The 57,671-nt window shown below is 67.3% G+C and carries 40 protein-coding genes; 26 read left to right on the top strand and 14 right to left on the bottom strand.

The features are described 5' to 3' along the window. Positions 1 to 224 precede the first annotated feature (224 nt). From NY78_RS18030 to NY78_RS18000, 7 genes are all read right to left on the bottom strand, one after another. Complete coding sequence (locus NY78_RS18030; protein ID WP_043639085.1) at positions 225 to 2,030, bottom strand: hypothetical protein; 1,806 nt, start codon at positions 2,028 to 2,030, stop codon at positions 225 to 227. Positions 2,031 to 2,133: 103 nt separating this feature from the next. Further along, entirely contained in the window at positions 2,134 to 3,912 is a 1,779-nt protein-coding gene (locus NY78_RS23250) for a BatD family protein (protein ID WP_053062263.1), read from the bottom strand. 278 nt (positions 3,913 to 4,190) lie between these two features. Continuing rightward, positions 4,191 to 5,951: a tetratricopeptide repeat protein gene (locus NY78_RS18020; RefSeq protein ID WP_043639082.1), complete on the bottom strand. Its 1,761-nt coding sequence runs from the start codon at positions 5,949 to 5,951 to the stop codon at positions 4,191 to 4,193. Continuing rightward, positions 5,948 to 6,934 (bottom strand): VWA domain-containing protein, encoded by a 987-nt coding sequence (locus tag NY78_RS18015; protein WP_043639080.1) that lies wholly within the window; start codon positions 6,932 to 6,934, stop codon positions 5,948 to 5,950. The genes NY78_RS18020 and NY78_RS18015 overlap by 4 nt, the downstream gene beginning before the upstream one ends. Next, positions 6,934 to 7,437: a hypothetical protein gene (locus tag NY78_RS23245; RefSeq protein ID WP_053062262.1), complete on the bottom strand. Its 504-nt coding sequence runs from the start codon at positions 7,435 to 7,437 to the stop codon at positions 6,934 to 6,936. The genes NY78_RS18015 and NY78_RS23245 overlap by 1 nt, the downstream gene beginning before the upstream one ends. After that, entirely contained in the window at positions 7,434 to 8,339 is a 906-nt protein-coding gene (locus NY78_RS18005; protein WP_043639078.1) for a DUF58 domain-containing protein, read from the bottom strand. Before NY78_RS18005 ends, NY78_RS23245 begins: the two co-directional genes overlap by 4 nt. A gap of 100 nt (positions 8,340 to 8,439) precedes the next feature. Next, positions 8,440 to 9,525 (bottom strand): FUSC family protein, encoded by a 1,086-nt coding sequence (locus tag NY78_RS18000; RefSeq protein WP_043639076.1) that lies wholly within the window; start codon positions 9,523 to 9,525, stop codon positions 8,440 to 8,442. Positions 9,526 to 9,804: 279 nt separating this feature from the next. Here NY78_RS18000 and NY78_RS17995 point away from each other — a divergent pair, with 279 nt between their 5' ends. Next, entirely contained in the window at positions 9,805 to 11,427 is a 1,623-nt protein-coding gene (locus NY78_RS17995) for a sensor histidine kinase (protein ID WP_043639074.1), read from the top strand. Positions 11,428 to 11,745: 318 nt separating this feature from the next. On the opposite strand, the gene NY78_RS17990 is transcribed toward NY78_RS17995, so the two are convergent. Continuing rightward, positions 11,746 to 12,459 (bottom strand): tetratricopeptide repeat protein, encoded by a 714-nt coding sequence (locus tag NY78_RS17990; protein ID WP_043639071.1) that lies wholly within the window; start codon positions 12,457 to 12,459, stop codon positions 11,746 to 11,748. 124 nt (positions 12,460 to 12,583) lie between these two features. Between NY78_RS17990 and NY78_RS17985 the strand changes: the two genes are divergently transcribed. Together NY78_RS17985 and NY78_RS17980 are read left to right on the top strand one after the other, a co-directional pair. After that, on the top strand, positions 12,584 to 13,162 hold the full coding sequence (locus NY78_RS17985) for a LysM peptidoglycan-binding domain-containing protein (protein WP_043639069.1): 579 nt from the start codon (positions 12,584 to 12,586) through the stop codon (positions 13,160 to 13,162). Positions 13,163 to 13,232: 70 nt separating this feature from the next. Further along, complete coding sequence (locus NY78_RS17980) at positions 13,233 to 14,207, top strand: AAA family ATPase (RefSeq protein ID WP_043639067.1); 975 nt, start codon at positions 13,233 to 13,235, stop codon at positions 14,205 to 14,207. 100 nt (positions 14,208 to 14,307) lie between these two features. Here the strand turns inward: NY78_RS17980 and NY78_RS17975 are convergent, their stop codons facing one another. Next, positions 14,308 to 16,383 carry an SEL1-like repeat protein gene (locus NY78_RS17975; RefSeq protein WP_043639132.1) on the bottom strand — a complete coding sequence of 692 codons (2,076 nt, stop codon included), beginning with the start codon at positions 16,381 to 16,383 and terminating at the stop codon, positions 14,308 to 14,310. Between the two features lie 180 nt (positions 16,384 to 16,563). Continuing rightward, positions 16,564 to 17,061, bottom strand: a complete 498-nt coding sequence (locus NY78_RS17970; protein ID WP_043639065.1) for an A24 family peptidase — start codon at positions 17,059 to 17,061, stop codon at positions 16,564 to 16,566. Between the two features lie 157 nt (positions 17,062 to 17,218). Between NY78_RS17970 and NY78_RS17965 the strand changes: the two genes are divergently transcribed. From NY78_RS17965 to NY78_RS17935, 7 genes are all read left to right on the top strand, one after another. Continuing rightward, on the top strand, positions 17,219 to 19,708 hold the full coding sequence (locus NY78_RS17965) for a response regulator (protein ID WP_043639063.1): 2,490 nt from the start codon (positions 17,219 to 17,221) through the stop codon (positions 19,706 to 19,708). A gap of 216 nt (positions 19,709 to 19,924) precedes the next feature. Then, entirely contained in the window at positions 19,925 to 22,555 is a 2,631-nt protein-coding gene (locus NY78_RS17960; RefSeq protein WP_043639060.1) for a PEP/pyruvate-binding domain-containing protein, read from the top strand. Between the two features lie 10 nt (positions 22,556 to 22,565). Further along, on the top strand, positions 22,566 to 23,351 hold the full coding sequence (gene hyi, locus NY78_RS17955; protein WP_043639057.1) for a hydroxypyruvate isomerase: 786 nt from the start codon (positions 22,566 to 22,568) through the stop codon (positions 23,349 to 23,351). A gap of 121 nt (positions 23,352 to 23,472) precedes the next feature. Continuing rightward, complete coding sequence (gene garR, locus NY78_RS17950; RefSeq protein ID WP_043639054.1) at positions 23,473 to 24,360, top strand: 2-hydroxy-3-oxopropionate reductase; 888 nt, start codon at positions 23,473 to 23,475, stop codon at positions 24,358 to 24,360. A 101-nt stretch (positions 24,361 to 24,461) separates the two neighbouring features. Then, positions 24,462 to 24,944 carry an SH3 domain-containing protein gene (locus tag NY78_RS17945; RefSeq protein ID WP_043639051.1) on the top strand — a complete coding sequence of 161 codons (483 nt, stop codon included), beginning with the start codon at positions 24,462 to 24,464 and terminating at the stop codon, positions 24,942 to 24,944. After that, complete coding sequence (locus NY78_RS17940) at positions 24,941 to 25,858, top strand: M48 family metallopeptidase (RefSeq protein WP_043639049.1); 918 nt, start codon at positions 24,941 to 24,943, stop codon at positions 25,856 to 25,858. Before NY78_RS17945 ends, NY78_RS17940 begins: the two co-directional genes overlap by 4 nt. Positions 25,859 to 25,931: 73 nt before the next feature. Then, complete coding sequence (locus NY78_RS17935) at positions 25,932 to 28,121, top strand: CHASE2 domain-containing protein (RefSeq protein ID WP_082140091.1); 2,190 nt, start codon at positions 25,932 to 25,934, stop codon at positions 28,119 to 28,121. Positions 28,122 to 28,569: 448 nt separating this feature from the next. Here the strand turns inward: NY78_RS17935 and NY78_RS17930 are convergent, their stop codons facing one another. After that, entirely contained in the window at positions 28,570 to 29,907 is a 1,338-nt protein-coding gene (locus tag NY78_RS17930) for a dihydrolipoyl dehydrogenase family protein (protein WP_043639046.1), read from the bottom strand. 122 nt (positions 29,908 to 30,029) lie between these two features. On the opposite strand from NY78_RS17930, the gene NY78_RS17925 reads away from it, so the two are divergent. From NY78_RS17925 to NY78_RS17900, 6 genes are all read left to right on the top strand, one after another. Next, positions 30,030 to 31,472, top strand: a complete 1,443-nt coding sequence (locus NY78_RS17925) for a dihydrolipoyl dehydrogenase family protein (RefSeq protein WP_043639043.1) — start codon at positions 30,030 to 30,032, stop codon at positions 31,470 to 31,472. Positions 31,473 to 31,694: 222 nt separating this feature from the next. Then, the gene (locus NY78_RS17920; RefSeq protein WP_043639041.1) at positions 31,695 to 32,972 is read left to right on the top strand and encodes a glycosyltransferase; all 1,278 of its coding nucleotides are present in this window, start codon (positions 31,695 to 31,697) and stop codon (positions 32,970 to 32,972) included. Continuing rightward, positions 32,969 to 34,084, top strand: coding sequence for a glycosyltransferase family 4 protein (locus NY78_RS17915; RefSeq protein ID WP_043639038.1), 1,116 nt, complete (start codon positions 32,969 to 32,971; stop codon positions 34,082 to 34,084). The genes NY78_RS17920 and NY78_RS17915 overlap by 4 nt, the downstream gene beginning before the upstream one ends. A 134-nt stretch (positions 34,085 to 34,218) precedes the next feature. Beyond that, complete coding sequence (locus tag NY78_RS17910; protein WP_043639036.1) at positions 34,219 to 38,259, top strand: PAS domain-containing protein; 4,041 nt, start codon at positions 34,219 to 34,221, stop codon at positions 38,257 to 38,259. Between the two features lie 23 nt (positions 38,260 to 38,282). Then, positions 38,283 to 38,885 carry a histidine phosphatase family protein gene (locus NY78_RS17905; RefSeq protein ID WP_043639033.1) on the top strand — a complete coding sequence of 201 codons (603 nt, stop codon included), beginning with the start codon at positions 38,283 to 38,285 and terminating at the stop codon, positions 38,883 to 38,885. Next, positions 38,882 to 40,042 carry a glycosyltransferase family protein gene (locus NY78_RS17900; protein WP_043639030.1) on the top strand — a complete coding sequence of 387 codons (1,161 nt, stop codon included), beginning with the start codon at positions 38,882 to 38,884 and terminating at the stop codon, positions 40,040 to 40,042. The genes NY78_RS17905 and NY78_RS17900 overlap by 4 nt, the downstream gene beginning before the upstream one ends. A gap of 358 nt (positions 40,043 to 40,400) precedes the next feature. On the opposite strand, the gene NY78_RS17895 is transcribed toward NY78_RS17900, so the two are convergent. Together NY78_RS17895 and NY78_RS17890 are read right to left on the bottom strand one after the other, a co-directional pair. After that, positions 40,401 to 41,045, bottom strand: coding sequence for an FkbM family methyltransferase (locus NY78_RS17895; protein WP_043639027.1), 645 nt, complete (start codon positions 41,043 to 41,045; stop codon positions 40,401 to 40,403). After that, positions 41,042 to 42,559, bottom strand: coding sequence for an ATP-binding response regulator (locus NY78_RS17890; RefSeq protein WP_043639024.1), 1,518 nt, complete (start codon positions 42,557 to 42,559; stop codon positions 41,042 to 41,044). The genes NY78_RS17895 and NY78_RS17890 overlap by 4 nt, the downstream gene beginning before the upstream one ends. A 266-nt stretch (positions 42,560 to 42,825) precedes the next feature. On the opposite strand from NY78_RS17890, the gene NY78_RS17885 reads away from it, so the two are divergent. From NY78_RS17885 to NY78_RS17850, 8 genes are all read left to right on the top strand, one after another. Then, positions 42,826 to 44,040, top strand: a complete 1,215-nt coding sequence (locus NY78_RS17885) for an ammonium transporter (protein WP_043639021.1) — start codon at positions 42,826 to 42,828, stop codon at positions 44,038 to 44,040. A 22-nt stretch (positions 44,041 to 44,062) separates the two neighbouring features. After that, a complete protein-coding gene (locus tag NY78_RS17880; RefSeq protein WP_043639018.1) occupies positions 44,063 to 44,401 on the top strand; it encodes a P-II family nitrogen regulator in 339 nt (112 codons plus the stop codon). 87 nt (positions 44,402 to 44,488) lie between these two features. Next, the gene (locus NY78_RS17875) at positions 44,489 to 47,149 is read left to right on the top strand and encodes an HD domain-containing protein (RefSeq protein ID WP_043639017.1); all 2,661 of its coding nucleotides are present in this window, start codon (positions 44,489 to 44,491) and stop codon (positions 47,147 to 47,149) included. A 137-nt stretch (positions 47,150 to 47,286) separates the two neighbouring features. Then, on the top strand, positions 47,287 to 47,937 hold the full coding sequence (locus NY78_RS17870) for a peroxiredoxin (RefSeq protein WP_043639014.1): 651 nt from the start codon (positions 47,287 to 47,289) through the stop codon (positions 47,935 to 47,937). Beyond that, the gene (locus NY78_RS17865) at positions 47,934 to 48,188 is read left to right on the top strand and encodes a hypothetical protein (RefSeq protein ID WP_043639011.1); all 255 of its coding nucleotides are present in this window, start codon (positions 47,934 to 47,936) and stop codon (positions 48,186 to 48,188) included. The genes NY78_RS17870 and NY78_RS17865 overlap by 4 nt, the downstream gene beginning before the upstream one ends. A gap of 183 nt (positions 48,189 to 48,371) precedes the next feature. Then, positions 48,372 to 48,974 carry a YkgJ family cysteine cluster protein gene (locus NY78_RS17860; RefSeq protein ID WP_156180981.1) on the top strand — a complete coding sequence of 201 codons (603 nt, stop codon included), beginning with the start codon at positions 48,372 to 48,374 and terminating at the stop codon, positions 48,972 to 48,974. Then, the gene (locus tag NY78_RS17855) at positions 48,971 to 51,343 is read left to right on the top strand and encodes a penicillin-binding protein 1A (RefSeq protein ID WP_043639008.1); all 2,373 of its coding nucleotides are present in this window, start codon (positions 48,971 to 48,973) and stop codon (positions 51,341 to 51,343) included. The genes NY78_RS17860 and NY78_RS17855 overlap by 4 nt, the downstream gene beginning before the upstream one ends. Positions 51,344 to 51,782: 439 nt before the next feature. Then, the gene (locus tag NY78_RS17850) at positions 51,783 to 52,274 is read left to right on the top strand and encodes a hypothetical protein (protein WP_043639005.1); all 492 of its coding nucleotides are present in this window, start codon (positions 51,783 to 51,785) and stop codon (positions 52,272 to 52,274) included. 383 nt (positions 52,275 to 52,657) lie between these two features. Here the strand turns inward: NY78_RS17850 and NY78_RS17845 are convergent, their stop codons facing one another. Next, positions 52,658 to 55,804, bottom strand: a complete 3,147-nt coding sequence (locus NY78_RS17845) for a hypothetical protein (RefSeq protein WP_043639122.1) — start codon at positions 55,802 to 55,804, stop codon at positions 52,658 to 52,660. Between the two features lie 184 nt (positions 55,805 to 55,988). Between NY78_RS17845 and NY78_RS17840 the strand changes: the two genes are divergently transcribed. Both NY78_RS17840 and NY78_RS17835 read left to right on the top strand, forming a co-directional pair. Next, complete coding sequence (locus NY78_RS17840) at positions 55,989 to 56,363, top strand: hypothetical protein (protein WP_047960272.1); 375 nt, start codon at positions 55,989 to 55,991, stop codon at positions 56,361 to 56,363. Then, a complete protein-coding gene (locus tag NY78_RS17835; protein ID WP_331428931.1) occupies positions 56,341 to 57,483 on the top strand; it encodes an NADH:flavin oxidoreductase in 1,143 nt (380 codons plus the stop codon). Before NY78_RS17840 ends, NY78_RS17835 begins: the two co-directional genes overlap by 23 nt. Positions 57,484 to 57,671: the final 188 nt, after the last annotated feature.

Raw genomic sequence — 57,671 nt, 5'->3', positions numbered from 1 at the left:
CGAAAGTGGAGCAAGAAGAGACGGGAAGAGGGCAGCGGCCGTAACCGTGGGTGTTTGCGCGTGGCGGGAGCCAGGGAGGTTCCCGCCACGAAATTTCTTTTTCCCGCTCCCTGCCCCTGTCGCGGCAACGCGGTCACCCTTTCCCCAGTTGGGGGGTCCGGGGGCCTCAGGCCCCCGCCGCCGGAGGCATCTTCCTCTCCCTCCCCCTCTTCCTCTCACCTCCCCTAACGCGCCAGACCGTTTCGGAAAATCCAGTCGTTGATGAGATAGAGGCCGTCTTTGCCGATGGGGGCCAAGCGCACGAAACGTTCGTTTCGAATCTCACCCGCCTCGGTGAACTGAAAGCCCACGTATTTTTTGTGCAGCGGTGGAAAATCCCGGATGCGTTTGGCTTCCAGCCGGATGCCCAGGCGCAGCGGCGGCGTGTTGGGCCGGCCGGCCAACTGGATATGGGCCAGGAGCGAATGTTCCCGGCTGGTCTCGGTGAAGTAGTCGTAGGCCGGGGCATTCTCGTGGATTTCCAGCATGAGCCCGCCGGCCGAGAGGTCTTTGATGCGGCAGTGGGCGGCGCTGTCGGGGATGATGCAAAACGGGGCCGGCCATTTTTCGATGGACCCGAGTGCATTCCAATCGGCATCCGGAGCCGGGGCCGAGAGCTCGAAGAGTTCCACCACGGCCGGGTCGATGGGCAGGCGCTTGTGGTTGCGCCGGGTCAGCTCGAAGGCGGCCGGGATGCTCAGTTCGACCAGACAATGGGAGGGGTCGGGGCAGGCAACGGACAGGATGACGGTGCGAAAATCACAGTAGGTACTTTTCTTGTTGGCCCCGACCACCGCAAAATAGCCATGGACCTCCTGCCCGGGCACGGCATCGTTTAAGCGATTGCCGCGCGGCGACTGGACCACCATGGAGTCGTCCTTGACGGTCCGGATGTGGCAGGGGTTGATGGCCGTGTCGTTGGGATCGGTAAACAGGTTGAAATAGAGGATGCTTTTCTGGTCCAGGGCCGAGAGCAGCACCGTGCGTTCGGCCACCTGCAAGCCCCGGGTCGGGGTGTTTTTTTTCTGTTGCAGAGTCTTGACCCGGGCCAGGGTGCGGCGCAGCCAGACCATGGCCGCCACCCGGCTGGCCAGGGACTGGGGCGGCTCGCTGCCCAGGCGAAAACGCGCATCGGGATACTGACGGGTGGTGCAGCTGTCGAAATTATTTAACAGGCAGCGCAACAGTTCCAGGGGGCTGGGTTCGGCAGCGTTTTTTCCGGCTGGCTGGGCGGCCTTTCGGGCTTCCTGGTAGTCGTTCAGGGCGAACACCTTGGGAATTTCACCGATGACCAGGGCGGCAAAGCGGTCGAGGCCGGTTGGCCGGGCGGCATTTTGGAACAGGGTCTTAAACGCTTCCAGAATAAACGTGGTCTTGTATTTGGCTTCCAGCAGTCGGGCGGTGAACTCGAAGACCGGTTTGGCCATGAGATCGATCAGGGTGATGGTGCCGATGGAGCGCAGGTACCAATGGTAGGCGTCGTCCTCTTTCCCGGGCCGCATGATGACGTTGTCGCCAAGCTTTATGACGTAGTCGAGGGTATTCAGTTCCAGGCAATAGCTGTTTTCCCGCAGTTCCGTAATCCAGCGGACGGCGAAATGGCGTTTTTCGTCTTCCTGGGACCATTTCCAACAGTGATAGAGCAGTTCATTGCTCAGAAAATCCAGGAACCGCCGGCGGTTGAAGCTGTTTTCCAGGAGGGTGCAGACCGTCGGCTCCAGCTGTTGCCGGTCATTGTCGCACACGACAAGCCCCCGGTTGACGAGCCAGCTAGGCAGGGCCGTGTCTTTGCCAAAGACGTGGCGCTGCACCGTGGTGTCCGCGATTTCGCCTTCGTCCAAGGCCAGAAGGCCTTCGGTGATGGCCCGCATGAGGGCTGAGGCGGCGCTTATGAGCTGGGGTTGGCTGTCTGGAGTGGCGGACAGAGGGGAAACGCGGCCGAAGTGCAGGTCGAGACTGGTTTGAATGACGGGTGCCAGGAAATCGTTCATGCGATGAGACCTTGCAGTGTAGATTTTTGGCGAAGGAGTATGTCCGAACTGATAGCAGACTGCCGCCTTTTAGCAAGGAGGGGTCGGCCGACCTGGCTGGATTCTACGGAAGCCGTGTGACGGCAGTGTCGCGGACGACCCAGCCCAGGGCATCGTTGCCGGCATCCACCCGCACAAAGCCGTTTCGCCGAGGTCCGAGTCTGACCAGCGCTCCGGGGGGGAGGGTAAAAAGGGTCTCCGCTCCCGCTTCCGGTGCAGACAGCGCCGCCACCTCGGTTGTGGCCACTCCCCGTGGGGCGAGGGCCGGGGCCAGGGCCAGCCAGCCGGCCTCCAGGGCCAGCCAGCCGGCCAGGATGCCGGCCATGAGCCAGGCTCCCCGGGGCAGCAGAGGCCGCCAGCGCCATGCGGCCAGGAGCAGCAGGACCAGGAGGCCCGCCGCCATGCCGCCGGCCGCCAGCATGGTGCGTCTGGGCAGTCGGTTGCCAAGGAGCAGGCCCGGCGACAGCGGCGGCAACCCGGCGGCAGTTTGGGCCTTGACGATCGTGCCGTCGCCGGGCTGGGCCAGACCGGCCCGGTACAGCCACAGCGCCGCCCTTCCGGGTTCTCCGGCCAGTCGCCAGGACGTGGCCGCATCCAGGCAGACAGCCAGGGCGGCTCCGTCGCATCCAGCCTTGAGGCTGGCCTCGAACCCCGTGGCCGCCTCGGCAAAGCGGCCCGAGGCATAATCGGCCTGGGCCGCAGCCAGGGTCGCCGCGCTTGCGGCCGGGGCCAGCAGGGGCGGAGCCAGGGCGGCATCCGGGGCTGGCGCGGCCGTGACGGCCAGGACTGTCTCCGGGGCGGCCAGGACGCGCCAAGTCCCGCGATCGGGATCGAAAACAGCCAGGCGGGGGCCGGGCAGGGTGTAGCGTCCGGGACTTTGGGCGCGAAGGGCGAAATGCACGGTGCGCCGGCCGGTAAACCCGTCCGGGCCGTTGCCGCCGTCGTCCTTGGTGGCGAGCCGGCGCGCCGAAAGGCCTGGCGGCAGTTGCGGAGTCGGCAGCGCCGCTTCGGTCAGATTGCCGCGTCCGGCCAGGATGCTCTCCAGGCCGACTTCCTGGCCGACAGCCACGGAGGCGGCGTCCAGCCGGGCGTCGAGTTCCATCTGTCCGACCAGCTCCGAGGCCGGCAGCCCGGCCGGGACCGGGGGCAGGGGGCGCACGGTGATTTCCAGGGGCGCTCCGTCGATGACCATGGGGCCGGACGCGCCGGGAATGCCCGAAAGTCTGGCCTGGGCCGGGGGCAGGACCAGCCGCCCGGCACGAAGCGGGGTCAGGGCGTAGTCCACGTGGCTTACGGCGTAGCGTTTCCCGCCGGCCGTCACCTCGGCATCGGTCTGGCCGGGCAAGGCAACGGCGGCAAACCCGTCGAAAGCCGGTGGGGTCACGGCAATGCCCGAGGCGGCCACCGACCGGAACAGGGACACCGTATAGACAACCGTCTGGCCGCGGTACGGGTTTGCCCGGGACAGGGCCGCGTCGAGCAGCACGGTTTTCCCGGCCAGGGCCGGGGGGGGGGCGGGCTCCGGGCGCACGACGACGGTGGCCGGGGACGTGGTCAGGCGCGCGCCGCCGGTTTCCACGGCAAGCGCCGGAATCCGGCAATCGCCGCTGCGCCTGGGGGTCAGTTCGAAGCGGTAGGCGGTCACGGGGGCCGGCCGTCCGTCCGGGCCGGTCCGCGACCCGACGATCCGGCCGCGCGGGGTCACGGTGCAATCGACAATGGGCGCAGTGTCAATGACGGCCAGCGCATCGCCCGGCACCAGCACCCGCAGCGTCACCGGCCGGCCGACAATAGTCTCCCGGGGATCGACCTCCACCGTCACGGCCGTCTCAGCCAGGGCCATCCCCCCGATTCCCAGCCAACACCCCGCAACCAAGACACAAAATACCAGCCACATCCCGTTTCCCAGGAGGGTTTCCAAAGGGCACTGCCCTTTGGCCGCCGGAACAGCGGCGGTTCCCGACCCGCGCAGGCACGGGCCGTCCCGATCCGCAGCCGACCGAATCGCCGGCCCGCCCCAAGACCCCCCTGAAAAACTTCTCCCTTCGCAGGGGTCCGGGGGGATCATCCCCCCGGCCGCCGGAGGCATCTTCCCGCCTTCTCTTCGCATCTCTCTCCCCCTCACCAGTCCTTCTCCACCGTCGGTCTGCCGTAGACCGGCGCCACCGGCAGTCCGGGCAGATCCGGGATGCGGTCGAGGATGGGATCATCGGCTGCCCCTGGCGAATTGGCCCGGCGGGGGCCGCCTTTTTCGCCGTCCGGGCCGGCGACCGGCACGTGGGCTTCCTGGGTCTTGGCCGGATCGGCCATGTCGGGCGGGGGACCGGGCTGGGGCGGCTGGTCCGGGGCCGTCTGTTGGCCGCTGCCGTCGTCGGTTCCCTGGGGCGAAGGAGCCTGTCCGGACTGGGCCTGGGCAGGGTCGTTTTGGCCGTCCGGGGACTGGCCGGGCCGGCGCTCGTCGGGTTTATCGCCGGTCTTGGGCGGCGTGGGCGGTGTCGGATTGGCCCGCAGCCAGTCGAGGTTGGCCCGGGCGTCGGCGTCGTTGGGATCAAGCGCCAGGGCAGCCTCGTAGGCGGCGAGGGCCCCGGGCACGTCGCCCAGGCGATAGGCGGCGTTGCCCTGGTTGTAGCGGGCCTTGGCGGCAAGCGGCGGCGCGGCCAGGCCGGCGGCCCGGTCGAAAGCGGCGTGGGCGTCCGTAAAGCGGCCCTGGCGGTACGAGGTTGCGCCGATGTCGTAGAGGATGGTCGGATCGTCGGGGTCTCTGGCCCGGGCGGCCAGGAAGGCGGCCCGGGCGGCCGGATAGTCGCCGCGGGCATAGGCGGTGAGCCCCTGTCCGGTTTTTTCGGCGGCCGAGGAAGCGGCCAGGGCCGGGCCGGCGGCGAGGACAATGAGGGCCAGGACCGGGAGCAGCCGGCCGGCCACCGGGGCCAGAAGCATGTCGCAAAGGAGCAGGGCGATGCCGGCGGCCAGAAACAGTCCGCTCTCGTCTCCGGACCTGGCGTCCAGGGCGATCGGGCCGGTCGCGGCAGCCGCCGCTTCCTGCCGGCCCCGGGCGATCAGGGCGTCGGCCAGGGCCTTGGCCGGGGACGGAATCTCCGGGGACAGGCGAAAGGCTGCGCCGCCGCTTTGCCGGGCCAGTTCGGCCAGACCGGCCACGTCCACCCCGGCCGCAACCGGCGCACCGGCCTTGGTGCGAAGGGGCGTGCCGTCGGCCCCGGGCACGGGGGCGGGCAGGGCCGAACCCACGGCCACGGTAAAGACCGGCACGTCGTTGACCGGTCGGTCGGACTCGGGGCTGGCGGTTCCCTCGCCGTCGCTGACCAGGAGGATCATGCCCGGCCGTGTCCCGCCCAGGGCCAGTCGGGCGGCTTCCAGGGCCGTGGCCAGATCGGTGCCGCCAAGGGGGGCGGCGTCCGGGGAGAGGGCGTCGAGAAAAAGGGCCAGGGCCGAGCGGTCGGGGGTGACGGGGCAGGCCAGCCAGCTTCGGCCGGCAAAGCCGACCAGCCCGGCTTCCACGGCCGGCAGCCGGGTCAGGACATCGAGAACCAGGGCCTTGGCCGCGCCAAGCCGGTTCGGGGCGAGGTCGCGGGCCAGCATGCTGCGCGAGCAGTCCAGGGCGATGATCAGGCGCAGCCTGGGGGAAGGGTTCATTGTCGCCGGGCCTTCCGGGAAACCGAACCGGGGGCCGGCGGCGGCCAGGGCGATGGCGGTAAGCCCCAGGAGAAAGCACAGGCTCTTGAGCCCCCTCCTGCCCGGCGACGCGGCCAGGGTCGGATAGGCCGCGGCAATGGATCGGCGGCGGGCGCGGGCCAGCAAGGCACAGACGAGGCAGACGGCCACGGCGGCCAGGAGCCACAGCCATTGGGGACGGGCGAAGGTCATGGCAGCCTCAGGGCGCGGGTTGCGCCCAACGCGGCCCACAGGGTGAGCAGGCAGACCGACGCTGCGGCCAGGAGCGGAGCCAGGGGGACGGCGTCTCGCGGCACGGCCAGGATGTCGCTTGGCTCCAGGGCGGCGATGGCGGCCGAGGCCCGGGCCAGACCGGCCGCGTCCTCGGCCCGGAAAAATTCTCCGCCGCCGCCCTTCGCCATGGCGGCCAGGGTTTGGGTATCGACCGGGGCCTTTTCATAGACGATTTGCCGGCCAAGCAGGGGGTGGCTGACCAGAAAGGCGGCCGGTTCGTCCCCGCCGACCCCCACGGCAAAGACCCGCACCCCTCTGGCCGCCGCCGTCCGGGCCGCCGTCTGGGGGTCCAGCTCGCCGGTATTGGAGCGGCCGTCGCCGAAAAGGACGGCCACCCGGGACAGCCCCGGGCTTTCGGCCAGCCGCTTGACGGCCAGCCCCAAGGCGTCGCCCATGGCGGTCTTGCGTCCGGCCGCGCCCACTTCCAGGCTGGAGAGGGCCTTATGCAGCACATCCCGGTCTGTGGTCGGCGGGATGACGGTGTAGGCCCGGGAGCCGAAGGCGACAAGGCCGATGCGGTCGCCCGGCCGGGCGGCGGCAAAGCGTCCGGCCGCTTCGGCCACAGCCTCCAGGCGGGTCACGGTGCGGTCTGTAAGGCGCATGTCCATGGCGGCCATGGATTCGGACAGATCAATGGCCAGCATGATGTCCACGCCCCGGCCAAGGAGCACTGGTTCGCCTGGGGCAAGGCCCGGGCCGGCCAGAGCGCAAATGGCCAGGGCCGCGCCAAGGGGCCGCAGCAGGCCCGGCAGACGCACGGCCAGGGAGGGGCGGCCGGCTGCCCGGACGGCGGCCGGATCGGGCAGGCCAAGCGCCCCCCGGTTGGCCAGGCGGCGACGAAGGAGCGAGGCCAGGGGAAGAGCCAGCAGCAGGAGCAGGGCCAGGGGATGGGCCAGGGCCATCACGGCCTCCTGCCGGGCAAAAGCGTCCGGGCCGTTTGCCAGTCCCGCTCCCGGTCCGGACGGATCGCGGCCTCGGCCGGGTCGGCGGCAAAGCAGATCGCCTCGGCCCGGGCCAATAAAGCGGCCAGATTGGCCGTGCGGGCCGGGTCCAAGGCAGCCTGGCCCAGGCGGGCGGTGATTTCGGTTGCGGTCATGGTCGTGGCCGGAAAGCCGTCGTCGGCTTCGAGCATGGCCCGGACCAGCCTGGTCAGGCGGAAATAGTATTCCCGGTCGTCCAGGCCCTGGCCCTGCGGCCCAAGGGCGGCCAGGGCGGCGGCGAAGCGGCGTCGCGGCCCGGACCTGCCTTGCCGCGCCCGCCAAAAGCGCCACAGGGCCAGCCCGGCCAGGACCAGACAGCCGAGGCCGGCGGCCAGTGCCAGCCAGTCGTGTGGCCCGGCCAGGGGCAGCGGCCCCTTGATGTCGCGGATGTCTGTCATGTTGGGCATGTCGGGCACAGCGGTCATAGCGGGCGGCCGATCCGGCGACGGGCGGGCGCGCCGCCGGCCCGGCGGCGGAAAAAGGCGGCCAGGGCCGGGGCGGGCGGGGTGTTGCCGGGGAGTGTCAGGACCTCGGCCCCGACAGCGGCCAGGGCGGCCAGGGTCTGGCGGCGGCTTTGCTCCCGGGCGGCGGCGTAGCGGGACCGGGCGGCGGAATTGCCGCAGTCGAGGAGGGCGGCCCCGCCGGTTTCCAGGTCGGTCACGGTCACAAGCCCGGCCGGGGGCAGGGATGTCTGGTCGTTGGCGGCCAGGCAGGCGGCGGCCACGTCGTGGCGGGCGGCTAGACGTCCCAGGGGCACGGTGAACTCGCCGGCCAGGAAATCGGACAGGACAAAGACCACGGCCCGGTGGGCCAGGGCGGTGGCGGCCAGGGCCAGGGCCGGGGCGGGATCGGTCGTGCGTCCGGCCGGTATGGTTTCGGCCAGGGTCCGGGCCACGGCGTAGGGCATGGCCGGGCCGGCGGTCGGCGGCACAAAGGCCTCGACCCGGTCGGTGAAAAGCACCAGCCCCACCCGGTCGCGGCTGGCGGCGGCGCTGACGGCCAGGGTGACGGCGGCGACGGCGGCGGTTTCGTACAGGGATGGCCCGGCGGCGGCAAAGGCCATGGAGGGACTGGCGTCCACGGCCAGCATGAGCGTGCGGCTGCGTTCCTCGCGGTAGCGTTTGACAAAGGGCCGGCCCAGGCGGGCGGTGGCCTTCCAGTCCATGGCCGCGACATCGTCGCCCGGGGTGTATTCCCGGGATTCTTCATATTCCATGCCGGCGCCCCGGTAGGCGCTCCGGTAGACGCCGGCCAACGGGGCGTCGGCCGCGCCGTTTTGGAAAAGACGCACCCGGCGCGCCCTGGCGAGAAGTTGTGCTGCCTGCATGGTCGGTTGGCCGCCTGTGTTGGCCGGAGTCTTTCCGGGCGGGGGCGAAGTCCTTGTCTCCGGGGTATCAAGGCCGGGCCGACCGGGCAAGGGGCCTGGCTTAGACCATCTCCATGGAGCGGATGCGGGCGACGGTTTCCCGGGCGTCGGCGGCGCAGGCCAACATGCCGTGGACGAAGCTGAAAAAGTGCATGACTTCGCTTAAATCGTAGGCGGCCGGGGCGCGGTCGCGGCGCATGGCACTGAGCTTTTCCCGGGCGGCGGCCACGGCGGCGTCCAGGGCGGCGACCTCGGGCAGGGGACCGCTGCCGCGCAGATGGGCGGCCAGACCGGTCAGCACCTCGGCCCCGGTAAGTTCCAGGGCGGCCAATTCTTCGGGCAGGTGGCGGTGCAGGCCTTTGCCGCGCCATTCCACGGCCACATGGTCCATGCCAAGCACATGTTCAAACAACCGTTCGCCCCGAAACAGGAGCATGGCCCGCATGGCGCTCTCGCCCTTGTCCCGGCTTTCGGCGTCGGCCTCCAGGCGCAGTTCCCGGCAGCGGGCCAAAGTGCGTAAGATACGGTCTTTTAGGGCGAAAACATGCCGCTCGGGATAGTCTTCCCGCAGCCGTCCTTCCACCACCACGGCAAAAAGCGAGGCCACGTCCTCAAAGAGCCGGGCCAGACCATGGGCCAGGGCGCGACTGGCCCGGGACGGCAGCACCACGGCCGAGACGACCAGGGCGGTGACAATGCCGACGGCGATTTCCAGGAAGCGGTCGAACCCGAGGACCAGGGCCGGGATGTCGGGATGGCCGCCTAAAATGACAATGACGGCCGTGATGCCGGCCACCCGGGAGCTTTCCCGCAAGCGGGGAATGGCCGAGCACACGGTCAGGGTGGCAAAAACGGCCAGGCCGGCGGCAACGACCGATTGTCCGCCGAAATGGGCGGCGGCCGCCCCGAAACAGGCCCCCACGGCCGTGCCGGCCAGTCGGGTCCAGGCCGCGCGTATCGAACCGCCGAGGTTGGCCTGCATGACGATGACGGCCGTGACCACGGCCCAGTAGCCCTGGGGCAGATGCAGGGCCGTGACCAGTAGCTGGGTGGCCACGGCGGCCACAGCCGTGCGCAGGGCGTGGCGCAGGCCGAATTTTCGGGCTGCGGCCCCGAGCCGGGACCAGAGGGTGGATAAAGCGGGCATGGGCTGCGTACTCCTTGCAACGAAGAGGCGCTGTGTACTCGCGCTGCGCCCGGATGGGAAGCCCCCGGGAGGTGGCGGGGCCGGGGCCGGACCGTGCGGGCGAGTTGTGCTTGCTTATCTGCTATGCTACCAATGCCGCGGTTGCAAAAGACACTTCGTCTGCCGCAACCTGTTGTACACGGAGTTGATGGCAATGCTTGTGTCGCCACGCTTCGGATTGCCGCCAACGGCCGGCCCAACCCCAGCCTCCCGGGTCGTTCCCGGGGGCGGGGAGCGATTGTGACCGGCGGCCGGCTGCTCATTGCCGGCGGCCCGGACAGGGACCCCGTCGGTTTGGCTGCCGAGCTTATCCGATCCGGCCGATCCTGCGCCCCCCTGGCCTTCCACCGCGTCCTTTCCGCCGAGCTGCTCGTCCTGCCCGATTGCGTCATCATTGCACTTTTCGATCTGCCCGGTCCCGATCCGTTGCCCGGACTGCTGGCTGCTTTGGACGGACTCCCTGTCCATGCCATATTTCTGGCTGACGCCGGTTTTCTCGCCCCCGACGACGGGATACGGGTTTTGCGCGGGCTTGCCGCAGACGGGCTGGCCACAGTCCTCGACATGCTGGACGAACGCGACGCGCTGGCCCGGCAGGGGGCAGGGCATTTGGCCTGGAAGCAGGCTTTTTTTAATGGATTCCCCGGCATCATGGCGGTGTGCGATGTCCGCCGGCGGGTGCTCTTTGGCAATGCCGCCCTGAGCCGCCGGGCCGGGGCCGATCCGGCCGGACTGGCGTGCTATGCCGCCCTGCACGGCCGGGGAGAACCCTGCCCCTGGTGTCCGGCCGACGAGGTCCTGGCCGGGCGCACCGTGTCCATGGAAATTCAAAGCCCGCTGGACGGCCGCTATTTCTCCATGACCAGCGCCCCGTTGCTTCTTCCAGGCGAAGGGCCGCTTATGTTGTCGCTTTTTGCCGACGTCACCGACCGCAACATGGCCCTGTCCCGGCTGAAGGCACTTAACCGCGACCTGGAACGCCGGGTCGCCGAGCGCACCGAGGTCCTGACCCGCCAGACAGCCGAGTTGGCCGAGGCCAACACCCGGCTCCTTGAACTTGATGCCCTCAAATCCGGCTTCCTGGCCACCGTCACCCACGATCTGCGCACGCCGCTCACTTCGGTGATGGGCTTTGCCAAGCTGACCCGCCGGGAATTTTGCAAAGAGTTCATGCCCTTTTCCGAGATCAGCGATCCCCTGCGCCGCAAGGGATCGCGCATCGCCGACAACCTGCGCATCATTGAAAACGAGGGCCTGCGCCTGACCCGGCTGGTCAACGATTTTCTGGATCTCTCCAAGATCGAGTCCGGCCGGCTCGACTGGAACGATCGCCATGTGGACCCGGCCGAGGTGGTGCGCATGGCGATTGAGGCTGTTGGCGGCGAATACGAGCAAAACGAACGTCTGGCTCTGGTCGTGGACATCGCCGGGCCGTTGCCCCCGCTGCACCTGGATCCCGACCGGCTGGTGCAGGTGCTGGTCAATCTGCTCACCAACGCCGCCCGCCACACCTTTGAGGGCGAGGTGACCCTGGTCGCCAGAGCGTTGCCGCGGGGCCGGGTGGAACTGCGGGTGGACGACACCGGCCCCGGCATCGAGGCGGGGGAACGCGAGCGCATCTTCGACAAATTTTATCAGGCCCACCAGGGCGACACCCAGCCGGGACAGCGTCAGGGCACGGGCCTGGGACTGGCCATTTGCAAGCATATTGTCGAACGCTACGGCGGGGCCATCCGGGCCGAGGCGCGCGCCCCCCACGGTACAAGCTTCGTGGTGGAGTTGCCGACGGCGTCAGGCCGTTCCCAGGGCGGCGGCCCGGCTCCGGCGAGTGCGCGTACGACGTCCGAATCCCTGCTGTCCTAGTGTCGCCTTCGGGAAACGGCAGGCTCCGGTTTGGCGCAGCAAGAGACTTGACGTCCTGTTTTTATTCGCAAAAAACAAAATGTAGTTGCGAATGCACTGCGAGTTGTTGCCCCAACCTGAGTCCGTTTCTGTGCATTCAACGACAATAGGCTGCAATACCAACGTATTTTTGGAAGAGCGCGCTATGGGAAGCGGGACGTAGGCCCTGGCCGGGGGCGGGGTCCCGGCCGCTGCCGCCTTGCAAACCTGCTTTGGCGGCCGTTTCCCCGTCACAAATCCGGTGGTGCTGCTCCAGGCCCCGTTCCGGCCGGTTGCCGGCTAAATGTCGTTTAAGTCGATGGTCCTGGTGGCCGGTTTGGCTGGTTTGCCGGACTCCTTGGGGCTGGCCGGGGCCGTGGGTTGGGACGCGCCCGGGGACAGGGGCGAGCCGGTCGAGCCGGTTCCCATTGCCGGGGCGGCCGAACTGGCCGCTGTCGGGCGTTTGACGCCGCACAGCATCCGGGTGGCGTCCAGGCGGGCCTTGGCCTGGGCATTGCCGGCCTCGCGGCGAAGCGCTTCCTGATAGGCGGCCTGGGCCTTGTCGCACTGGCCGGTGGCCAGCAATGCGTCGCCAAGGGCGACTGTCGCCCGGGCGTCCTTGCCGCCGGCCTTGGCCGCCGCTTCAAGCATGTCTCTGGCCCGGGATGCGTCCCCGTTGCCAAAGGCGGTCAGGCCCATGCCCTCCATGGCCGGGGCATAGGAAGGATTGGCGGCCAGGGCGGCCCGAAAGGCCTGCTCGGCCTTGTCCTGGCCGTCCTTGCTGCAGGCGATGCCGGCCCGGGTCAGGGTTTCGGCCCCGGCCGCGGCCCCGGCCTTTGACAGTTCCCGGCAGGCCCGGGCGTAATCTTTCTGGTCAAAGGCGGCATTGCCGGAGGTCACGGCATCTTTGCCGGTCGGTTCATCCGACGAGGAGAATTTCATGGAACCGCAGCCGGGCAGGCAGGCCAGCAAGGCAGCCAGAGCCACGGGCGCGGCGAGGTTGCGAAGCGACATCAGAGGCACCTCCCGATCAAGCGCATTAGGATGCCCTGGCTATCCCAAAGCCTGGACAGATTGTCAAATTGCCTCTCCACTGGTAGAGGCCAAGCTAGTGATGCCCCCAACCTGGAGGCCTGCCATGCCCTGGTGCGTGTTGGTTTTCGCTCTTGCCCTGCTGGCCATGCCCTGCCCGGGCCTTGCCGGCGACACCACCCACATCGTCCGGCCCGGCGACAATCCGGCCGCCCTGGCCAAACGCTATCGCGTGTCCGTGGCAGCCATCCTCGCCCGCAACCAGGGCCTTGATCCCTGCCGCCTCAAGGTCGGCGACGCCCTGGTCATTCCCGAGGCCCCGGCAGCAGCCACAGCACCCGCAGCGCCTGGGGCGCCTGGAGCGCCTGGAACCTCCGGGCCGCCGCCCGCACCCGCCGCCGCCCGTCCGGCGGTCCCGCCAAAAAATCTCGCACTGCCCGACGAGGAAACTCCGGGACAACGCTATGTCGTCGCTCCGGGAGACTGTCCGGCCGCCATTGCCGAACGCTTCGGCATCCCGCTGGCGGTGCTGACCCGGGCCAATCCGGGCCTGGACCCCAAAAAACTGCCGGTCGGCTGTGTGCTGACGGTGCCTGAGGGCAATGCCTGCGCCCCGCCTCCGGTGCCCGTGACCCGTCCCGGCGAATCAGGGTCCGCCGCACCCCTGGTCATGGACTTCCAGTAGCCCTCCCGAGCGCTTCGCCCCTTGCCGCCGGCCTCGCCGCAAGGCATACCGGACCCCGGGAGAATCCTGTATGATCGATGCAACGGAACTGGTGGTTGCGGCCGGCCAAGTGGCGGCGCTTCGGGCCGAGATGGCCAAGGTGCTGGTGGGACGGGACGTTTTCACCGACCGCCTGTTGATCGGCCTCTTGTGCCGGGGGCATGTGCTCATCGAAGGCGTGCCGGGACTGGCCAAGACGTTGGCCGTTTCGACTCTGGCCCGGGCGCTTCGGGCCGAATTCCGGCGCGTGCAGTTCACCCCGGACCTGCTGCCGGCCGACATCTGCGGCACGGAGATCTACCAGCCGGCCACCGGGACCTTTGTCGTGCGCCGGGGACCGGTTTTTGCCAATATTCTCTTGGCCGACGAGATCAATCGCGCCCCGTCCAAGGTGCAGTCCGCCCTGCTTGAGGCCATGGCCGAGGGCCGGGTGACCATTGGCGGCGAGACCTTTGCCCTGCCGCAGCCGTTTATGGTGCTGGCCACCCAAAATCCCATTGAACAGGAAGGCACGTATCCCTTGCCCGAAGCCCAGGTGGACCGGTTTCTGCTCCAGTTGACGGTGGCCTATCCCACCCCGGACGAGGAGGCGGAAATCGTGCGCCGGGCTTGTCTGGCGAAGGAACCCGAGGTGGCGACGGTGCTCGACGGCGGGCAGGTGCTGGCGTTGTCGGATCTGGCCGGCCGGGTGCATCTCGATGCCCGGCTGCTGGAGTATATCGTGGCCCTGGTCGGGGCCACCCGGAACCCCGGCGGGTCGGGACTGGACCATCTGGCCGGTCAGGTGGCCTATGGCGCTTCACCCCGGGCGGCCATTGCCCTGGCCCGCACGGCCAAGGCGCTGGCCCTGCTGTCCGGGCGCGGCTACGCCACGCCGCAGGATGTCAAGGCCATGGCCCCGGACGTGCTGCGCCACCGTGTGCTCCTCACCTACGAGGCCCAGGCCCAAGGGCTGACCCCGGACGCGGCCGTAACCTCGATCCTGGGAGCCGTGGCGGTGCCGTGAGCGGGCTCTCATACACAAAACGAACGTCCGTTGTACGCTTGGCTCTTGGTGTGGCGGCCTGCTTGGCCTGCCTGCCGGCCCGGCGTTTGCGGGCGCGACGCTAAAACAAGGCCTTGGGGTCGGCCGCGCTTATGGTCGGCGGCGGCGTCCCCCCGGGGCCGGCCTGGGCGGTGGTGGTCGGATAGCCCGGACCCCGGGCGCTTGGCGGCAGAAATTTGATGGCCTCCACCACGAGCTTTTCCGCTTCAGGATCAAAGCCAGCCGGCTTGTAGGCGGCCAGTCGGGCTGTCACCCGCTCCAACTGGTCCGGGGTAAGCCGCTTTTCCAGCACCGCCTTGGCCCGGCCCGCCCGCAGCAGCAGGGCATCGCTGCCGGGCGTGCGGCTGGCCAGATTCAGCCAGAACAGCGCACTCTCGAAATCGCGCGGCACCACCCGCCCCTCATAATAAAATCCCGCCAGCATGGCCTGGGCCTGGGCATAGCCCTGGCCTGCCGCCAGCCGGTACCAGCGGAAGGCCTCCCGGGGATCGGACGGCCTGCCCCGGCCGGTCAGGGTCATGGTGGCCACATTGCTGCGGGCATGGGCGTCGCCGCGTTTGGCCGCTTCGAGCATCCAGCGCAACGCCTCGGCGTCGTTGACCGCGCCGCCCTTGCCCGTCAGATACATAAGCCCCAGGTTGAACTGGGCCCGGGCATCCCCGGCCAAGGCCGCCTGCTCATACCATTTGCGCGCTTCAGTGAAATCCGGCGGCCCGGCCAGCCCTTTGGAGAGGAGCGACCCCAGGGCGAAGCCGGCCTCGGCGTCACCGGCTGTGGCCGCCTCGCGGTAGAAGTCGATGGCCTTGGCCAGATTGGCGGCACTGGGAAATTCCTCTTCCGACAAGGCGGCGAGCAGGGCCTTGGCTTCCGGCAGCCCGGCCTCGGCCGCCTTGGCGCACCAGCGAAAGGCCTCGGCCGGATTGCCGGACACGCCCTGGCCGGACAGATGGAGCAGGGCCATGGCGTACATGGCTGGCGCGTTGCCGGCCCAGGCCGCCCGGGAGAGCAGGGCCGCGCCTTGGGCCGCGTCGCCGGGAATCCGGCCGCGTACCATGCCCAGGCCGAGGAGCATGGCTGATTCTGTATCGCCGGCCTCGGCCGCCTTGGCGCAATACCGCCCGGCGCGCGGGGCGTCGCGGCGGTCTTCCGGTCCGGCGGCAAAGAGCCGGCAGGCGGCAGCGGCCGCCCGGTCATCGGCCTGGGCCGCGGCGTCGTAGAGGGCCACCGCCTTGGCCGGATCGCGAAAGACGCCCAGGCCCGCGAAATACATGTCCCCCAGTTGCAGCATGGCCGCCACATGGCCGGCTTCGGCCGCCCGCTCGAACAGCCGGGCTGCCTCCAGGGGATAGGCCGTGACCCCCTGGCCGGTCAGATACATAAGGCCCAGGTCGTAGGCTGCCGGGGCATGGCCGGCTTCGGCCGCGCGACGGCGAAGGCTGGCTGCCCGGGCCGTGTCGGCCGGCAGGCCCCGGCCGTCGGCCACGAGTTCGGCCAACCGGGTCAGCGCCTCGGCATCGCCGGCCTGACCGGCCGCCTCGAACCACTTGGCCGCTGCCCCCGGGTCGCCGCCCCGGGGGTCGCCGGCCGCGTCAAGGGCCAGCAGGGTCTGCCCCAGGGCTGTGGCCGCCTGGGCGTTGCCGGCTTTGGCTGCCCGGCCAAGCAGGGCCAGGGCCGCGTCGATGTCGGCCGGGCCGCCGGCTCCGGACGCCCGCATGATGCCCAGACGGGCCATGGCCGTTACGTCGCCGCGCCCGACCGCCCTGGCGTAGAGGGCGGCCGCAGCGGCGTCGTCGCCGGTGAGGCTTCGGGTCAGGTCGCCGGCCGCAACCATGGCCGGGACAGAGTTTTTACCGGCGGCAAAGGACAAAAGAGCCAAGGCCCGGGGCAGGTCCCGGGGAATGATCTCGCCGGCGGCCAGGAGCAGGCCCAGGCGGTAGGAGGACGGCGCCGAGCCCCGGGCAGCGGCGGTTTCCAGGAGCGGCAGGGCGGCTTGTCCGGCCCCCCGGTCATAAAGCCGCGAACCCAGTTCCGGCGTGGTGCAGCTGGCTGCCACCAGCCACAGCGCCCCGAGGAGGACCAGCCCATAGAACGCGGCAGCCAGGACCTGACGGCGGAAAGAGTGCGAAGCATGGGACATGGCACGGGCCTCCGGCACGGGAAACGTGGAACCGAGCATGCCTGTATCTAAGGCAAATGGGATGCGCGGACAATCCCTGGCGCTCGTGTGGCCTTCCTTGCAACCGTTGAGAATGCATTTTGATATTATACCAGGATGTTGTCCTTTATGCTGGCTGGAACGGATTTCGCGGAAACGAGACTAGAAACGGGGGAAGGCAATGGAAAGATACGGCTGCCCGAAAAAGGGCAGGGCCATGGTCGCCAGGGTCCCGACGGCGATAGCCGGGCCGTAGCACACCCGGTAGCCCGGTTCTTTCCCTGTGCCGGCACGGTGTTTGGCCATGAGCCAGGCCAGCGACTGCACGCCGCCGGCCAGGCTGGTGAAAAGAAACACCGTGAGCAGGGCCGAGGGGCCAAGGCCGGCCCCGACAGCGGCCATGAGCTTGACGTCGCCGGCCCCGAGCACGCGAAACAGGTGCGGGATGAGAAAAATGATAAACCCACCCACCAGCCCAAGCAGGGCGTCGGTCAGGCCGGGCAGGCCCGAGAAGGCGGTATGGACGGCAATGAGGGCCAGCATGGCCGGAAAGGTGATCAGGTTGGGGATGCGTTTTTGGGTGACATCCACAGCCGCGCCGGCAAGAACGGCCACGGCGGTGACGGCAAAGGCGAGCAGGGTTTGCGGGGGAAGGGGCATGGGGCCTCCGATTTTTTTTGGTGTAACGGCTGCACGGGAGGTTGTCCAATCCCCTGAAGCGGCCTTGACGCCAGGAGGTAAACACGCCAGATTTCCAAGGTATCCGGGATCGGTCGCAATCCGGTGGACGCGAACTTTTCAGAGCGACGGAGAGAGCATGGAGCAGGATCGCGCCCAGACCTTGCTGAGTGAATTGGCTGCTGTCTCGGCCGAGCGAGACCGGTTGCGCCAGGGGTTGGCCGAGGCTGGCAGCGTCATCGAACGCCTGCGCACCGATGCCCAGGCCGGCAGTCAGGCCAAGGCTGATTTCATGGCCCGCATGACCCATGAGATGCGCACCCCGCTTTCGGCCATCATTGGGCTGGTCAATCTGGCCCAACCACTGCTCGAACATCCCAAGGTTGCCGATTATCTAGCCAAGATCCAGGCTTCGGCCCGGGGATTGCTCGAAGTCGTCGACGACATCACTGATTTTTCCCGCCTGGAAAAGGGCAAGGCCGATCTCACGGTCGCGCCGTTTGCACTCTCCGCCTCCCTGACCCGGGTGGCCGACCGACTGTTGCCCGAGGCCCGGACCAAGGGTTTGGCCCTGACCGTGCGCCTGGACCCGGCCATCCCGAAGCGTCTGGTGGGCGACTGCTCGCGCCTCGAAGGCATCCTGGGCCATCTGGCCGACAATGCCGTGAAATTTACCGAGCGCGGAGTGGTGCGTCTGGAAGCGGAGCTGGTGGCCCGGCAGGGCGGCACAGCCGCCGTGGCCTTTTGCGTGGCCGACAGCGGCATCGGCATGGAGGAGGCCTCCATTCCGGCCATGCTCGAATCCTTCACCCAGGGCGACGGTTCCCTGTCGCGTCCCTACGGCGGCACGGGCCTCGGTCTGGCCCTGGCCAGCCGGGGGGTGGCCCTTTTGGGGGGGGCCTTGTCCGTTGAAAGTCGGCCGGGCCAGGGAACGCAGTTTCGGTTTTCCATCCGTTTGGCTGAAGACGCAGCCGAGCGCCCCGCCGACATCCGGCCGGACGCGCCGGCGGCCGCCCCGGTGTCGCCGGGAGCGCCCCGGATCCAGGCCCTGGCCGGCGACGCCGCCATTTCCCTGTCTGAGCGCCCCTTGTCCGGGACTCTGGTGCTCCTGGTCGAGGACAACGCCATCAACCAGCAGGTGGCCCGCGAGACCCTGGAACGCCTGGGCGCGGCGGTCGATGTGGCCCAAAACGGCCGCGAGGCCGTGGAGATGGTGGGCGCGGCCTTTTACGACGTCGTGCTCATGGACGTGCAGATGCCGGTGATGGACGGACTGGCCGCCACCCGGGCCATCCGCATCCTGCCCGGCGCGGCCGATCTGCCCGTTGTGGCCCTGACCGCCCACGCCCTGGACGAGGACCGCGACCGTTGTCTGGAAGCAGGCATGAACGACTATCTGACCAAGCCGCTTGAGGTGGACTGCCTGCTGGAGGCGCTTGGCCAGTGGATCGCGCCGGCTGCGGCTGCGGCCCGGGCCAAGGCCGAGTCCCAGGCCGTGCGCACGAGCGCGGCCCAGACGGCGGGCGGCTTGGCCAAACAGCCGTCGCCGGGCATCGACATCCCCACGGCCCTGACGCGCCTTGGCGGCAATGGCCGTTTGCTGGCCAGCGTGGCTGTGGAATTCGGCCGGGATTATGCCGACTGCGCCGGCACTCTGGTGCAACTCGTGGCCAAGGGCGATATCGAGTCGGCCCGACGCCTGGTCCATACCGTCAAGGGTGTGGCCGGCAATCTGGCCGCCTCCGCGCTGGCCGAGGCCGCCCGGGCCATTGAAGTCGTCCTGTCCGATGGAGGGCGCCCCGACGTCGCCGCCATGGACGATTTTGCCGCGGCCCTGGCCGCCGCCGTGGCCAGTGCCGCGGCCTTGACGCCGCCAAGCGGCCCTGAGCCGATCTGTTCCGCCACAGGCTGCTGGCGGGTGCTGCTGGTGGACGATGCCAAACTGAACCGGGCCATCTTCTCCCAGATTCTTCGCAACGCCGGCCATGAGGTGGTCACGGCCGACAACGGCAAGGAAGCCTGTCGGACGCTGTTTGGGGAAAAAAATAGCGGGCGGCCCTTCGATCTGATTCTCTTGGACATCGAGATGCCCGAGATGGATGGTCCGACCGCCGCCCGCACCATCCGCCGGCTGCTCTCGGCCAGCGTCGCCCCGCCGTGTCCACCGGGCATCCCCATCGTGGCCCTGACGTCCCATGACGCGGACGCGGAACGGCAACGCTGCCTGGAGGCCGGCATGGACGCCTGCCTGCACAAGGTTTTTGAACAGGGCGAATTATTGGAGGCGCTTTTGGGCGTCATGGGCAGTCGGGAGGACAAAGCCCGCCATTCGACCTGCCCGCGGCCGACAACAGGGGGCGGGGCGGGCCTGTTGCCGCTGTTGCGCTGCATGGCCGGACATCTGGCCGAAGGCAGCATCCGGGCCGATGAAGACATGGCCGTGGTCCGCGAGGCCTTTGTCGGCTGTGTTGCGCCGCCGGAAGTGGCTGAACTGGCCGAGGCCGTGGAGCGCTACGAATTTGCCCGCGCTCTGGGCATCCTCAGACGTCTGGCCCTGGCCCTGGGGCTTGACCTGGCGGCGGTCCCGGAAAAGCGGGGCGAAGCCTCCCCCGGAACCGCGGCCTTTTAGCGCTTGCGGCGCAGTTTGCCGCCGATATACAGGCCAATGACGATGGAAAAGACGACGACGAGCGTGACGATGGCCAGATTCGCTCCCATGAGTGCCTCCCTGTTCCGCCCGGGAGGGCGGGTCGGGCGAGCATAGCGGGGAAGTTCACCGGGCGCAAAAGGGAAAGCGCCATAACCGGCGACGGGCATCGCTGCCTGCCGCGTCCGGAGTACGCCCATGGGTACGGTCCTCTCGGGGCTGCGAAACCTTGCAGCCAGCTTCACCCGGCCCAAGACGCCGGCCAACCGCGACCAGTCGGCGGCGGTGTTCCGGGAAAAATACAACCGGTTCCAGTCGCTGCTCGAATCCAACACCGAACTGCTCAAGATCTGCTCGGAAATCGAGGGCATGCTCTCCGGCCGCGAGGTTTTCGGCATGGCCTTTATCCGGTCGCGCAGCAGCCGGGCCATTTTTCACGCCATCCGCATGATCAAAAGCTTCGAGGGGCTTTCGGGGCGACCCCAGCCCGTGCTGCTGGCCTTGGTCGAACGCCTGTCGGGCGAGATCAAGACCGTCCTTGAGGGCCGGGTCAATCCGCTGCGCGGCAAACTGGTGCTCGATCTGGCCGAGATCACTGGCGAAATGGTCGATCAGGTGGGCGGCAAATGCGCCAATCTCGGGGAGATCGCCAATCGGGCCGGCCTGCCGGTGCCGCCCGGGTTTTCCGTGACCACGGCCGCCTTTCGCGCCTTTTTCGAGGAAGCCGGGCTCTTTGAGACCATTGCCAGCATTCGCCTGGGCATCACCCCGGACGATCCGGGGTCCATGGCCGCCGCAGCCGAGGACATCCAGGCGGCCATCCTGCGCGCTCCCCTGCCCGAGGCCGTGGCCCGGGACATGGCTGCCGCCGCGACACGCCTGGAAGCCCGGCTTGGGCCGGGAATGCGGCTGGCCGTTCGCTCAAGCGCCATCGGCGAGGACGGCGAACTGTCCTTTGCCGGCCAGTACCTCACCATGCTCAATGTCGCCCCGGACCGGCTGGCCTCGTCGTATACGTTCGTCATCGCCAGCCTGTTTACGCCCCGGGCCATGTCCTACCGCCTGCTCAAGGGCATTCCCGACGACGACGTGGCCATGGCCGTGGCCTGTCTGGCCCAGATCCCCTCCCGGGCGGCCGGCGTCCTGTATACCCGCCTGCCCGAGGCCCCAAGCCGTCAGGAAGTGCTTATAAACGCCGTCTGGGGCCTTGGTCCCTACGCCGTTGACGGGGTCATCACCCCCGACACCTATCTGCTCGACCGCGAAAGCCTGGAGGCGACCTCGGTGGTCGTGGCGGACAAGCCCAGGATGCTGGTGGCCGCGGCTGCCGGGGGCCTCCTCGACGTGGAGGTTCCCGAGGCCGAGCGCACCGCCCCCTGCCTGACGGCCGGGCAGGCCCGGACCCTGGCCGGCTGGGGGCTGGCCCTGGAGCGCCATTTCGGCCGGCCCCAGGACATGGAGTGGGCCTTGGACGCGGCCGGCGAACTGATCATCCTGCAATCCCGGCAGCTGACCGCCCTGGCCGATGTGGCGGAAAACAGCGCCCCGCCCGTGCCCGGCTACGAGATCGTGGCCCAGGGCGGGCAGGCCGCGGCCAGCGGGGTGGCTTGCGGTCCGGTGTACCGGGCGGTGACCGAGGACGATCTGGACGGTTTTCCCGAGGGGGCCGTGCTGGTGGCCTCCCACAGCTCGCCCCAGTTCATGGTGGTCATGAAGCGGGCGGCGGCCATTGTCACCGACCACGGCAGCGTCACCGGGCACATGGCCTCGTTGTCGCGGGAATTTGGCGTGCCGACTCTTATTGGCCTGGAAGGGGCCACGAGCCTGTTGGCCCCGGGCGACATCGTCACCGTGGACGTCGGGGCCGGGCGCATCTATCGGGGCCGGGTGGAGCGTTTGCTCGCTGAGGCGGCCGAGCCTTCGGCCCTCATGGCCGGCACCCAGGTCCACGCCATCCTGGGCCAGGTGGCCCGGCGCATTGTGCCGCTGACCCTTTTAAATCCCAAGGCCCCGGAGTTTCGCCCGGAAAACTGCACGAGCCTGCACGACGTGACCCGGCTTCTCCACGAATGGTCCTACGGCTGCATGTTTGCCGTCAGCGACCTCGTCTCCGGCCAACAGGGCGGGACGTACGTGCTTTCCGCCACCACCGGGCTTGATCTGCACATCATCGATCTTGGCGGGGGCATCCGGGAGGAGGCGGCGGGGAGGGCGCGGGTGCGTCCGGCCGACATCGCTTCGCGCCCCTTTGCCGCCCTGCTGACGGGTCTGGTCCTGTCCGAGGAGGCCAAGGCCCTGCGGCCGGTCAACCTCGGCGGCTTCCTCTCGGTCATGTCCGAACAGCTCATTGCCCAGCCCAAAGCCGGGGCTGACCGGTTCGGCGAGAAATCCTACGCCATTATTTCGGACAAATACCTCAATTTCAGCTCCCGGGTGGGCTACCACTACGGCGTGCTGGACTGCTACTGCGGCCAGACCGTCAACAAGAACTACATCACCTTTTCCTTTTCCGGCGGCGCGGCCGACGACGTCAAACGCTCGCGTCGGGCCAGGGCCATCGGCCGCATCCTGGCCGAACTGGGCTTTAGCGTGGAGGCCGTCTCGGATCGGGTGTCCGGCCGGTTCCAGAAGTTTTCGCCCGAGGTCATTGCCGAAAAGCTCGGGCACATGGGGCGGCTTTTGCAATTCACCCGCCAGACCGACATGCTGATGGTCAGCGAGGAGAGCATCGAGACCATGGTGGCCTGCTTTCTCTCCGGCGCGCCGTGTTTCGATCCGGCCGCCGCCGCCAAGGCCCAGGCCCAGACCGCCGCTGCCGATAAATCCTAAGGGAGGTTTCATGCCACGGTTCGCCGCCAACCTGACCATGCTTTTTACCGAGCGCCCGTTTCCGGAGCGTTTTGCCGCGGCCCGGGCCGCCGGCTTTCATTTCGTCGAGTACCTGTTCCCCTATGCCTCCCCGGCCCGGGAGCTGCGCCGGCTTCTGGACGACAACGGCCTGACCCAGGTGCTTTTCAATCTCCCCTGCGGCGATTGGACGGCCGGCGACCGGGGCATTGCCGCCGATCCCGGGCGCGTGGCCGAATTTCGGGACGGGGTGCCCCTGGCTGTGGAGTACGCCAAGACCCTTGGCGTGACGCGGCTCAATTGTCTGGCCGGCAAGCTTGCCCATGGCGTCACCGAGGCCGAGGCCTTTGACGCCCTGGCTGAAAACGTGGCCTATGCCGCCGATATGCTGGCCGGCGAAGGCATCACCCTGGTCATTGAGGCCATCAACCGCTTCGACATCCCCGGTTTTGTCCTGTGCCGCACGAGCCAGGTCATGGCCCTTCTGGACGCGGTCGGCCGGCCAAACGCCGCCATGCAGTACGACGTCTACCATGCCCAGCGCCAGGAAGGGGAGCTGGCCGCGACGCTGGCCGCCAATCTGCCCCGCATCGGCCACATCCAGATCGCCGACAACCCCGGCCGCCACCAGCCCGGCACGGGCGAGATCCATTTTCCCTTTCTCTTTGCCGAACTCGACCGCCTGGGCTATGGCGGCTATATCGGCCTGGAATACGTGCCCACCCCGGACACCGAGGCCTCGCTTGCCTGGGTGGCGGCCATGGGGCAAACGCTCTGAGCCTCCGGCGGCCGGGGGGACGATCCCCCGGACCCCTGCAACGGGAGAAGCAAACAAGTGGTTTGCTCTTTCGTACAATGGCTTTGCAGCAGCTTCTCCCTGAATCAATGAGGAAAAAAGAATGAAAAAGATCGGATTTATCGGCCTTGGCATCATGGGCAAGCCCATGTGCCGCAATTTGCTTGCGGCTGGCTACGAATTGACCGTCTTTAGCCGCACCAAGGCCAATGTCGAGGCCGTCGTCAGCCACGGGGCCGTCTACGCCCCGTCGCCGGCCGCCGTGGCCGAGGCCAGCGAGCTGGTCATCACCATGGTCCCGGATTCGCCCCAGGTCCGCGAAGTGCTCCTGGACGAGGGCGGCGTCGTCCACGGCGCGCATCCGGGCCTTTACGTCGTGGACATGAGTTCCATCGCTCCCCTGGCCAGCCGGGAGATGGCCGCAGCTCTGGCCGAAAAGGGCGTGCGGTTTCTCGATGCCCCGGTCAGCGGCGGCGAACCCAAGGCCATTGACGGCACGCTCACCGTCATGGTCGGCGGCGACGCAGCCGATTTCGAGGCGGTTGCCCCGGTGCTTTCGGCCATGTCCGCTGCCGTCACCCGGGTTGGCGAGGTCGGGGCCGGCAACGTGGCCAAGCTCGCCAACCAGATCGTGGTGGCCCTTAATATCGCGGCCATGTCCGAAGCCTTTGTCCTGGCCGCCAAGGCCGGGGTGGAGCCGGATCTGGTCTATCAGGCCATCCGGGGCGGGCTGGCCGGCAGCACGGTGCTCGACGCCAAGGCTCCGCTGGTCATGGACCGCAAGTTCGATCCCGGCTTTCGCATCAAGCTCCACGCCAAGGATCTGGCCAACGTGATGCAGACGGCCCATGAGTTGCATGTCCCCCTGCCGCTGACCGCCTCGGTCATGGAAGTCATGCAGGCCATGCTGGCCGATGGCTGCGGCGAGGACGACCATGGCAGCATCATTCGCTATTTTGAAAAGCTGGCCAAGGTCACGGTCGAACGATAATTCGGCGTTGTGACGACAATTCGACACTATGACGCCCCTGTCTACAGGCGCGAAAGACAGGGGCGGGAACCGGTGTTCTCGGATGCCGCAAGGAGGCAGGAATGCGCAGTCGGAAACTGGCCTTTATCCTGACCCTGGCCCTGTGCCTGGGTACGGCCTGGGCCATTGCCGCCAAGGTCATGAGCGTATCGGTGCGCGACGGACAGGTCCGCGCCACCCCGTCGTTTGTGGGCAAGATCGTGGGCAAGGCCGGCTATGGCCAGTCCGTGGATGTTTTGGAAGAGCAGGGCGACTGGTCCAAGGTGACATTGTCCGGCGGTGTGGCCGGCTGGATGCACAAGACCGCCCTTTCCACGGAAAAACTGGCCCTGGCCGGCGGGCAGGCCGCTCCCGGCAGCGTGTCGGGCAAGGAAATGGCCCTGGCCGGCAAAGGCTTTTCCGCCGAAGTCGAGGCCGATTACAAGCGCAGCCACGGCGGCAATTTCGCCGCTGTCGACGCCATGGAGCGGGCGCACTACGACGCTGCCGCCCTGCTGGCCTTTTTGAGCCAGGGCGACGTCAAACCCCAGGGAGGCGCACAGTGAAATCGCGTTCCCTGATTGTCTGCGTCGTTCTGGGTCTGGCCGTCCTGGCTCTGGCCGGCTGTCGCAATCCCGAGGCGCTCTCCCAGGCGCTCGGTTCCTTTGGCGTCAACGTCGGCGGCGCGCCCGTGGGCGACTACGCCGCCTCGGCCGTCAAAGGGGTTACGGCCGTGGCCCACGCGGCCGAAGACTTCAACCCGCAGCAGGAATACTTCATCGGCCGGGCCGTCGGCGCGACCCTCCTGACCAAATACCATCCCCTGGCCAATGCCGCGGCCAACGCCTACGTCAACGAGGTGGGGCAAGCCCTGGCCATGTTCTCGGACATGCCCCAGACCTACGGCGGCTACCACTTCCTCATCCTCGATTCGGCCGAGATCAACGCCTTTGCCGCGCCCGGCGGACTCGTCTTCATCACCCGCGGCATGGTGCGCTGTTGCTCGGGTGAAAACGCCCTGGCCGCCGTCCTGGCCCACGAGATCGCCCACGTCCAGAACAAGGACGCGCTGCGGGCCATCAAACGCGCCCGCACCACCGAAGCCCTGGGCATCATCGGCGGCGAGGCGGTCAAACACGTCGGCGGCGGACAACTGTCCCAGCTAAGCAGCCTTTTTGCCGACTCCATCGGCGACATCATGACCACCATGGTCAATAACGGCTACTCCCGCAGCCTGGAATACCAGGCGGACAAGACCGCCGTGACCATCCTGACCCGCACCGGCTACAATCCCTCCGGTCTGCCGGACATGTTGGCCGAAATGCAAAAACGCCTGACCCCGGGCGGCGCGGACTTCGCCAAGACCCATCCCGCCCCCGGCGACCGCATCAGTGAACTGGCCAAGCTCGCCCGGGTGGCCGAGGTCAACGAACCAGCGGTCCGGGCCGCCCGCTTCAAGGCCGCCCTGGGCAATATCTAACCCGGCCCCGATCCTTTCCCGTGCCGGGGGCCGTATCCGGTCCCCGGCAATACCCAGCCGGATACGAACACCCATGAGCCAGCCAACCACTGCCGCCGCAACCCCGGCCGCGCCGCCCGTCGCCCACCGCGACGTCTTTCAAAAGCGCCTGCGCCACGGCCTGACCGCCGGACTGGTCGGACTGGCCGCCGCTTGGCTGCTTTCGCTGACCGGCCTCACCGACGCCTTCGAGGCCCGCAGTTTCGACTGGCGCGCCCGTCTGCTCGCTCCCAAAACGTCTGCCACGGACGCGGTGCGTCTCATTCTTCTCGATCAGGCCAGTCTGGATTGGGGCGCCAAGGAAAACGGCCTGTCCTGGCCCTGGCCCCGGGAAGTCTACGGCATCATCCTGGACTTTTGCCGTCGGGGAGGGGCTGCCGGCGTGGCTTTTGACGTGCTCTACACCGAACCGTCGGTCTACGGCGTGACCGACGACGCTGCCCTGGCCGATGCCGGCAAACGTCTGGACAAGCTGGCTTTGGCCGTCTTTTTAGGCCGCGAATCCGGCAAAGACACCCATTGGCCCACCGATCTGCCGGCGTCGTCCCTGACCGTGGCCGGCCTCAATTCCTGGCTGGCCAGTTTGCCCCCGGACGTAGCCCCGGTCTATCCCAAGGCCGCCTTCCCGGTGCCGGACGTGGCCAGTGGAGCCAGGGTTCTCGGCAACGTCAGCCAGAAATCCGATCCTGACGGCGTCTACCGCCGACTGTCGTTGTTCGGCGTCTTTGACGGACGGCCCGTGCCGGCGTTGCCCCTGGCCGCCTTTTTGTTGAAAAATCCAGACGCCCCCCTGGCCGTCTCAACAGACGCCTTCCATCTGGGCAACGCGGCGATTCCGCTTGATCCCTGGGGCCGGGTCATCCCGCGTTGGCGCACGGCCGAAGCTTTTCCGGCCGTGTCCGCCGCTGCCGTCATTCAAAGCGAATTGGCCCTGCGCGACGGCGGCGCGCCAACCCTCGATCCTGAAATTTTTCGCGACCGCTACGTGCTGTTCGGCTTCTCTGCCCCGGGCCTCCTTGATCTGCGGCCATCCCCGGTGGACGGCGATTCCTCGGGCGTCGAAATTCACGCCCAGGTGCTGGAAAGCCTGCTCTCCGGCGACTTCCTGCACGACGCCCCGCCTCTGGTCGATTGGCTGTTGACTGCCGTGCTGTCCCTGGTCGCCGGGCTGGCCGTGTCCCTGGCCACCGGGGCCGTGGCCGGCGCGGCCTGCGTCGTCCTGCTCGTGCCGCTGCCGGGCCTGATCGCCCTGGCCGCCTATGCGCTGGGTTCCTGGCAGCCGCTGGCCCTGCCGGAGACGGCCGTGGCCGCCTCCCTGGCCACGGCCGTGCTCATCGGCTATGCCACCGAAGGCCGCCAGAAGCGCTTCATCAAGACCGCTTTCCGCCAATATTTAAGCCCCGCCGTCATCGAACAGCTCATTGCCCACCCCGAGCGCATGAGCCTTGGCGGCGAACTGCGCGAACTCACCATCTTTTTTTCCGATCTCCAGGGCTTCACCAGCATCTCCGAAGGCCTGGGACCGCAGGAGTTGACCGCTTTTCTCAACACCTACCTGACGGCCATGACCGACATCATCCTGGAAGAGGGCGGCACGGTGGACAAATACGAGGGCGACGCCATCATCGCCTTCTGGAACGCCCCCCTGGACCAGCCCGACCACGCCGCCCGGGCGGTGCGCACCGCCTTGCGCTGCCAGCAGAAGCTGGCGGAAATGCGTCCCCTTTTCGACCCCATCGTCCACCGCGAGGTCATTATGCGCGTGGGCCTCAACACCGGTGCGGCCGTCGTTGGCAACATGGGGTCCAATTCCCGTTTCGACTACACCATGCTCGGCGATGCCGTGAACCTGGCTTCGCGCCTGGAAGGCATCAACAAACAATTCGGCACCCGGACCATGATTTCCCAGGCCACCCGCGAGGCCATGGGCGAGACCATCGCCGCCCGCACCCTGGCCCGGGTGGCCGTGGTCGGCCGGGCCGAACCCGTGGTCGTTTCCGAACCCATGTGGCCCAAGCAGGCTGCCGAGCGCGCCGAAACCTTTGCCGTCTACGCCAGGGGCCTTGACGCCTTCACCCAAGGCGATTTTGCCGCCGCCCTGGAACAGTTCTCCCAAATCGCCGACAGTGACCCGGCTGCCGCCTCCTACGTCGGCCGGTGCCGCGAACATCTGGCCGTGGCGCCCGAAAAGTGGATAGGCGTGTGCGTCATGGCCTCGAAGTAGTTTTTTCTTCTGTCCCCTTTCGGGCGCAAAAAAGCCCCCCGGTCTCCCGGAGGGCGTAAACAGCGAAAGGATGGCGCGGGCTCAGCAATCGTCCGGGCGCTTGGGTTTGTCAGGCGGCAGCGTGAGCGCATAGAGGTAGAGGGCGACACAGATCAGGCCGGCGATCCAGATCACGGTATTGGCGCTCATTGCTCCATCCTCTTCGTCAGATGCAAACTCGTGGCAATGGCCACGGCGCTAAAAAACATTGCCGCCCAAGAGCCCTGGAAAAAGGCCCCGACCAGGAACCCAACGGACATCTTCTCCAGGAAGTCGGCAATCCGTTTCTGCAAACCCTTCAGTTGTCCACTCCGGGGCTGAAGTCAACCCGTGCTCGCAACGAAGTTTCCGTGCTAACCCGCTTGTCTGCCTCCCCTGTCGAGGGGGTCGGGGCAGCGCCCCGATTCGCCTAAAACATGTAGCGCAGATAATAGCCGCAGGTCGGATAGGCCCAGATCGCTTCCCGAAGCGCCTTGGCCGGCAAGCCCTGGCGCATGGCCAGGGCCACGACGTTTATGATCTCCTCGGCGGCGTGGCCGAGGATGTGCGCGCCAAGGATGCGGTCGTCGTCGGGGGAAACCAGGGTCTTGGAATAGCCCGGGTGTTCGCCCAGGCGTTGCCAGGGGAAGGCGTTGGCGAGGTCGTATTCCTTTTTGACGTAGGCGATGCCTTGTGTCTGGCACTCGGACTCGGTCAGCCCGGCCATGGCCAGGGGCGGTTGGGTGAAAAGGACGCTTGGCGTGCCGACGCGGTTGATGGGCGTGGTGTTGCCGGAGAGCATGTTTTCGGCGGCAACGCGGCTTTCCAGGTCGGCGGTCGGGGTCAGCGCATAGGGCGCATCCAGGCAGTCCCCGGCCGCGTAGACGTTGGGATTGGTGGCGCTTTGCAGGTACTCGTTGACGCGGATGCCGGCCGGGCCGGCGGCGACATTGGCCAGATCGAGGGCAAGGCCCCTTGTTTGCGGCGGCCGTCCGGCAGCGTTGACGACCATGTCGGCGGCAATGTCGTGGCCGGGGACGCTGAGGCACAGGCCGTGGGGCTCCTTGTCGATGCGCGCCACCGGAGCGTTGACATGGACCGCGATGCCCATGGCCCGGGTGGCCGCAACAAGTCGGGAGACTGCGTCGGCGTCAAAGCGGCGAAGCGCCCTGTCGCCGTGGGTGAGGATGGTGGCGCGCGCGCCGCAGACATGGGCCAGATGGGCCAGTTCGAAGGCGATAAAACCACCGCCGACAAAGACGATGCGGGCGGGGAGCTTTGTCAGGGCCAAAAACTCGTCGCTTGTGCCGAGGTGCTCGGCCCCGGGGAAGTCGAAACGCTGGTGGGTTGCGCCCACGGCAATGAGAATTTTTTTGGCGGCAATGTCCGTGTTGCCGGCGCGCAACGTGTTGGGGCCGGTAAAGGCGGCCCGGGCGTGGATCACCTCGATGTCGGCCTTGCGGTAGTCTTCGGCCAGCCACGGGGCCACGGGTTCGGTGAAGGTCCGGGTGAAGGCCGCCATGGCCGGCCAATCGGGCTGCGGCTCGCCGGTTATGCCCTTGCCGGCCAGATGGCGGGCCATGACCACAGCCTCGGCCGGTCCCATGAGCACCTTTTTGGGATTGCAGCCGGTGTGGGGGCACACGCCGCCCAGCAAGCCTGATTCAAGGATGGCCACGGACCAGCCGGCTTGGCGGCAACGCCGGGCGGCCGGACCACAGGCCGGGCCGCCGCCGATGATGGCCAGATCGTAGGAGTGCGTCGTCATATGTTCCCTCGGATGTCGGCCGGGAGCGCGCCGACAGTTTGGCTTTCGAGCGTTTTCCGTTATCATCATTTTGCCGTCCGCCATAGGGGCGCGGCAAGTATTTGGGAAAAACGGAGGGACCTATGCGGCATCGGGGCGAGTATGATCTGCTGGTCATGGGCGGCGGCGCGGCCGGGCTGACGGTGGTGGCCGGCGCGGCCCGCCTCGGGGTGCGCGTGCTTCTGGTCGAGTCTGAACAGGCCCTTGGCGGCGACTGCCTGCATTTTGGCTGCGTGCCGAGCAAGACGCTGATCGAGACGGCCCGGGTGCGCCATCTGGCCGGCCGGGCCACCGAATACGGCTTGCCGGCCATCGAACCCGGGCCGGTTGATTTCGCGGCCGTCCGCCGGCGCATCCAAGGGGTCATTGCCGGCATCCAGGAACATGATTCGCCGGACCGCTTTCGCCGGCTCGGGGCCGAGGTCCATTTCGGCCAGGCCCGGTTTGTCGATGACCACACCCTGGAGCTCGACGGCCGGCGCATCACGGCCGACCGCATCGTCATCGCCACCGGATCGCGGGCGGCCGTGCCGGATATCCCGGGACTGGCCGAGGCCGGCTACCTGACCAACCGCGAACTGTTTTCGTTGGAAAAACTGCCCCGGTCGCTGGTGATCCTCGGCGGCGGGGCCATTGCCGCTGAAATGGGGCAGGCCTTTGCCCGCCTGGGCAGCCGGGTGACCGTGGTGCAGCGAAGCGCCCAGTTGCTGTCGCGCGAGGACGCCGATCTGGCTGCGGTTGTGGCGGCCGGCCTGACGGCGGACGGCGTGGAGGTGCGCCTGGGGTCGGTGGTGGAATCGGTGGCCGGACCGGATGCGGCCGGGCTGCGCACGGTGACCGTCATCCACGAGGGCGAGCGCCGGGAAATTGCGGCCGAGGCCATCCTCGTAGCCATGGGCCGCACCCCCAACCTCGACGGACTGAATCTTGACGCGGCCGGGATTGCCTATACAGAGAAGGGGCTTGTGTTGGATGACCGGCTGCGTGCCTCCGTCCCCCACATTTTCGGGGCCGGGGACGTGACCGGCGGGCACCAGTTCACCCATGCCGCCGGTTACGAGGGCGGGGTGGTGGTGGCCGGGGCGGTCTTTCGGCTGCCGCGCCGGGTTGATTACACGTTTATGCCGCGCTGTTCCTTTACCGACCCGGCCCTGGCCGCGGCCGGACTGACCGAGGCCCAGGCCAAGGCGGCCGGCATCCCCCACACGGTCATTGTCGAACCGTTTTCCGGCAACGACCGGGCCAGGGCGGCCGGCGAGACCGCCGGGCTGGTCAAGCTGGTTCTCGGCAAACGCGGCCGGCTCCTTGGCGTCGGCATTGCCGGGAGCGGGGCCGGGGAACTGCTGGCCCAATGGCTGACCGCCCGGGCCGGCAAGGTGGGCCTGTCCACCCTGGCCGGCACGGTGCTGCCCTATCCGACCCTGGGCGAGACCGGCAAACGGGCGGCCGGCCGGACGCTGGAAACGAAACTTTTCTCGCCGCTCGTGCGACGGGTATTGCGGCTGGTGTTCGGCTATCGCGGGTAGGGGGAGCGTGGGGGCAGGAGAGAAGACGGAAGATGCCTCCGGCGGCCGGGGGGATGATCCCCCCGGGCCCCTGCAATTGGAGAAGTTTGTAAAGGGGTTTGGGGGCTGACTGGGCAGCCGGTCGGTTGTGGACCGGGACGAACAGTCGTTTGTGAGGGAAGACGGGAAGAGACCCCCGGACCCGGCGGCGGGGAATGTTGTAACGAGGATGGATAGAGACTGATGGCGGGATGTGGCAAGCCGGTGCTGGTGATGGTGCTCAAGGGGTATCCGAGGATCTCCGAGACGTTTATTTCCAACGAAATTTTGTTGCTGGAGAGCCTTGGCTTCACGGTGCGTATCGTGTCCATGCGAAAGCCCCGGGAAGACTTCAGCCATGCCTCGGTCGGGCGTATCCGGGCCGAGGTGGTCTATCTGCCGGAAGCGATTTTGCCGGCCCTGCCCCGGTTGGCGGCTGCAGCGGTGCGAACCCTGGCGGCCCATCCCCGGGGCTGGCTGCGGGCGGCCGGGCTTATGCTGCGCCATTTCATCCAGTCGCCCAAATCGGCCACGGTCAAGCATCTGCTCCAGGCCGGACTGTTGTGCCAGGAGGCCCTGCGCCCCGGCGAATCGCCGCACCTGCACGCCCACTTCGCCCATTCGCCGACCTCTGTCGCCATGTATGCCGGGTTGATGTGCGGCGCGCCGGTCAGCTTCACCGGCCACGCCAAGGACGTCTGGACCCAGGATCCGGTCCGGCTGGCCGAAAAGATCGGCCGGGCCGCCTTTGTGGTCACCTGCACCATGGCCAACGTCGCCTATCTCAAAAAGCTCTCGCCAAACGGCACGCCGGTCTTTGGCGTCTACCACGGCATCGACCTGTCGCTCTTTGCCGGCGGCGGGGCGCGTCCGGCTAACGGCCCGCCCTACCGGCTGCTCACCGTGGCCCGGCTGACGGCCAAAAAGGGCCTGGATACCGTCCTCGACGCCCTGGCGGTGCTGGCCGGGCAGGGGATTGATTTCACCTACGACCTGGTGGGCGCGGGCGAGGACCGGGAGGCTCTGGCCCGGCAGGCGGCCCGGCTGGGCCTGGCCGGCCGGGTGCGGTTTCATGGGGCGCTGCCCCATGAGCAGGTGCTGGAACTCTACCGGGCTGCCCACGCCTTTGTCCTTGGCTGCCGGGTGCTGCCAAACGGCGACCGCGACGGCGTGCCCAACGTGGTGGTGGAGGCCATGGCCATGGGCGTGCCGGTGGCGGCAACCGACGTCTCGGCCCTGCCGGAACTGGCCCGCCATGAAGAAACGGCCCTGACCTGTCCCCCGGGCGACGCCAAGGCCCTGGCCGCCAATGTCGCCCGGTTGCTGACCGACTTCGGGCTTCGAGATCGGCTGACCGGGGCGGCCAGGGAAGTGGTTGCCGCCGAGTTCGACAATGCAGCCAACACCCGCCGTCTGGCCGCCATTTTCGCCGAATACGCCGGCTCCACGCCCGGGGCCTTCGCTGCCGGGCGGGTCTTGTGAACGTCGCTCTCTACGCGCCGTTTAAGCCCCTTGATCACCCCGATCCGTCCGGGGACCGTACCATCGGCCGGGAACTGGCCTCGGCCCTGGCCGGACAGGGGTTGGACCTGACAGTGCCCAGCCGTTTTCGGTCGCGCTGGTTCTCTGCCCGGCCAAGGCTGTGGCTGGAGGCGCTTTCCGCCCGGCGACAGGCCCTGGAAAGAGCCTCCAAGGCCGGGGCGCAGGCGTTTCTCACCTACCACGCCTACTACAAATCCCCGGACGTTATCGGCCCCTACGTGGCTCGGGAGCTTGGCATTCCCTATGTGATCTTCCAGGGCGTCTATTCCACCAAACAGCGCCGCTGTCTGAAAACCCGCCTGGGCTACGAGCTAAACCGCCGTTCGCTGCTGGCGGCTAACCTGGTTTTTTCCAACCGCCGTCTGGATGTGGAAAATCTGCGCCGTCTGCTGCCGCCGGAGAAAATCGCTTACGTGCGCCCCGGCATCGATCCCGGGGCCTTTGCCTTTGACGGTGAGGCCAGGCGGAGCTTTCGCCAGGAGTGGGGCGTGTCCGGCCGCCCGGTCATTGTCACGGCCGCCATGTTTCGAAACGACGTGAAGACCCAAAGTCTGACCTATCTTATTGCCCGGCTGGGTGAGCTGGCCCGGTCGGGGCTGGACTTTTTTTGGGTTGTCGCCGGGGACGGCGAGATGCGCGACAGGCTTGTCGCCCTGGCCGGCCAGGAGTTGCCGGGGCGGCACCTGTTTTTGGGGTGCGTTCCCCGCGAGCGGCTGGGGGCGGTCCTAAGCGCCGGGGATGTGTTCGCCTTTCCGGGCATTGGCGAGTCGCTCGGCATGGTCTATCTCGAAGCCCAGGCCGCCGGACTGCCGGTGGTGGCCCTGGCCAATGGCGGCGTGCCCGAGGTGGTGGCGGCCGGCTGCACCGGGCTGCTCACCCCGCCCGGGGACAATGCGGCCTATTGCCAGGCCCTGGCCGCCCTGGTCATGGATCGGGAACGGCGTCTGGCCATGGGCGAGGCGGCCCGAACGTCTGTCCGCGACAGGCATGACCGCAACCGCAACTACGGGATCGTGGCCGGGGTGTTGCGGCGGCTGGCCGGGAAGGGCTGAAAATGGCACTGGCCCAAGCGGCCGGTCTCGTGGTAAAATTTTGACCTCTCAAAAATTATCGGCAGTCACGGAAGATGCCGAGGCATAGCCGACGTCGCGAACGTGGCGGCGGGCCGGTTGAGGATGGAGCCGTCATGGCCAAGTTGCACGAAACGCCACTGCGCGACTTGCCCCCGGCGTCGCCCCTGACGCTTGGACTGTGGACCACTGCCGCCCAGGCTGCCCGGACCCTGCTCGGGGCCGGGGTGGGCGAGGCCCTGGTTCTTGACGGCGGCCGTCCCCTGGGTGTGGTCACCACCCGCGGGCTGGCCCGGGTGCTGTGCCAGGATGCCGTCCAGGCGTCGCATCTGGCCGTGCGCGACGTCATGGACCCGGTGGCCGTCTCCCCGGAAAGCGATTACCTGCCCGCCGCCCTGCGCCATCTGCTGGCCGCGCCGTCGCGGCGTCTGGCCGTGGTGGACGCCACCGGCCGGGCCCTTGGCATGCTGGCTCCGTTTCATGTGGCCCGGCTGTGCGGGTCCCTGGACGAATTGGCAGATCGCAGCGTGGCCAGCGCCATGGCCCGGGCCGTGGTCACCGGGGCTGTTGGCGAGAAGCTGTCCTGCGTCCTTGGCCGTATGGTGCGCATGGGCGTTGGCGGCGTGGTGGTCACCGAGAACGACAAGCCCCGCGGCATGTTCACGGCCCGCGACGCCGTGCGTCTGCTGGCCGGCGGCACGGATATCAGGGATGTGCCGGTGGAAGCCGTCATGCGCGCGCCGGTGGCCGTCATTTCGCCCCAGTTGCCCCTGGCCGAAGGGCTGGCCGGCATGGATGGGGCCGGAGCAGGGCGGCTGGCCGTCACCGATCCGGCCGGCTATCTGCTGGGTCTGCTTACCTGGACCGACGTGGCCGCTGCCCTGGCCCATATTCTGGCCGACGCCGAATCCCTGCGTCTTCGCGAACAGGCCGAACGCTTCCGCGACCTCTACGACAACGCCTCCCAGGGCCTGTTTCGGCTCGATGTTCAGGGCCGGATGGTGGCGGCCAACAGTTCCCTGGCCCGGCTTTTCGGCTACCGCGACGTGGCCGACTGTCTGCGCCAGTCCCGGCAGGCCGCCCATCCGCTGCGCCTGGACGTGCCTGAGCGCCGCAATCTGCTGGTGCGCGCCCTGTCCCAGCCCGAGCCCGTGGCCTTCGAGACCCGGACGATTCGCCGCGACGGCGACTCCAGGCGCGTCTACTGCGTCATGCGGACCGTGCGCGACAGCCTGGGATCGCCGCTGTTGCTGGAGGGTTCCTGCGCCGATTTTCCGGTGGGCGTGCCCCCGGAGTCCATGCTGGCCGCCGAGTCCGGCTACCGCTCCATCGTCGAGCACCAGACCGAGCTCATCTGCCGTTTCGATCCGGCCTGCCGGCTGACTTTTGTCAACGCCGCCTTTGCCCGCTACTGGGGCAAGACGCCGGAGGCCTGCATCGAGGAAAATTTCCAGCCGGCCATTCACGACGAGGAGGCGGCCGTCGTGTCCCGGCGCATTGCCTCGCTGTGCCCCCATCGTCCCACCACCGGCTTTGAGCACCGGGTGCTGCGCCCCGACGGCCGGGTGCGCTGGCAGCGCTGGACCCACCGGGCCATTTTTGACGCCGAAGGGGAGCTGGTCGAATATCAGGCGGTCGGCCGGGACATCACCTCGCGCAAGCTGGCCCAGATGCGGTTGCGCCAGCAGCACACCATTTCCCGGGCCATGCTCGAAGCCCTGCCGCTGCCGGTGTATTACAAGGACACCTCGGGACGTTACAACGGCTGCAACCAGGCTTTCGAGCGGCTGCTCGGCATCCCGCGCGGACAGCTTATCGGCGGTTCGCTTGACGGGCTGGTGCGGCAGCATGCCTTTGCCGCCGAGTGCGGGCAAAGTGACGCCGTGCTGCTGGCCAAGGGCGGCGTCCAGGTTGTTGAAACCGCCCTGCCGGGTCCGGTCGGTCTGCGGGAACTTGATATCCACAAAACCCTCGTCATCGAAAATGAGGGGGGAGACGCAGTTGTCCGGGGCATTGTGGGGGTGGTCCTGGATGTCACCGAACAGCGGCGGGCCGTCGCGGCAGCCAGGGAGGGGATTGTCGCCCTGGAAGCGGCCGTGGCCTGCGGCGCGGCCGAAGTCGAGGCGCTTGGCCGCCAGTTGGCTGCCCAGACCGCCGAATCCGGGCAGCTGGCGGCCACCCTGCGGGATCGGGACAATTTTCTTGAGGCAGTGTTGGCCGGCATCCAGGACGGGGTGTGCGTGCTGTCCCCGGACATGACGGTGCTCTCGGCCAACCGGATGTTGCGCGGCATGTACCCGGGCCGGGGCGAACTGGTGGGGCAACGCTGCCACGACGTTTTCCACGGCCTTTCCGCCCCGTGTCAGGATTGTCCGTCGCTGCGGGCCATGGCCACCCGCAAGCTGGCCATCAATGTGGTGCCCAAGGGTGACCCGACGGACACGGCCGGCTGGGTGGAACTTTTCTGCTATCCGCTGCTTGATGCCGCCGGGGCCGTGACCGCTGTGGTCGAGATCGTGCGCGACGTGACGGCCGGGAAAAAACTTGAAGCCGAACTGGCTGCCGCCCTGGAGCGGGCCGAAGCGGCCAGCCAGGCCAAGGGCGCATTTTTGGCCAACATGAGCCATGAAATCAGAACGCCGCTCAACGCCGTGCTCGGCTATGTCCAGCTCATGCTGCGCGACCGCCTCGAACCCAGCCAGCGCCAGCGTCTGGCCGTGGTGGAGGAGTCGGCCTCCACGCTGCTCTCGATTATAAACGACATCCTCGACTACTCGAAAATCGAAGCCGGACGCCTGGAGATCAAGGCCGAATCCTTTGACCTGCCCCGCTGCCTGGATGCCGTCGTCAAGGAACAGGAAGTGCTGGCCCGGGACAAGGGCCTGGCCCTTGCCTTGGAGTTGGGGCCGGACCTGCCCGGCACGGTGCGCGGCGACGGGTTGCGCCTACGTCAGATCCTGCGCAACCTCGTCAACAATGCCGTCAAATACACCGAACGCGGCAGCGTGGTCCTGCGGGCCAGCCTGCTGGAGCGCAGTCAGTCGCCGGGCAGCCTGGGACAGCGGGTGGGATTGCGTTTTGCCGTGGTGGACACCGGCGTCGGCATCCCGGGCGACCAGCTGGCCAGTATTTTCGACAGCTTCACCCAGGTCGACGGCGGCCTGACCAAGCGTCAGGCCGGCACGGGCCTGGGACTGGCCATCTGCCGGCGGCTGGCCGGACTCCTCGGCGGCGGCGTGTTCGTGGACAGCACCCCGGGCAAGGGCAGCGTCTTCTGGCTGGAATGTCCCTTTGAAGTGCTGCCGGCGGCGGGCGGGCGGGTCGGGTTCGATCCGTTTGCCGCAGTTCGGCGCGAGATGCCGCCAAGCCTGCGCATCCTTCTGGTCGAGGACAACCGGGTCAACCGCATCTTTGCCTCCGATCTGCTGGAAAGCCGGGGCCATGAAGTGGTCCTGGCGGAAAACGGCCGGGTGGCCCTGGACTATCTGGCCGCCCACGCCGTGGATGTGGTGCTCATGGACATCCAGATGCCGGTCATGGACGGGCTGGCCGCCACCCGGGCCATCCGGGCCGGCCACATGGACATCGATCCGGGACTGCCGGTGGTGGGACTTTCGGCCTATGCCATGGATCAGGAGCGCGAGCGTTTCCTGGCCGCGGGTTTTGACGACTACATCATAAAGCCCATTGACGTGGAGATCTTTTTCTCGGTGGTGGCCAAGGTGCTGGCCCGGCGCGGCCGGGCTCCTGTCGGGGGCAATCCCTGCGATCTGGCCCGGTTGGGCGGGATCATCGACACCGATGCCCTGGTGGCCCAGTATCGGGGCAAGGCCGGACTCCTGTCCCGGGTGGGCCGGGAGTTCGTCTCCTCGGTGCCGGAGCAGCTTTCCGCCCTGGGCGGGGCCATGCAGGCGGGCGATCTGGTCGCCTGCGAGCGCGTGGCCCATACGCTCAAGGGCAATGCGGCCATGTTCGGGGCCGGAACCATGCGGGATTTGGCGGCCGAGGCCGAGCAGGCCGCAGCCTCGGGCGATGTGGCCCGGGTCAAGGCCCTGGCCCCGGCCCTGACCGACGCCTGCCAGGCCGTGGCCACGGGGTTGGACGAATTTCTTTGTCGGTTGGACCCGGAAGCTCGCGGTGTCCGACCGGACCGGTGATCTTGCTACAAGGATGACAGGCCATGTCGCGCTGTGTTTTTCATTTTATGCGCCACGCCCCGACGTTGTGGAATCTGGAAAAACGGATCCAGGGCCAATGGGACAGCGAGCTGGCTCCGGCCGGGATCGCGTTTTGCGAAGCCCAGGCTCCCCGGATGCTCGGGCTGTCGCTGGCCCGTATCCTGGCCAGTGACCTCGGCCGGGCCAAGTCCACCGCCGGCATACTAAACCGCGTCCTGCGTCTGCCCGTGACCCTCGACCGCCGGCTTCGCGAGCAGCACTACGGAGCCTGGACCGGCAAGTACTGGCGCGACATCCCCCCCCAGGAGCTGGCCGAGGCCGAGGCGTCCGGCTGGCATTTCCAGCCCCCCGGCGGCGAATCCCGGGCCGATGTGCGCTCCCGGGCCGAGCACGCGCTCCTCGACGCCGCCCGGGCCAACGGCGGCAAAAATGTGCTGGTCGTCACCCACCAGGGCGTCATCAAGGCCATCCTCTACCATCTCCTTGGCCGGGCCTATATGCCGGACGAACCGCCGGCCTTTGATCTCGGGCGCATCCAGCAGGTGGTGTGCGAAGGCGGCGTCTTGTCTTTGGGCCAGCTCGACATGGAACTGCCTGGGTCGTGAAGGTCGCGGTCTACTGCCAGCATGTGCTGGGCATGGGGCACCTGTTTCGTACCCTGGAAATCGTGGCGGCCCTGGCCGGGCACGAGTGTCTGCTCATCCTTGGCGGCCCGGACACCCCGGCTTCCCTGCCGGACGGCGTCAGGCTGGTGCGCCTGCCTCCCCTGGCCATGGATGCCGAGTTCCAGGCCCTGACCCTGGCCGGGCCGGCTCTTGAGACGGCCAAGGCCGGGCGCAGCGCCCGTCTCCTGGCGGCCTTGACCGCCTTTTCCCCGGATGTCTTTTTCGTCGAGCTCTATCCCTTTGGCCGCAAGGCCTTTGAGTTCGAGCTGCTGCCGGCCCTGGCCGCCGCCCGGGAGGGCCGGTTCGGGCGCTGCTGTTGTGTCTGCGGCGTGCGCGATATTCTGGTCGAAAAAAAGGACCAGCCGGCCTACGAAGCCCGGGTGTTGGACCGGCTGGGCCGGTTTTTCGATGCCGTCTGCGTCCATGCCGATCCCACGCTCTTCCCGTTGTCCGCCACCTTTGCCCGGGCCGCCGAGATCCCGGTGCCGGTCATCCACACCGGCTACGTCGCGCCGGCTCCGGCCGTTGTCCGGTCGCGGCCGGCGGTTCGCCGGGAGCTTGGCGTGGCTGACGGGAAGTCCCTGATCGTTGCCTCGGCCGGCGGCGGCAAGGTGGGGAGCGACGTGCTGGCCGCCGTCCTGGCCGCCTGCCGGCAGCATCCTCGGTTGTCGGAAGCGGCGGTGCGGGTCTTTTCCGGGCCCTTTTGCGACGAAGCGGCCTATGCCGGTCTGGCGGCGGCGGCCGGGCGCCTCCCCGACGCCTGGGTGGCCCGGTTCACGCAGGGGTTTGCCGACGTGCTGCGGGCGGCCGACCTGTCGGTCAGTCTGGCCGGGTACAATACCGTCATGGGGCTGCTGGCCGCCGGCTGCCGGGGGCTGGCGGCCCCGTTTGACCAGAACCGGGAGCAGCGCCTTCGGGCCGAGCGCTTGGCCGGGCTGGGGCTGCTTGGCCTGCTTGATCCGGCCGATCTGGCCCCGCTGGTCCTGGCTTCGCGTATGGTCGCCGCCCTGGCCGGGCCGCCCCCGCCGCCAGGGGCCATCGACCTGGACGGCGCACAGGCCACGGCCCGGTTTCTGGAGAGCCTTGCGGCTGGCTGACGTCGCGGTAGAGTAGAGTAGAGTAGAGTAGAGTAGAGTAGAGAAGAAAAGAGAAGAGGAAGAGTGCCTCCGGCGGCCAAAGGGCAGTGCCCTTTGGAAACCCGCCTGGGGTTCGTCTGATTTGACCGGACGCGCGACCAAGTCGCCGAGCGGAAGTTCGGTAAGGCAAGATGAGAAGCGGCCAGGAATCGTGATGCCGTTGGTTCCCGTCAGACACCAACCTCGGCCGTCCAGGTCCACCGCCAACCGATTGGGCCGCCAGCGCCAAGACCCCCTTGAAAAATTTTTCCCTGTGCAGGGGTCCGGGGGGATCATCCGCCGCCGCCGGAGGCATTCCCCCGTCTTCTCTCCCTCTCCATCACCCCGGCGCAGGCCGCACAAACACGGCGTCTCCCGAGGCGATGCGGCCGGAGGCGTCGCGGTAGAAATCGTACAGCCCGTCGAGCGCCAGCCCGAATCCTTCCAGATAGGCCGTCAGTTCCGGCAAAAGCGCCTGTCCCGCGTAGAGCGGATAGAGCGCCGTCTCGGCCACCACCACCGATACCTCGGGCAACAGCGCCGTGGCTCCGCAAAGGGCCGGCAGCTCGAAGCCCTGCAAATCGAGTTTGATGACGTCGGCCCGGTCAAGGACTGCGTCCAGGCGGACCACCGGCACGGGAACGGTTTCGGCGACGCTCAGGATTTCGCCGGCATACTTGTCTGCAATGCCCGTGGGCGCGTAGAGCGAGGACAGGGTGGGCCGGGACATGACCGTCAACGGCAACGTGTCCGGCGACGCGCCCAGGGCCACGGGATGGACGACCACCCGGGCATCGTCGGCAAAGCGTTTGGCCAGCTTTCTGGCCAGGCGCGGCTGCGGCTCAAAGGCGTGGAGCCGGGCGCGGGGCAGGGCGGCCAGCAGCCGGGCGGCCACACGGCCTTTGTTGGCCCCGCCGTCGACGATGACGGGGGCGGGCGGCAGGCGGCAGCCGAGCAGCCGGGGAAGCCAGGATTCCCCGCTCATGCCCGGCCGTTCCCCGGACGCCAGACGGACTCGGCCGTGTCCTCGACCTCGTCGTCGCTTCTGTCGTTGTCGTCCGGGGTGTCGGCCAGGGGGTCGATGGGCAGTTGCAGGGTGAAGGCGGCCTCGCGGCCGGGCTGGGAAAAGGTCAGGGAACCGCCCATGTTCTTGACGATGCGGTAGGCCAGCGGCAGCCCCATGCGCTCGTCGCCTTCCTCGAAGGGCAAAAACAGCACCTCCGGGTCAATGATGTTGCGGCTGGGGAGAAAGCCCACGTCACAGTGGGCGTAGCGGGAATGGCGCGAGGTGGTCAGTCGGATCGTGCCGCCAAGGGCCATCCGGCTGGCGGCAAAGCGCACCAGGCTGGTCATGACCTGGGTGAGCAGGTCGGGGTCCAGGCGCAGGTCCGGCAGGCTGGCCGCCAGGTCGGTCTCGGCGGCAAGGCCCCGGGCGGAAAATTCCGGGGCCAGGAAATCCAGGGCCGCAGTCACGATGGCCCCCAGGGAGCACAGCCTGGGGCGCAGATCCACCGGATGGAGATAATTGCTGATCTTGTCGAGGATGTCCTCCAGCCGCCGGGCCTCGGACAGGATGATGGCGGCCTCCCGGTTGTCCGGCATCCGGGCCTGCAGACGGTGGGCGAACCCGGCGATGGAAAAGAGGGGATTTCGGATCTCGTGGGCCACTTCGGCCGATATGGCCCCGAGTGTCTTGAGCTTTTCTTCCTGCACGACGAACCGTTCCAGTTCCACCCGGTCGGTAATGTCGATCACGATCCCTTCGATGGTGACGCTGTTTTCCGGGGCATTGTCCCGGGAGGAGGGAATGGCCCGGAGCAGGGTATGGATGGTCGCGCCGTTTTTGTGCAGCAGGCGGCATTCTTCAGTCCGGGTGCGCTCGTGCGGGGTCAGGCTGCGCCGCAGGCAGGCCTCCACCTGTTCGCGGTCCTCGGGATGGACGCGGCTGATGAAAAAGCCGGGCGTGTCCAGGGCTTCGGCCCGGGTGAACCCAAGCAGCGGCCGGCAGAACTTGTTGACAAAGGCCAGTTCCAGTTGGCCGTCCAGGACAAAGACCAACAGCGGCAGGTTCTGCACCAGATTGAAATAGCGGTTTTCGGCCTGCCGCACCGCCCGGGACAGTTTCCGGCGTTCCAGGACCGCTTCCAGGGCGTGGCCCAGCAGGTCAAAACTCAGGATGGGCTTTTGCAGATAGTCGGCCGCGCCCAGGCGAAAGGCCCGGATGACGCCCTCGATGCCGTCCTGGCCGGAGATGACGATGACCGGCGGAGCGTCGCTTTCGTGGGACAGGCTTTCCAGGACGCCAAAGCCGTCAAGGCCGGGCAGGCGCAGATCGAGCAGCACGGCGTCGGGACGTTCGGCGGCGATGGCCGCCAGGGCGCGCAAACCGTCGACCGCCTCGGCCACAGCGTATCCGGACAGGTCCAGCCAGGCGCAGACCGGACCGCGGACATTTTCGTCATCCTCGACCACCAGGATTTTGGCGATTTTGTCGGACACGGCAGGCCTCCGGGATGTGATTACGATAGGAAGGATAGTCGGTTTTCCAGGAATACGCCAGTCGGGCCGTGCATGTGGCCAACTGCGTCGGAGTTGTTTTTTTAGTGTTGCAAAAATGTTAACGTTGGGCTATTCCCGAAGCCGTCACACCGACCATCCCCCCGTCGCCGGGCCTTGGAGAGGGCTGCGGAGGCTTTTGGCGGGATGGAACGGCTGTGGCGCTGGTAGCGGCAAGTTCGACAAAAACGTCATCAGAGGGGGAAACCATGAACGCGGCAGATACCGCATTCGTGCTCATTTCGGCGGCCCTGGTCATGCTTATGACTCCGGGTCTGGCTCTTTTTTACGGCGGCATGGTCCGGGGCAAGAACATCCTTGGCACGCTCATGCACTCCAACATCCTGCTTGGCACCGTGTCGGTGCTGTGGGCCCTGGTCGGCTACAGTCTGGCCTTTGGCGGCGATGTCGGCGGCCTGATCGGCAACCTGGACTACATGTTCTTAAACGGCGTCGGCACGGCGGCCAAGGAAGGCATCGACAACATCCCGCACTCGGCCTTCATGATCTTCCAGTGCATGTTCGCCGTCATCACCCCGGCGCTTATCACCGGCGCCTTTGCCGAACGCATCAAATTCTCCGGCTTCCTGCTCTTTACCACCCTGTGGCTGGTTCTGGTCTATTGTCCCATGGCCCACTGGGTCTGGGGCGGCGGCTGGATGGCCAAGATGGGCGCTCTCGACTTTGCCGGCGGCGCCGTCGTCCACATGAGCTCCGGCGCCTCCGCCCTGGCCGCCGTCCTCTACCTGGGACGCCGCCACGGCTACGGCAAACAGTCCTTTATTCCGCATAACCTGCCGCTGACCATCCTGGGCGCGGGCATCCTGTGGTTCGGCTGGTTCGGCTTCAATGCCGGCAGCGCCCTGGCCGCCAATGGTCTGGCGGCCTCGGCCTTCGTCACCACCCACTTGGCTGCCGCCGCTGCGGCGCTCAGCTGGATTGTCGTGGAGTGGTATCACCGCGGCAAGCCCACCACCCTTGGCATGGCCTCCGGCGCGGTGGCCGGCCTGGTGGCCATCACCCCGGCCGCCGGCTTTGTCCAGCCCATGCCGGCCATCTTGATCGGCCTTGTCGCCGGCGGGTTGTGCTACTGCGGCGTGCTGGCCAAGAGCTTTTTCAAGTACGACGACGCCCTGGACGTGGTCGGCATCCACGGCCTCGGCGGCACCTTCGGCGCATTGGCCACCGGCCTGTTCGCCACCAAGGCCGTCAACGAGCTTGGCAACGACGGCCTGTTCTACGGCAACCCCGAACAGCTGTGGATTCAGTTCGTCTCCGTGGTCGCTACCTGGGTGTTCTGCTTTGTCATGACGCTGATCCTCTTCAAAGTCGTGGACTTGCTGGTCGGTATTCGGGTAAGCCAGGAAGACGAAATCAAGGGCCTCGACGTCAGCCAGCACAGTGAAGTCGGCTACCAGCTCTAGGCAAGAAAAGGAGCGCGTCATTATGAAAAAGATCGAAGTCATCACCCGTCCCTATAAGCTCGACGAGATCAAGGAAAAGCTGACCAGCATCGGCATCAAGGGCATGACCGTCTCCGAGGTCAAGGGCTTTGGCCGGCAGCGCGGTCATACCGAAGTGTACCGGGGAGCCGAATATCAGGTGGATTTCGTGCCCAAGGTCAAAATGGAACTGGTGGTCGAGGACGCCGTGGCCGGCGAGGTCATCAAGGCCATCCAGGCCGCGGCCCAGACCGGCGAGGTCGGCGACGGCAAGATCTTCGTCTCCACCATTGACGAAGTCATCCGCATCCGCACCGGCGAGACCGGCAACGCCGCCATCTGACGCGCGACGCCGGGGACCCATTGCCAACCTATTGACCGGGAAGGAGGGGAACCTCCTTCCCGGTTGTTTCATTGAAGGGGAATGTCCATGCCGTCTGCGACTGACCGGCCGCCCAGCGCGGCCATGCTCGTCGAAGGCAAAAGCCTGTGCGACGATGCCCTGGCTGCCGGTCAGGTGGACGTGGCCTATGTGGCCGCCCTCGCCGACGTCTACGACCGCTATTTCCGGGAGCGCCTGGCCGAGTATCAGTCCGCCCAGGCCGACCAGGGCAGCCCGGCCGCCTTTGCCCTGGCGGCTGTTGGCGGCTACGGCCGGCGGGAGCTGTGTCCGGCCTCGGATATTGACGTCCTGGTCCTTTTCGAAGGCGACACGCCGCCAAACGCCGCCGAACTGGCCCGGTTCCTCTTTTTTCCGCTCTGGGATCTCGGCGTGGAGCTCGGCCACGGGGTGCGCACCGTCGGGGCCTGCTGCGAGCTGGCGGCCAGCGATCCCAAAGTGTTGGCTTCGCTCATTGACCTGCGTTTCCTGGCCGGCGACCCCGGGGTGGCGGCGCGTCTGGCGGCGCGCCTTACCGCCGAGATTTACCCGGCCCATGCCGCCGCCTTTGCCGACTGGCTGGCCCGGGGCAACGAGGAGCGCGGCCGCAACTACGGTGATGCCGGCGGGATGCTCGAACCCAATCTCAAAAACGGTCTGGGCGGTCTGCGCGACTGGCATCAGGTGCGCTGGCTCACCCGGCTCGATCCCCGGGGGGAGGCCGATGCCCGGCTCCTGGCCGACGACCTGGCCGCCCTGGAGGAGGACGCCCGGTTTGTGCTGACGGCCCGGATGCACCTGCACCGGTGCTGCGGGCGTAAAAACGACAAACTGTATTTCGAATTTCAGGAGCGCGTGGCCGAGGCCATGGGCTTTGGCCCCCGGGGCGATCGCAAGGCCGTGGAACGCTTCCTGTCGCAGCTCTTGCGCCGCATGGCCGACATCAAGGCCCTTCGCTTGTCGGTGTGGCCGCTTCTGGCCGGAGGGGTGGGGGCCATTGATCTGGCAGCCCCGGCCACGACAGTCTCGGCCGGCATCGAGGACGCCCCCGAAGGCCTGCGTTTTGCCCGGCAGGTGGCGGACACGGCGGCCATGGAACTGGTTTTTGACCTCTTCGCCGCCTGCGCGGCCACCAATCGCCCCCCCTCCCACGACACCTTGCATCGCCTGCGGGCCATGGCCGGGGGGCTGGGGCGGCTGGCCGGGGTGTCGCCGCGCACCGGGCGCATGATCTACGACCGTTTGGGCGAGATCATGGCTGTCGACGTCGGCGGCGTGGCCATGGAGGCCATGCTGGCTTCCGGCCTGCTTGCGGCGGTCCTGCCGGAGTTTGCCCGGGTTGCGGACATCGTGTCCTACGACGTCTACCACGTCCATCCGGTCGGCCGGCACAGCCTGGAGGCGGTGCGCCTCTTGGCTGAAATCCGGGCGGGAGCCCCGTCCCGGGCCAAGGACCTGCTGGCCGGTCTGCCCCGGCCGGAACTGGCCTTTTGGGGCCTGTTGCTCCACGACGTGGGCAAGGGCCTGGGCGGCGGGCATGCCGAGAAAGGGGCGCAACTGGCCGAGGACATGCTCACCCGGCTTTCGGCCCCGCCAGAAGCCCGCCACGCCATCGCCGCCCTGGTGCGCGAACACCTCATCCTGCCCGAGACCGCCACCGGCCGGGATCTGGCCGACCGCAACATCGTGGCCCGGGTCGCCGGCCGGGTGGCCACGGTGGAGATGCTCGACATGCTCGTGCTCCTGGCCCGTTGCGACGGGCTGGCTACCGGCCCCCAGGCCTGGACCGGCTGGAAGGAATCGCTGGTCTACGACCTCTACGCCAAGGTGCGCGCCGCCATCGAACAGGGACGTCTTTTCGCTGCCGGCGACGCCCGGATCATGCTGGCCACCCGCGACCGGCTGCGCGAGATGGCCCGGGATCGTTTTTCTGCCGAGGCCCTGGAGGAAATGCTGCTGGCCATGCCGCCGCGCTATCTGGTCAGCCAGCCCGTGGAGTCGATCCTCGGGCATCTGGACCTCCTGGCCGAACTGGAAGCGGCCGAGGCCGAGGACCGGCGCATGAAACCCGGTGATCGTGGCGGCCGCGACGTGGCTGCCGTCACCCAGACGGCCTTGCCCGGCGGCGAGGGATTTGCCGTGACCGTGGCAGCCCGGCGGGTGCAGGCGCTTTTTTCCACCGTCACCGGCGTACTGGCCCTGCACGACCTGTCCATCCACGAAGCCGACGTCTTTGTCTGGGAAGACGGCGTGACCATCCTGTCGCTTCGCACCGGCAATCCGCCGGACGTCATCTACAGCGACGAGGTCTTTGCCCGGGTGGCCCGGGCCGTGCGCTACGCCCTGTCCGGCAAACTCTTCCTGGCCTATCGGCTGGCCCGCAAACGAAGCTCCTTTGCCGCCGCCGCCACGCCGGCCGGGCCGAAATCGCCGCCGACAGTCCGGCTCGACAACAAGGCCTCGGATCTGTTTACGGTCATCGACGTCTCGTGCGACGACCGGGTGGGGCTTTTGTACGACATCGCCCGAACGCTTACGGAATTGCATCTGGAAACGCATCTGGCCAAGGTCATGACCCCGGCCGGACGGGTGCGCGACGTGTTTTACGTGCGCGGCCTGGACGGGCGGCGCATCGAGGACCCGGAACAGATTGACGAGATCAAGGCGGCGCTCCTGCACCGGCTGGCCGGCGATCCGTGCTCGCTCTCTTGACTGATCCGGGAGGGCTTACCGACCGTTGCGCCTGTCTTTCTCTGGCCGGGCGCGCTTGACGCGCCGCAGCGAAGCGTTAATAAAAGGGCTGTGAGAGCCGGGCCATGGCAGTGTGCCATGGCCGACAAGGAGCCTGCATGACCGAATCCGCTTCCGTTTGCGTCCCGCGCATCGGCGATCCGGCCCCGGATTTCGAGGCCGAAACAACCCACGGCATCCTGCGTCTGGAAGACTTTCGGGGAAGCTGGCTGGTGCTGTTCTCCCATCCGGCGGATTTTACGCCGGTGTGCGCCTCGGAACTGATAGCCTTTGCCGGCGTGCGCGACACGCTGCGCAAATCCGGCTGCGAGTTGCTCGGCCTGTCGGTCGATTCCATCTTCTCGCATATCGCCTGGGTGCGGTCCCTTGAGGAGAAGTTCGGCGTTGTGATCGACTTTCCCCTCATTGCCGACACCACCGGCGAGATGGCCCGACGCTACGGCATGACCATGCCGGCCGAGTCGGCAACCGAACCGGCCCGCGTGGTTTTTGTCATTGACGACCGTCAGTTCATCCGGGCGTTTATGGCCTATCCCATGACCACGGGACGCAACGTCGAAGAAATCATGCGCCTTGTCGCGGCGCTTCAGGCTACAGACGCCCATGGCGTGGCCACGCCTGCCGGTTGGAAACCCGGCGAGGGCGTTCTGGCCCCGCCGCCGCGAACCCAGGCCATGGCCGAAGAACGGGCCAAGGCCGCCGGTCCGAGCTGCCCGGATTGGTATTTTTGCAAAAGAGAGTTGTCATGACTTCCGACATGTACGACGCCGCCGAAGCCACCCCCCAGGTCAAGCCCGACGGATCGCTCACCCAGGCCGCCAAGGACATCCTGCGGGTCTGCGAACCCCCAGCCACGGAGGAGGATATCAGCCGGGCCCTGGTGCGGCATTTCTCCCAGGTCCAGCCCATGGTCCGCGATCTGGTCAACCTCGGGCTGCTCGAAGACAACAACGGGCGTCTGGCAGTGACCGCCTACGGCCGGGAAAAACTCGGCCGCTAACCACGTCGCCGGGCGTCCCGCCGGCCCCGGTCTGCCGGGGTTGGGCGGGACGCCCGGGTGTTGCCCGGGCCAAGGGCTCTGGTGCGGGCCTTTACGGCCGGGTGCGCCGGGATTATGGTGGCCCGGGATGCCGGATACGGCCGGGGAGGGACCCCGGTGCGTGCGGCGGCCCGGGAGGTCGCCGTGAATGCTGATCTGACGCTGTTGTCAAAGGGGCCGCCGCCCGGCGGGGAGGCCTGCGCCCGTTGCGCCGCCGCCGGTCCCACCTGCTGCACGCTGTCCCCAGGCCAGGAAGAGTTGTGTTTTCCCGTCTCGGAGATGGAGCGCACCCGCATCATCGAACAGGTGGGTCTGACCCTGGGGGCCTTTGTCCCCGAGGCCAATTCCGGGGCCTTCGTGGCCAATCTCGCCCGGCTGTTCCCGGGTGACCGGGACCGTGTGGCCCGACTTTTTCCCGAGACCGGACAGCATCTGCGCCTGGCCGTGGACCCGTCCGGCAATTGTGTCTTTTTGCGCGCCGGCGGTTGCTGCTTGCCAAGGCCGGTGCGTCCGTATTATTGCCGGCTCTTCCCGTTTTGGATGACCGGTCGGGCCGTTTCGGCCTTTGCCGCCCCGGGTTGTCTGGTCAACCGCCAGGGCCGGACCGTCCTGCGGATGCTGGCCCTGCTTGGCTGCACCGAGGCCGATGTCCGTGACCTCCATGGCCGGTTGCGTCTGGCCTGGGGGCTTCCCCCCAAGGAAGGCATGCCCTTCGTCACTCCCTCCCCTGCGAGATTCCGCCCGTGAAAAAGTTTCTTATCCTTCTGGCGATTTTGGGTTTCGTCGGCCTCGTTTCCGGTCTGGCCGGCGGCATCGGCCTCTATTACTGGGCCTCGAGCGACCTGCCGAGCTTTCGCAAGATCACCGACTACCGCCCGCCCCTGGTCACCACCATCTACGCCCGGGGCAACAAGGTGCTCGGCTACCTCTATTCCGAAAAGCGTTTCCTGGTGACGCTCTCGGAAATGCCCGATTTTCTGCCCAAGGCCTTTCTGGCCGCCGAAGACTCCACCTTCTATCAGCATGAGGGCGTGGACTTCTCGGCCATTGTCCGGGCCATGATCAAAAACCTGCAGCAGGGCAGCCGCAAGCAGGGCGGGTCCACCATCACCCAGCAGATCATCAAGCGCCTGCTTTTGTCCTCGGAAAAAAGCTACACGCGCAAAATCAAGGAAGCCATCTTAGCCTACCGCCTGGAGAAGTACCTGACCAAGGACGAGATCCTGACCATCTATTTGAACCAGATCTACCTCGGCTCCCGGGCCTACGGCGTGGAAGCGGCGGCCCGGACCTATTTCGGCGTCCATGTGGGCGACCTGACCATTGCCCAGGCGGCGCTGCTGGCCGGCCTGCCCCAGGCTCCCAGCCGCTACAGCCCGTTCCGTGATTTTGAATCGGCCAAGAGCCGCCAGAAATACGTCCTTGGCCGCATGCTGGCCCAGAACTGGATCACCCAGGCCCAGCACGACGCTGCCGTGGCCGAGGCCCTGGTCTTTAAGAGCATGCCCGATCCGTCCTGGGAAGTGGCCCCGTTTTATCTGGAAGAGGTGCGCCGGGAACTGATCGACCGCTTTGGCGAGGATCAGGTGTACAACGGCGGCCTGCATGTCCACACCGCCGTCGATCTCAAACACCAGGAAGCGGCCGAGCGGGCGCTTCGCGAGGGGCTTGTGGCCTCGGAAAAGCGGCGGGGGTTCAAGCCGACCCTGGAGAAGCTGGAGAAAGACAAATACGGGGATTTTTACGAACGTTCCAACGTGCCGGAGTCGCTCCTGAACCCGGGACGATGGGTCAAGGCCCTGGTCCAGGAGGTGAGTCCCTCGGGCGCAATCGTCCGTTTTGGCGACAAGTACGGCCTGATACCGGCCGAGGACATGAGCTGGGCCAAGGGCAAGGTGGAAGTGGGCGATCTGGTCTGGGCCTCGGTGACCGCCGTGCCGGACAAGCCCGGGGCGGAAAAACCAGCCCCGACAGCAGCCCCGGCCGGCAAGAAGGGGAAACCGGCCGAAACCCCCGCCCCGGCGGTCGTGACCAAGTCCGGGCGGCCCATGTGGAAGCTGGCCATGCAGCTGGAGCCGCGTATCGAAGGGGCCATCGTGTCCATGGACCCGCGCACCGGCGAGGTGCTGGCCTGCGTGGGCGGCTTCTCCTTTGAAAAGAGCCAGTTCAACCGGGCCACCCAGTCCTTTCGCCAGCCCGGGTCATCATTTAAGCCCATTGTCTATTCCGTGGCCATGGACAACGGCATGACCCCGGCCACGGTGGTCATGGACGGTCCGTTCACCTACGTCGACCCCTGGACCCATGTGGCCTGGACCCCGGGCAACTACGAGGGCGACTACGGCGGCCCCATGACCATCCGCTCCGCCCTGGCCAAATCCAAAAACCTCGTCACGGTGCGCGTGGCCCAGCAGGTGGGCATGAAAAAAATCGTGGACCGCGCCCATGAACTGGGGCTGCGCGGGGATTTCGGGCCGTTTTTGCCGGTCAGCCTCGGGGCGGTCGCCGTCAATCTGATGGACATGGTCCGGGCCTATTCGGCCTTTGCCCGGGACGGATCCATCATCAATCCCCGGTTTGTCCTCGACGTCAAAAGCCCCTGGGGCGAGGAAATCTGGGTCAACAAGCCCGAGATCAAGCAGGTCTTTTCGCCGCAGACCGCCTACGTCATGGATTGTCTGCTCAAGGAAGTGGTCCGGGCCGGCACGGCCACCGCCGTCAAGGTCCTCGGCCGGCCCATTGCCGGCAAAACCGGCACCACCAACGATTTCCAGGATGCCTGGTTCATGGGCTTTTCACCCTATCTGCTGACCGGCTGCTACATCGGGTTTGACCAGCCCAAGTCCATGGGCAAGGGCGAGACCGGCGGCCGGGCCTCCCTGCCCATCTGGCTGTCCTACCGCAAGGCAGTTGAGGAAGACTACCCGGTGGAGGATTTCTCGCGTCCGCCCGGCATTTTCATGGGCACTGTGGACGGCGTGCCCATGGCCTTCAAGGAAGGCACCGAGAAGGGGTCCATGGCCACCATCATGGACGAGGAGCAGGAGAAGGCGTTTTTAACCGATCCCAACGCGCCGCTCGGGAAGGGCGAGGATCTGCTCAAACAGATGTTCTAGCCCCCTCGCCGGGAGTGTGCCGCCGCCGTCAACGACGCCGTCGGCCCGGGCTTGCGCCAAGCCCGGGCCGACGGCGTTTTGCGTGGGGGATGATGCAGGCGGCCTGGCGACACGAGCTGTTTGGAGTGTTTCAGAGCCGTGTCGGTTTTGCTTGCTTGGCCACTATGGCCAATCTGTAATGCCAAAGATGCTTGCGGTTCAGTTCCTGTGATTATGGCCAGTGCAATTTTTAATACAGAAATTTTGCGCAAGCTGTATCGAAATACTGTGGCACTTGGAGTCGTCATGGCAGGCTGTCTTGAGGTGTTGTGCTGGATTTCTTGAGAAGACGTGGTTGTTTTAAAAAGGTTACGGTCGAATAATATTTATTTCTATGTAAACTAATTTCCGGGCCGGCCGATAAGCTGACTGACGGCAATCACAAACAAGGAGTCAAGCCATGTCATCGGATCTTATCAGCCTGTCTTATGGCACCAATTCGTCAACTCTTTCCAGCCTGACCTCGACCACGAGTTCCACGGCCGCGACTGCGACCGGCTCTCTGGCCACTTCGACCAGCCAGAGCGCCGACGCCACCGATCTCTCCAAGGGTGGGCAGTCCATGCAGGAGCTCAAGGAGCTGGCCTCGTCGGACCCCGAGAAGTTCAAGGCCGTCGCCCAGACGATTTCCGACAAATTGACCGAAGCGGCCGGCAACTCGACCGATTCCAATACGTCCAAGATGCTTTCGGAAATGGCCTCGAAGTTTTCGACCGCCGCGTCTTCCGGTTCCATGGATTCCCTGACCCCGCCCGAACCGCCGACCGGCGCCGCCGGAGCCCAGGGACAGGCGGCAGCCCAGTATTCCAAGCAAAGCGGGGCCAATCCCATGGAGCAGATGGACAGCATTATTTCCGATGCCCTTTCCGGCGTCGGTTCAACTTCGGCCTAGGCTGCGTTTACGATGTGCCGGGCCGGCACGCAGGACACCCCGTCGCCGGGCCTCGCCGGGCGACCGGCGGCGGGGAGCGCGTGAGGCCGGCAGATGGCTTGGGCCATGGGCAGGAGCGCGTCTCTGGCAAGGCGAGGTGAGTGCTCACCGGCAGACATGCGGTCGTTGGCCTGGGGAGCAACCAGTCCTCCGGGCTGCGGCCGGGAGTTGGGCCCCGGCCCCCTCTCTCCTCTTTTCGCGGGCAACTGCCGCTCGCCGGCTCGGCAACGCCGACCGTCACATGAAACTCCTCCAGGAGGGGATTCCAAAGGGACTCAGTCCCTTTGGCCGCCGGAGGCTATTGCTCTCTATTCTCTTTCTTCTTCTCTTTCTCTCTGCGCTCCCTACAGCCCGCCCAGGCGGACGTCGCGGCCGAGCAGGCTGTTTTGCAGGGTCAGCGGTTCGGCCGGCGGATGGCGCAGGGCCAGTTCCTGGAGGTCGTCCAGGTAGCGTCTGGCGTTGCTCAAATAAAAGGACAGGGCCGGGGCGAATTTGCGTCCGACAAGGCCCTCGATAAACAGCCGGCTGATTTCGCGTTCGCGCAGCAGCACGTACTGCGACAGGAGGAACATCCGTCGTTCCTCTGAAGACATGGACCGCATGGCCCGGGCCAGGACTGTGCGCGCCCGGGGCTGGTACATCCAGAAATAGAGGAAATCCAGAGCATTTACGATGACGATCTTGTCCAGATCGCCTTTCTGGGAGCCGATGGAGGTGATGAACTCCTTGGGCGTTTCCAGCAGCTTGGCCACGTCGTCGCTGGGAAAGAGCAGCTCCAGCAGGGAATAGGTGTCGTAGAGCTGCTTGAATTTTTCCCGGTAGTCGCGAAGGCGCATCCGCACGTATTTGGCCCGGTCGGCCAGGCCTTCAATGACGGCGGCCACGCAGTCCGAGGCGAATTTGGACACGATGGCGGCAAAGGGCTCAAGGGCCATGGCCGGGTCGGGGCAGCCGCCGTGGGCCAGCAGCCAGGTCAGGCCCTGGTTGAGGCCAAAGGCCAGGGGAATGGACAGCACGGAGCGGAAGAGGTTGCCGACGGCCGCGGATTTGGGCAGGCCGCGCAGCAGATTGTGACTGGCCAGATACAGGCCGTTGGCCACGGCCATGCAGGCGAAAAGGAGCAAGGGGTTGCTGGCGGTGGTGACGTCAAAGCCCTGCCCCAGAAGCAGGCTGCGCACCACGATGTCGAGCAGCGGCACGGAAAAGCCGGTGTAGAGCAGCGAATCGGCCAGCCGGTCGAAACTGACGTAGTCCTTCCAGGTTAAAAGCGGCGTGCGCCGCAGCCCGCCGCAGCCGAGCACGGCCTGAATGACGTTTCGAACGCCGGTGATGCCAAACCAGATAAACGGCCCGAGCCAGGCCAGGACCCACCAGGAATTGACGCTGGCAAAGGAGGCAGCGGCCACGGCGAATCCCAGGCTGATCTTGAGCGTGTTTTTCAGTGTGCTGCTCAAGTAGCGCCAGGACAGGCGAAGGGGCCGGCGCAGCGCCTCGGCCCGGGTCAGGAAGCGCTGGCTGGCCTTTTGCTGGATGCCGCCCAGGGTGTGGATGTTGGCCGTGGCCGGCGTGGCCTTGAAAAACCGCTGGGCCACCCAGTCCAGGACGTAGCGGTAGCCGGCCAGACGCAGCCCGGGCAGGCTTCGCAGGAAGCGGAAAAACCGCGCCGACAGGTCACAGGAAAACTCATCGGGCAGGGTGCTCACCCGGGGCGTGACCGTCACCCCGACCGGGATGGCCCGGCGCAGGCTTTGCCCGGGATGCTTCTCGCGCCGGGCCAGCCGTTTCCTGGACCGGGCCGGCAGGCTGTCGGCCACCACCAGGCCCATGCCGTGGCAGCGGGTGGATTGGCCGGTGGAGTCCGTGCCGATGCGGGCTGACAGGGGCCGCTGGCGGTAGGCCCCGGCAATGGCGGCCACGTCCTGGCGAAGCGCCCGAAGGGCGGCAGCCACCTCCCCGGTCCCTTCGGCTTCGGCCGTATCGGCCGTGCGGGTGAGCAGGCGCTTTAGGGCCACCACGTTGCCGGCATTGACGATGGAAAGCAGGGACAAGGTCTCGCCGCCGTCGCCGCCGCCGGTTTCAAAGACGCGCAGATTAAAGGCGTCACAGTCGGTAATTTTCCCCCGGCAGGCAAAAAGAACCAGCAGAATGTCGGGCAGGGCCATTTCGGCCGTACACAGGGCCAGCTTGTTGTGAAAATGCAGGGAGCTTATGCGCTCGGTCAGTTCGGTCGGGCTGACGGTCAGGCGGGGCGGCAGGGTTTCGCCCGGGAGGGCGGCCTCGGGTGCGGCAACCTCCGGGTTGGCGGCCGGGGAGAGGTAATCGTCGAGCAGGGCCTCGACATCCAGGCTGTCGCGTTCGGCCAGATAGGGGCAGGCTCCCTGGGGGGCGGCCTTGTCCATGGTCTCGTCGGCCTGGGCGTCGAGCAGGGGACGCAGGGCATCGTGAATGAATCTGGCCAGATGCAGCAGGCTGGCTTGGCCGGAACCGACAAAGGCCAGAAATTCTTCGGGATCAAGCGGCTCCAAGGCCAGTCCGTAGCGCTCCCGGATGGTGTGGCGGTGGCGGTCGTTGAAGGCGGCGAGCAGGGCCAGGACGAAGCGCTGTTGGCGCAGTGACAGCTCGAAACCCTCGCGCATGAATTCGCGCACCCCGGGCTTTTTGAGAAACGCCGTGCACTCCTCCGGCCGGTCAAAGCCGCGCGGCGTCCAGACGATCTTGACATGCCCGCCCCGGTGGCTGGCCAGGCACTCGATGCCGATGTCCACGCGCGTGTCCATGATGGCGGCGGCTTCGAGCAGTTCGGCCGCCGTCTCCGGGCGCACGAAATGGTAGTGGATGACGGTGAGCCGGCGGATGCCCTTGATCCAGGCGTCCATGATGAGATGGGTGGGTGATTTGCGGCCCTTGGTATTGGCGTCGTGGACGTGGTCGTCAAAGGCGATCTGGTTCCACTCCTCGGGCATTTCCAACAGATGGTATTCGGCCAGGAGCTTTCGCACCACCCGGGGACGGCCGGAGACGGCGCTTCGGAAGTCGTGGGCCAGTTCCAGCTGGCGGCGGGGGGTGTCCCGGGCGCGCACCAGCTCCTTCATGATCTGGAGCAGGACCCGGGCGGTATTTTTTTCCAGTCCCGATTCGGCTGCGGCCATGACCTCGTCGCGCAGGGAGCGCAGGGCGGTGAGCCGGTCGCCGGCCATCCCGGCCTCCAGCGACCCGAGCAGATGGATGACGGCGTAGGCGATGCGAAGCCCCTTGGGCGCGGCCATCTCCTTGATCCCGTGGGGATGGAGGTAGGGGGCGAGCAGGCGTTTTAAGCTCGAGGAACCGCGCCGGGCCAGGACGTCGTTGACGATGCGCAGCAATTCGTAATCGCCGGCATCAAAACACAGACGCGAGGCAGCCGTGCGGGCCACGCCGTCGAGGGCATGGTCGCTGGCATTGGTTTCGGGCAATGGCGGGATGCCCGGTTCCGGCAGGGATGGTTCGCTCATAAGCATGTCTTATTTTTCACATTCTATCTACCGATTCCACCCCGTGTCGTCAAGAACTTCCCCGGCCGCAGGACCGCGACGGCCGCAGTCGCCGGCGGTTGCCGAAAGATTTGCCATGACTGCGCTGTTTGGTCATACTCATTGAGGGATGGGTCTTTCACTGTCCGCCACCGAGGGAGGAACGATGACCAAACGAAGTGTGCCTGCTGCGGCCTTTGCTGTTGTGCGTGACGCTGCCGGGCGCATCCGGGAGCTTGAAGCCCAGGCCGGGCGGCTTTTGCACGAGTCCGGGGACACGGCCGGCCACCGGCGGCTTTTGACTGAGAAGTGCCTGATCCTTGAGGCCTTGCCGGAAGAGGCCGCTGCCGGTCTTGACGGCAGCGCTACCCCGGAGGCCGTGGCCTTTACCGCCGGTCTTGAGGATTTCGCCCGCCGGGCCGGTCTGGCCCTGCAACTCGAAAGCATTTTTTTCATGGGCGCACTGCTCTATCCTGATGATTATCAGGACGGCGAGCCCAACGACCTGGAGCGTTTCCTTGAGCGCTTTGCCGCAGCCTGACGCCATGGCGGTCGCCACTCCCCTGGTCATCAACGGGATGCGGGTGAAAAACCGCTTCGTACGCTCGGCCACCGGCGAGGGCATGGCCAACGTCGACGGCTCGGTGTCCGACCGTCTGGAAGCCTGCCTCAAGGCCCTGGCTGTGGGTGAGGTGGGCCTGGTCATTTCCAGCCACGCCTATGTGGAAAAGCGCGGCCAGGCCAGGGCCGGCCAGCTTGGCGTCCACACCCCGGACATGGAAGCCGGCATCGCCCGGCTGGCCCGGGCGGTCCATGCCTACGGCGGGCGGTTCGTGGTCCAGCTGGCCCATGCCGGGAGCCGGGCCGACTCGACCGTGACCGGCGAACCGGCGCTTGGTCCCTCGGCCCCCGTGACGCCCGATGCGCCCCAGTGCCGGGCCATGGTGGCCGACGATCTGGCCCGGATCGAGGCGGCTTTCGGGGCGGCAGCGGCCCGTTGCCGCGATGCCGGGGCCGACGGCGTGCAGATCCACGCCGCCCACGGCTATGGCTTAAGCCAGTTTCTGTCCCCCCGCACCAATCAGCGGACCGGGGCCTATGGCGGATCGCTGGCCAATCGGGCGCGGCTGCTGCTTGAGGTCCTGGGAGCCATTCGCGGCCGCATCGGTCGGGATTTCCCGGTGCTGGCCAAGATCAACTGCGACGACTTCATCGAGGGCGGCTTCACGGCCGCTGAAAGCCTCCAGGTCGTGTCCTGGTTGGAGACGGCGGGGCTGGACGGGGTGGAGTTGTCGGGCGGCGTGTTCGAGTCGGGCCAGCGCACGTTTTCCCGTCTCGGTCGTCTGGCCATTCCCGAGGGCGAGGCCTGGTATCGGGAGAACGCCCGGGCGGTCAAGGCCGCCGGCGTGACCATGCCGCTGATCCTGGTCGGCGGCATCCGCAGCCTGGGTACCTGCGAAGACCTTGTGGCCTCAGGCGACGCCGATCTGGTGGCCCTGTCCCGGCCCTTTATCCGCGAACCCGGACTGGTCGCCCGCTGGCTGGCCGGCGATACGGCCCCGGCCGCCTGCGTCAACGACAACCTGTGCTTTGCCCCTGCCCGGTCCGGCCAGGGGATCTACTGCGTCACCGAAGCCCGGAAGGCGCAGCGGACAGAGTAGGGGGGATGCGACGAGGCAGAAGAATGCCTCCGGCGGCCGGGGGCCTGAGGCCCCCGGACCCCCCAACGGGAAGAGGCTTTTTAAGGGGTTTTTGATGGGGGGTGTCAAACGGGTCGGTTGTGGTCATGCCTGTCTGCCCGTTTGCCCGTGACGGCAACCACCGTTGCTCCGGCGCGGGGGATGATCCC

This window comes from Desulfovibrio sp. TomC, from assembly GCF_000801335.2.
Classification (GTDB): domain Bacteria; phylum Desulfobacterota; class Desulfovibrionia; order Desulfovibrionales; family Desulfovibrionaceae; genus Solidesulfovibrio.
This window is presented reverse-complemented; position numbering and strand designations above follow the sequence as displayed.

Excerpts from the sequence above, each read along its gene's own strand:
- NY78_RS17885 (WP_043639021.1), top strand. The coding sequence starts at position 42,826 with ATGAACGCGGCAGATACCGCATTCGTGCTCATTTCGGCGGCCCTGGTC.
- NY78_RS18030 (WP_043639085.1), bottom strand. The coding sequence starts at position 2,030 with ATGAACGATTTCCTGGCACCCGTCATTCAAACCAGTCTCGACCTGCAC.
- NY78_RS17880 (WP_043639018.1), top strand. The coding sequence starts at position 44,063 with ATGAAAAAGATCGAAGTCATCACCCGTCCCTATAAGCTCGACGAGATC.
- NY78_RS17910 (WP_043639036.1), top strand. The coding sequence starts at position 34,219 with ATGGCCAAGTTGCACGAAACGCCACTGCGCGACTTGCCCCCGGCGTCG.
- NY78_RS17965 (WP_043639063.1), top strand. The coding sequence starts at position 17,219 with ATGGAGCAGGATCGCGCCCAGACCTTGCTGAGTGAATTGGCTGCTGTC.
- NY78_RS17905 (WP_043639033.1), top strand. The coding sequence starts at position 38,283 with ATGTCGCGCTGTGTTTTTCATTTTATGCGCCACGCCCCGACGTTGTGG.
- NY78_RS17970 (WP_043639065.1), bottom strand. The coding sequence starts at position 17,061 with ATGCCCCTTCCCCCGCAAACCCTGCTCGCCTTTGCCGTCACCGCCGTG.
- NY78_RS17960 (WP_043639060.1), top strand. The coding sequence starts at position 19,925 with ATGGGTACGGTCCTCTCGGGGCTGCGAAACCTTGCAGCCAGCTTCACC.
- NY78_RS17920 (WP_043639041.1), top strand. The coding sequence starts at position 31,695 with ATGGCGGGATGTGGCAAGCCGGTGCTGGTGATGGTGCTCAAGGGGTAT.
- garR (WP_043639054.1), top strand. The coding sequence starts at position 23,473 with ATGAAAAAGATCGGATTTATCGGCCTTGGCATCATGGGCAAGCCCATG.
- NY78_RS18005 (WP_043639078.1), bottom strand. The coding sequence starts at position 8,339 with ATGCAGGCAGCACAACTTCTCGCCAGGGCGCGCCGGGTGCGTCTTTTC.
- NY78_RS17895 (WP_043639027.1), bottom strand. The coding sequence starts at position 41,045 with ATGAGCGGGGAATCCTGGCTTCCCCGGCTGCTCGGCTGCCGCCTGCCG.
- NY78_RS17875 (WP_043639017.1), top strand. The coding sequence starts at position 44,489 with ATGCCGTCTGCGACTGACCGGCCGCCCAGCGCGGCCATGCTCGTCGAA.
- NY78_RS17870 (WP_043639014.1), top strand. The coding sequence starts at position 47,287 with ATGACCGAATCCGCTTCCGTTTGCGTCCCGCGCATCGGCGATCCGGCC.
- NY78_RS17925 (WP_043639043.1), top strand. The coding sequence starts at position 30,030 with ATGCGGCATCGGGGCGAGTATGATCTGCTGGTCATGGGCGGCGGCGCG.
- NY78_RS17840 (WP_047960272.1), top strand. The coding sequence starts at position 55,989 with ATGACCAAACGAAGTGTGCCTGCTGCGGCCTTTGCTGTTGTGCGTGAC.
- NY78_RS18020 (WP_043639082.1), bottom strand. The coding sequence starts at position 5,951 with ATGACCTTCGCCCGTCCCCAATGGCTGTGGCTCCTGGCCGCCGTGGCC.
- NY78_RS17980 (WP_043639067.1), top strand. The coding sequence starts at position 13,233 with ATGATCGATGCAACGGAACTGGTGGTTGCGGCCGGCCAAGTGGCGGCG.
- NY78_RS17930 (WP_043639046.1), bottom strand. The coding sequence starts at position 29,907 with ATGACGACGCACTCCTACGATCTGGCCATCATCGGCGGCGGCCCGGCC.
- NY78_RS17845 (WP_043639122.1), bottom strand. The coding sequence starts at position 55,804 with ATGAGCGAACCATCCCTGCCGGAACCGGGCATCCCGCCATTGCCCGAA.
- NY78_RS17990 (WP_043639071.1), bottom strand. The coding sequence starts at position 12,459 with ATGTCGCTTCGCAACCTCGCCGCGCCCGTGGCTCTGGCTGCCTTGCTG.
- NY78_RS23250 (WP_053062263.1), bottom strand. The coding sequence starts at position 3,912 with ATGGCCCTGGCTGAGACGGCCGTGACGGTGGAGGTCGATCCCCGGGAG.
- NY78_RS17985 (WP_043639069.1), top strand. The coding sequence starts at position 12,584 with ATGCCCTGGTGCGTGTTGGTTTTCGCTCTTGCCCTGCTGGCCATGCCC.
- NY78_RS17945 (WP_043639051.1), top strand. The coding sequence starts at position 24,462 with ATGCGCAGTCGGAAACTGGCCTTTATCCTGACCCTGGCCCTGTGCCTG.
- NY78_RS17975 (WP_043639132.1), bottom strand. The coding sequence starts at position 16,383 with ATGTCCCATGCTTCGCACTCTTTCCGCCGTCAGGTCCTGGCTGCCGCG.
- NY78_RS17850 (WP_043639005.1), top strand. The coding sequence starts at position 51,783 with ATGTCATCGGATCTTATCAGCCTGTCTTATGGCACCAATTCGTCAACT.
- NY78_RS17865 (WP_043639011.1), top strand. The coding sequence starts at position 47,934 with ATGACTTCCGACATGTACGACGCCGCCGAAGCCACCCCCCAGGTCAAG.
- NY78_RS18015 (WP_043639080.1), bottom strand. The coding sequence starts at position 6,934 with ATGGCCCTGGCCCATCCCCTGGCCCTGCTCCTGCTGCTGGCTCTTCCC.
- hyi (WP_043639057.1), top strand. The coding sequence starts at position 22,566 with ATGCCACGGTTCGCCGCCAACCTGACCATGCTTTTTACCGAGCGCCCG.
- NY78_RS18000 (WP_043639076.1), bottom strand. The coding sequence starts at position 9,525 with ATGCCCGCTTTATCCACCCTCTGGTCCCGGCTCGGGGCCGCAGCCCGA.
- NY78_RS23245 (WP_053062262.1), bottom strand. The coding sequence starts at position 7,437 with ATGACCGCTGTGCCCGACATGCCCAACATGACAGACATCCGCGACATC.
- NY78_RS17935 (WP_082140091.1), top strand. The coding sequence starts at position 25,932 with ATGAGCCAGCCAACCACTGCCGCCGCAACCCCGGCCGCGCCGCCCGTC.